44 protein-coding genes and 1 other RNA gene are annotated in these 55,158 nt (G+C 59.4%); 34 read left to right on the top strand and 11 right to left on the bottom strand.

Annotation, left to right across the window (positions count from 1 at the left end; all coding sequences use genetic code 11):
• On the top strand, positions 1–901 hold a 901-nt coding region (locus HMPREF2710_RS03185; RefSeq protein WP_141746604.1), incomplete at its 5' end, for an S-layer homology domain-containing protein.
• Between the two features lie 121 nt (positions 902–1,022).
• On the opposite strand, the gene HMPREF2710_RS03180 is transcribed toward HMPREF2710_RS03185, so the two are convergent.
• The 4 genes from HMPREF2710_RS03180 to HMPREF2710_RS09455 all read right to left on the bottom strand — a co-directional run bounded on the left by HMPREF2710_RS03180 (position 1,023) and on the right by HMPREF2710_RS09455 (position 7,350).
• The gene (locus tag HMPREF2710_RS03180) at positions 1,023–1,787 is read right to left on the bottom strand and encodes a PspA/IM30 family protein (RefSeq protein ID WP_012903194.1); all 765 of its coding nucleotides are present in this window, start codon (positions 1,785–1,787) and stop codon (positions 1,023–1,025) included.
• A 264-nt stretch (positions 1,788–2,051) separates the two neighbouring features.
• Complete coding sequence (locus HMPREF2710_RS03175; RefSeq protein ID WP_070599468.1) at positions 2,052–4,121, bottom strand: TPM domain-containing protein; 2,070 nt, start codon at positions 4,119–4,121, stop codon at positions 2,052–2,054.
• Positions 4,122–4,389: 268 nt separating this feature from the next.
• The gene (locus tag HMPREF2710_RS03170; protein WP_070599466.1) at positions 4,390–6,879 is read right to left on the bottom strand and encodes a non-ribosomal peptide synthetase subunit; all 2,490 of its coding nucleotides are present in this window, start codon (positions 6,877–6,879) and stop codon (positions 4,390–4,392) included.
• A 303-nt stretch (positions 6,880–7,182) separates the two neighbouring features.
• The gene (locus HMPREF2710_RS09455) at positions 7,183–7,350 is read right to left on the bottom strand and encodes a hypothetical protein (RefSeq protein WP_168162430.1); all 168 of its coding nucleotides are present in this window, start codon (positions 7,348–7,350) and stop codon (positions 7,183–7,185) included.
• Positions 7,351–7,724: 374 nt separating this feature from the next.
• Here HMPREF2710_RS09455 and HMPREF2710_RS03165 point away from each other — a divergent pair, with 374 nt between their 5' ends.
• Positions 7,725–9,053, top strand: a complete 1,329-nt coding sequence (locus HMPREF2710_RS03165; protein ID WP_049349457.1) for a S1C family serine protease — start codon at positions 7,725–7,727, stop codon at positions 9,051–9,053.
• 191 nt (positions 9,054–9,244) lie between these two features.
• Here the strand turns inward: HMPREF2710_RS03165 and HMPREF2710_RS03160 are convergent, their stop codons facing one another.
• The gene (locus tag HMPREF2710_RS03160; RefSeq protein WP_070599464.1) at positions 9,245–9,892 is read right to left on the bottom strand and encodes a uracil-DNA glycosylase family protein; all 648 of its coding nucleotides are present in this window, start codon (positions 9,890–9,892) and stop codon (positions 9,245–9,247) included.
• 1 nt (position 9,893) lies between these two features.
• The gene (locus tag HMPREF2710_RS03155) at positions 9,894–10,361 is read right to left on the bottom strand and encodes a tRNA (cytidine(34)-2'-O)-methyltransferase (protein ID WP_049358407.1); all 468 of its coding nucleotides are present in this window, start codon (positions 10,359–10,361) and stop codon (positions 9,894–9,896) included.
• Between the two features lie 157 nt (positions 10,362–10,518).
• Between HMPREF2710_RS03155 and HMPREF2710_RS03150 the strand changes: the two genes are divergently transcribed.
• The 10 genes from HMPREF2710_RS03150 to secA all read left to right on the top strand — a co-directional run bounded on the left by HMPREF2710_RS03150 (position 10,519) and on the right by secA (position 24,350).
• Positions 10,519–11,766, top strand: a complete 1,248-nt coding sequence (locus HMPREF2710_RS03150) for a cysteine desulfurase family protein (protein WP_049358408.1) — start codon at positions 10,519–10,521, stop codon at positions 11,764–11,766.
• Between the two features lie 187 nt (positions 11,767–11,953).
• Complete coding sequence (gene mnmA, locus HMPREF2710_RS03145; RefSeq protein ID WP_049358409.1) at positions 11,954–13,177, top strand: tRNA 2-thiouridine(34) synthase MnmA; 1,224 nt, start codon at positions 11,954–11,956, stop codon at positions 13,175–13,177.
• A 101-nt stretch (positions 13,178–13,278) separates the two neighbouring features.
• Complete coding sequence (locus HMPREF2710_RS03140; protein ID WP_049358410.1) at positions 13,279–13,668, top strand: chorismate mutase; 390 nt, start codon at positions 13,279–13,281, stop codon at positions 13,666–13,668.
• A 150-nt stretch (positions 13,669–13,818) separates the two neighbouring features.
• Positions 13,819–15,123 carry a uroporphyrinogen decarboxylase/cobalamine-independent methonine synthase family protein gene (locus HMPREF2710_RS03135; RefSeq protein WP_070599462.1) on the top strand — a complete coding sequence of 435 codons (1,305 nt, stop codon included), beginning with the start codon at positions 13,819–13,821 and terminating at the stop codon, positions 15,121–15,123.
• A gap of 55 nt (positions 15,124–15,178) precedes the next feature.
• A complete protein-coding gene (gene mtrA / locus HMPREF2710_RS03130; RefSeq protein ID WP_080976694.1) occupies positions 15,179–15,880 on the top strand; it encodes an MtrAB system response regulator MtrA in 702 nt (233 codons plus the stop codon).
• A 34-nt stretch (positions 15,881–15,914) separates the two neighbouring features.
• Entirely contained in the window at positions 15,915–17,669 is a 1,755-nt protein-coding gene (gene mtrB, locus HMPREF2710_RS03125; RefSeq protein ID WP_049358412.1) for an MtrAB system histidine kinase MtrB, read from the top strand.
• Positions 17,670–17,904: 235 nt separating this feature from the next.
• Positions 17,905–19,611, top strand: coding sequence for an LpqB family beta-propeller domain-containing protein (locus tag HMPREF2710_RS03120; protein ID WP_049358413.1), 1,707 nt, complete (start codon positions 17,905–17,907; stop codon positions 19,609–19,611).
• 36 nt (positions 19,612–19,647) lie between these two features.
• On the top strand, positions 19,648–20,532 hold the full coding sequence (locus HMPREF2710_RS03115) for a ComF family protein (RefSeq protein ID WP_246824519.1): 885 nt from the start codon (positions 19,648–19,650) through the stop codon (positions 20,530–20,532).
• Between the two features lie 209 nt (positions 20,533–20,741).
• Entirely contained in the window at positions 20,742–21,383 is a 642-nt protein-coding gene (gene hpf, locus HMPREF2710_RS03110) for a ribosome hibernation-promoting factor, HPF/YfiA family (RefSeq protein WP_012903212.1), read from the top strand.
• A 351-nt stretch (positions 21,384–21,734) separates the two neighbouring features.
• On the top strand, positions 21,735–24,350 hold the full coding sequence (gene secA / locus HMPREF2710_RS03105; protein WP_070599458.1) for a preprotein translocase subunit SecA: 2,616 nt from the start codon (positions 21,735–21,737) through the stop codon (positions 24,348–24,350).
• 150 nt (positions 24,351–24,500) lie between these two features.
• On the opposite strand, the gene HMPREF2710_RS03100 is transcribed toward secA, so the two are convergent.
• Positions 24,501–25,151 (bottom strand): Rv3235 family protein, encoded by a 651-nt coding sequence (locus tag HMPREF2710_RS03100; protein ID WP_070599456.1) that lies wholly within the window; start codon positions 25,149–25,151, stop codon positions 24,501–24,503.
• Positions 25,152–25,276: 125 nt separating this feature from the next.
• Positions 25,277–26,194 (bottom strand): LysM peptidoglycan-binding domain-containing protein, encoded by a 918-nt coding sequence (locus HMPREF2710_RS03095; protein ID WP_070599522.1) that lies wholly within the window; start codon positions 26,192–26,194, stop codon positions 25,277–25,279.
• A 208-nt stretch (positions 26,195–26,402) separates the two neighbouring features.
• Between HMPREF2710_RS03095 and HMPREF2710_RS03090 the strand changes: the two genes are divergently transcribed.
• Positions 26,403–27,056, top strand: a complete 654-nt coding sequence (locus HMPREF2710_RS03090) for a hypothetical protein (protein WP_049349479.1) — start codon at positions 26,403–26,405, stop codon at positions 27,054–27,056.
• 191 nt (positions 27,057–27,247) lie between these two features.
• Here HMPREF2710_RS03090 and HMPREF2710_RS03085 read toward each other — a convergent pair whose 3' ends face one another.
• A complete protein-coding gene (locus tag HMPREF2710_RS03085; RefSeq protein ID WP_044150292.1) occupies positions 27,248–27,481 on the bottom strand; it encodes a helix-turn-helix domain-containing protein in 234 nt (77 codons plus the stop codon).
• Positions 27,482–27,844: 363 nt separating this feature from the next.
• On the opposite strand from HMPREF2710_RS03085, the gene HMPREF2710_RS03080 reads away from it, so the two are divergent.
• The 3 genes from HMPREF2710_RS03080 (at position 27,845) to HMPREF2710_RS03070 (ending at position 32,144) form a co-directional block, all read left to right on the top strand.
• Positions 27,845–28,537: an SAF domain-containing protein gene (locus HMPREF2710_RS03080; protein ID WP_012903218.1), complete on the top strand. Its 693-nt coding sequence runs from the start codon at positions 27,845–27,847 to the stop codon at positions 28,535–28,537.
• Positions 28,534–30,231, top strand: coding sequence for a CpaE/TadZ family protein (locus tag HMPREF2710_RS03075; protein WP_070599454.1), 1,698 nt, complete (start codon positions 28,534–28,536; stop codon positions 30,229–30,231). Before HMPREF2710_RS03080 ends, HMPREF2710_RS03075 begins: the two co-directional genes overlap by 4 nt.
• 338 nt (positions 30,232–30,569) lie before the next feature.
• On the top strand, positions 30,570–32,144 hold the full coding sequence (locus HMPREF2710_RS03070; protein WP_070599452.1) for a sensor histidine kinase: 1,575 nt from the start codon (positions 30,570–30,572) through the stop codon (positions 32,142–32,144).
• A gap of 155 nt (positions 32,145–32,299) precedes the next feature.
• Here HMPREF2710_RS03070 and HMPREF2710_RS03065 read toward each other — a convergent pair whose 3' ends face one another.
• Complete coding sequence (locus tag HMPREF2710_RS03065) at positions 32,300–32,548, bottom strand: WhiB family transcriptional regulator (RefSeq protein ID WP_005505386.1); 249 nt, start codon at positions 32,546–32,548, stop codon at positions 32,300–32,302.
• A 479-nt stretch (positions 32,549–33,027) separates the two neighbouring features.
• Between HMPREF2710_RS03065 and HMPREF2710_RS03060 the strand changes: the two genes are divergently transcribed.
• Positions 33,028–33,468 carry an alpha-N-acetylglucosamine transferase gene (locus HMPREF2710_RS03060; protein WP_070543758.1) on the top strand — a complete coding sequence of 147 codons (441 nt, stop codon included), beginning with the start codon at positions 33,028–33,030 and terminating at the stop codon, positions 33,466–33,468.
• A 65-nt stretch (positions 33,469–33,533) separates the two neighbouring features.
• Here the strand turns inward: HMPREF2710_RS03060 and HMPREF2710_RS03055 are convergent, their stop codons facing one another.
• Complete coding sequence (locus tag HMPREF2710_RS03055; protein WP_246824518.1) at positions 33,534–38,081, bottom strand: FtsK/SpoIIIE domain-containing protein; 4,548 nt, start codon at positions 38,079–38,081, stop codon at positions 33,534–33,536.
• A 621-nt stretch (positions 38,082–38,702) separates the two neighbouring features.
• Here HMPREF2710_RS03055 and glf point away from each other — a divergent pair.
• The 17 genes from glf (at position 38,703) to HMPREF2710_RS02970 (ending at position 55,091) form a co-directional block, all read left to right on the top strand.
• Positions 38,703–39,890: a UDP-galactopyranose mutase gene (gene glf / locus HMPREF2710_RS03050; RefSeq protein ID WP_005508581.1), complete on the top strand. Its 1,188-nt coding sequence runs from the start codon at positions 38,703–38,705 to the stop codon at positions 39,888–39,890.
• Between the two features lie 2 nt (positions 39,891–39,892).
• Positions 39,893–41,899: a glycosyltransferase gene (locus HMPREF2710_RS03045; protein ID WP_070599448.1), complete on the top strand. Its 2,007-nt coding sequence runs from the start codon at positions 39,893–39,895 to the stop codon at positions 41,897–41,899.
• A complete protein-coding gene (locus HMPREF2710_RS03040; RefSeq protein ID WP_012903227.1) occupies positions 41,896–42,777 on the top strand; it encodes an ABC transporter permease in 882 nt (293 codons plus the stop codon). The genes HMPREF2710_RS03045 and HMPREF2710_RS03040 overlap by 4 nt, the downstream gene beginning before the upstream one ends.
• Before the next feature lie 4 nt (positions 42,778–42,781).
• Positions 42,782–43,555, top strand: coding sequence for an ABC transporter ATP-binding protein (locus HMPREF2710_RS03035; RefSeq protein WP_044150294.1), 774 nt, complete (start codon positions 42,782–42,784; stop codon positions 43,553–43,555).
• A 437-nt stretch (positions 43,556–43,992) separates the two neighbouring features.
• The gene (locus HMPREF2710_RS03030; RefSeq protein ID WP_070599446.1) at positions 43,993–45,255 is read left to right on the top strand and encodes a TadA family conjugal transfer-associated ATPase; all 1,263 of its coding nucleotides are present in this window, start codon (positions 43,993–43,995) and stop codon (positions 45,253–45,255) included.
• The gene (locus tag HMPREF2710_RS03025; RefSeq protein ID WP_044150297.1) at positions 45,255–46,109 is read left to right on the top strand and encodes a type II secretion system F family protein; all 855 of its coding nucleotides are present in this window, start codon (positions 45,255–45,257) and stop codon (positions 46,107–46,109) included. Before HMPREF2710_RS03030 ends, HMPREF2710_RS03025 begins: the two co-directional genes overlap by 1 nt.
• Positions 46,106–47,038: a type II secretion system F family protein gene (locus HMPREF2710_RS03020; RefSeq protein ID WP_070599444.1), complete on the top strand. Its 933-nt coding sequence runs from the start codon at positions 46,106–46,108 to the stop codon at positions 47,036–47,038. The genes HMPREF2710_RS03025 and HMPREF2710_RS03020 overlap by 4 nt, the downstream gene beginning before the upstream one ends.
• A gap of 108 nt (positions 47,039–47,146) precedes the next feature.
• A complete protein-coding gene (locus HMPREF2710_RS03015; RefSeq protein WP_005505403.1) occupies positions 47,147–47,374 on the top strand; it encodes a hypothetical protein in 228 nt (75 codons plus the stop codon).
• Positions 47,374–47,829 carry a TadE family protein gene (locus tag HMPREF2710_RS03010; RefSeq protein ID WP_070599443.1) on the top strand — a complete coding sequence of 152 codons (456 nt, stop codon included), beginning with the start codon at positions 47,374–47,376 and terminating at the stop codon, positions 47,827–47,829. Before HMPREF2710_RS03015 ends, HMPREF2710_RS03010 begins: the two co-directional genes overlap by 1 nt.
• Positions 47,830–47,866: 37 nt before the next feature.
• Positions 47,867–48,316 (top strand): pilus assembly protein TadE, encoded by a 450-nt coding sequence (locus HMPREF2710_RS03005; protein ID WP_239663307.1) that lies wholly within the window; start codon positions 47,867–47,869, stop codon positions 48,314–48,316.
• Positions 48,279–48,890, top strand: coding sequence for a pilus assembly protein TadG-related protein (locus tag HMPREF2710_RS09230; RefSeq protein WP_083303477.1), 612 nt, complete (start codon positions 48,279–48,281; stop codon positions 48,888–48,890). Before HMPREF2710_RS03005 ends, HMPREF2710_RS09230 begins: the two co-directional genes overlap by 38 nt.
• Before the next feature lie 260 nt (positions 48,891–49,150).
• Complete coding sequence (prfB, locus tag HMPREF2710_RS02995) at positions 49,151–50,278, top strand: peptide chain release factor 2 (RefSeq protein WP_049362115.1); 1,128 nt, start codon at positions 49,151–49,153, stop codon at positions 50,276–50,278.
• A gap of 19 nt (positions 50,279–50,297) precedes the next feature.
• Positions 50,298–50,792 (top strand): SsrA-binding protein SmpB, encoded by a 495-nt coding sequence (gene smpB / locus HMPREF2710_RS02990; RefSeq protein ID WP_005508591.1) that lies wholly within the window; start codon positions 50,298–50,300, stop codon positions 50,790–50,792.
• A 127-nt stretch (positions 50,793–50,919) separates the two neighbouring features.
• Entirely contained in the window at positions 50,920–51,375 is a 456-nt protein-coding gene (locus tag HMPREF2710_RS02985) for a DUF4190 domain-containing protein (protein WP_049345767.1), read from the top strand.
• Between the two features lie 238 nt (positions 51,376–51,613).
• Positions 51,614–52,495, top strand: a complete 882-nt coding sequence (locus tag HMPREF2710_RS02980) for a DUF4190 domain-containing protein (protein ID WP_070599441.1) — start codon at positions 51,614–51,616, stop codon at positions 52,493–52,495.
• Positions 52,496–52,819: 324 nt separating this feature from the next.
• Positions 52,820–53,192: a transfer-messenger RNA gene (gene ssrA, locus HMPREF2710_RS02975) on the top strand.
• A 1,293-nt stretch (positions 53,193–54,485) separates the two neighbouring features.
• Positions 54,486–55,091 (top strand): hypothetical protein, encoded by a 606-nt coding sequence (locus tag HMPREF2710_RS02970; RefSeq protein WP_049358974.1) that lies wholly within the window; start codon positions 54,486–54,488, stop codon positions 55,089–55,091.
• The last annotated feature ends 67 nt before the right edge of the window (positions 55,092–55,158 follow it).

The raw sequence follows: 55,158 nt of genomic DNA, 5'->3' as shown, positions 1-55,158 counted from the left end.
GTTCTTCCGCTCCTTCGCTTCCTCCTTCATCGGCCAGAACAACCTGGACGCTTCCCAGGTGTGGACCATGGGCTACTCCGGTGGCGCTGAGTTCATCACCTACGAGCTGACCGACCACAACACCGCATGGCGTAACGGTGGCGGCTCCATCATGGTTGCAGGCGGCGACTCGGACGGCTCCGTGGACGCTGATGCAACCACTAAGGGCTTGCCTATGTACTGGTGGGTTGGCGCGAACGACACCTCCGGTAACACCTACCCCGTCACCTGGAGCGCACGTGGCGCAGTCGAGTCCGGCTACAACGCATACCTGGGCGCTGGCTTCTCCGACGCCCGCGTGAAGCTGATTGACGGCTTCAGCCACCACGACTACGACCTGCCGCACATCCTGGCATCCTCCCTGGACTTCGCCGGTAAGACCCCCGCGCTGGGCTACACCGACGTGTCCTCTTCAAACCCGAACTACAACGAGATCAGCTGGAACTCTGATCGCCGCATCATGCTCGGCTTCGCGGACGGCACCTTCCGCCCGAACGCATCGGTCAACCGTGCGCAGCTGGCAACCTACCTGTACCGCGTGGCTGGTCGCCCCGCCGTGAACGCACCGGCTGTTTCGCCGTTCAGCGATGTTCCGGCGAACCACCCCGCGTACAAGGAGATTTTCTGGCTGAGCCAGCAGGGCATCAACGGTAGCGACTTCCGCCCCCTGGAGGCCGTCACCGAGTCCACCATGGCTGAGTTCATGTACCGTGCAGCTGGCTCCCCGGCACAGGCTCAGGGCGGCTACGCGTCCCAGGCTCTGGCGTGGGCCGCCTCCAACGGTATCGGTACCGGCTCCACCTCTTCGGATGCGGTCACCCGCTCCGCGATGGCAGGCTACCTGTACATCTACGCTAACTAAGGCGCACGGCCCCTAACGCATAAAGATCCGCCCCGTTCCTGATGAGTTCAGGAACGGGGCGAATCGTTTTATAGGTTTAGCCTAAGAAGCTATGCGCTAGACCAGGCTTACTGGACCAGGCTTAGAGAGTCTGGGTGGGGGATTCCACAGCCAGGGGAGCCGGAGCTGCCGGAGCGTTCTTTGCCTTCAGAGCGGCCAGGCGAGCGTCCAGCTCGGTCTCGCGCTCCATCTGGTCCAGGGTGTTGAACTGTGCATCCAGGGAGGAAGCTGCCAGCTCCTGCTGACCGATGACGCGTGCCTCTTCGCGGCGAACCTTCTCTTCGAAGCGGCTCATCTCGCTGGTCGGGTCCAGAACGTCGAACGCCTTCAGAGCGTCGTTCACCTGGGTCTGAGCTGCTGCAGTCTTCTGACGTGCGGTCAGCTCATCGCGCTTGTACTTGACCTCTTCAAGCTTGGAGCGCATCTTCTCCAGGCCGTCCTTGAGCTGGTTGACAACCTGAGTCTGGGAAGCCAGCTGAGGCTCAACAGCCTGTGCAGCCTTCTCAGCCAGCAGCTGCTTGTTCAGAGCAATCTTCGCGAGGTTATCGAACTTGTCAGCGTTGGCAACGTCGCCAGCTGCGCGGAACTCATCAGCCTTGTTAGAAGCTGCCAGAGCCTTGGTGCCCCACTCCTGAGCGGCCTTGACGTCCTCAGCGTGGTCCTTTTCGAGCAGTCGCAGGTTGCCGATGGTCTGTGCTACTGCAGCCTCCGCCTCGCGGATGTTGTTGGTGTAGTCACGAACCATCTGGTCCAGCATCTTCTCCGGGTCCTCAGCTGCATCAATCAGAGCGTTGATGTTTGCCTTAGTGAGCTGTGCAATACGGCCGAAGATGGTCTGCTTAGCCATAATCTCCTACTTTCTGTTCACGGGCTGCGGGGGAGCACTACGCTCCTCGTGAGCCGTGCCCGTATAACTAATTATGTGGCAGATTTCTGGGTGCATGCTGTGAAAATGATGCACGCCTGATTTCTGCAACCTAAACTTTTGGTAAATTACCTCAGGTGTTTTCCGACTGGGGAAGAAAGCGGTGAGGTAAGCTATCCACCCCGCCGGTCAGACTGTAGAAAAACCTACAGAAACCGACCGACAGAATCGGTAGCGTGGAGGCGGTTAGAAGCTGCCGCCGTCACCGCCGCCGCTACCCCAATCGCCGCCACCGCCGCTGAAGCCGCCGCCCCAGCTGCCGCCGCTACTACCGCCACTGCTGTGGCCGCCGCTGCTACCCCAGCTACTGGTGCCAGAGTTCATCGCGGTCATCAGAGCGCCCAGCAGCAGGCCCTTCGCCAGGTCACCGCCGAAGCTGCCGCCGCCGCGGTTGTTCTGGTTGTTGTAGTAGTTGCCGACCTCGCTCTGAGCGCGGTTCTGCGCGTCGGTCGCCTTCTGGATTGCCATGTTGGCTTCCTTCATAGCGTTCAGCGGATCCGAAGGAGCCAGACGCTGAGCCTGACCCAGGTGACGCTCCGCCTCAGAGACAGCGGTCAGGGTCATCGGACCCACCGCCGCACGGCGGTTATTGATGTAGCTACGCGCACCGTTCACCGCAGCGTACGCAGAACGCATCGTACGATCCAGGTTCTGCTCCGCCGCGCGAGAACGCTCGCGGGTAGCACGCATATTGGTCATCGCCTTATCCAGTTCGGCGGAGAGCTGACGCAGCTGGTTCGCCAAAGTCAGCGGGTCATTCGGACGAGCCGAAGCGCTCTGGTTGACCTGGTTGAGCACCGCCTCCATGCCGGCAGCGACCGCACCCAAATCATCGCGACGCTGAGATGCAGCCAGGCTCTTCGCCTCAGCCACGTCACGCTGAATGCTCAGCAAGTCGGTGCTCAGACCCAGCTGAGCCTGCTCCAGCTCATGCGAGCGGGTATTCACTGCCGCACCCAGAGTCTGAATCTGCGAGGCGGCTTCCTCAGCGGTGCGCAGGTGAGCAACCGCCTCCGAACGTGCCGTCGCAACGGTCGCCTGAGCTTTCTCAACCTCCGCAGCGCACAGCACCATGTTCGACTCCAACAGGGTAGGAGTCTTCGAAATGGGCTCCAGGGCGCTGGGCAGGTAACGTTCCTTCAACGCGCGGTACTGGGCGGCAATCTCCTCCACCGAGGCACGCAGCTGCGGCAGACGCTGAGCCAGAGCCTCAATAGCCTGCGGTGCCTCCTGCTCCAGGTTGCGCAACTGAGCCAGCTTAGCGTCCTGCTCCTGAGCAATACGGGTGACTTCCTGAGAGTTATCAATAATCTCAGTCAACCAGGCACGCTGCTCTGCTTCGGTATCGGGAATGCTGTCGGTCAGAAGCTGCTGACGCTGGAAGGACTTACGCATCAGATCCTCAGCACGCGCAATCTCCTGAGCGAACTCAGCAACCTGCTGATCGCTGTACTGTGCGCGCGCAAAATCCAGTTCCTGCTTCGCGTGGCTCATCGTCGTATCAGCCTGCAGCAGGGCGCTACCGGCGCGGGTGCGCAGCTCCTCCAGCGGAACCTCCGGAATGGGGGAGTAGTTACGAGGTGCACCGTAGGAACGCTGAGGCTGCTGCTGAGCGTTCTTCTTCTTGCGGCGGCGGTACATCGCGTAACCGCCAGCACCCACGGTCGCCGCCGCACCCACACCGAGCACGCCGGTTACAACACCCGAAGAGCTACCGCCCTTCTGAGCCTCGATACCCTCAACTGCGGCAAGAGCCGCACCCGAATAGTCGCTGTTCTGCAGCTTCGGCTTAATGTAGTTCTGGTACACCTTCGTCTGCTGATCGCTCGAAAGAGTCTTGGTGCTACCTGCCAAGAAATACGCCTGGCGGGACTCGGTCGCAATTACCAGCACCACATCGGCAGAACCCCAATTGTTCTTCGTGGCAAGCGCCTTCGTCCAGCTCGAAGAAGTAGACGGGTTCTCGAACTTATCAATGGTCACCACGTGCAAATCCACGTTGTACTTCTTCGACAGATTCGAAATCTTAGATTTCAGGGTAGCGGTATCACCCAAAGAGTTCGTGGAATCGTACACGGTGGTGCCCGTAATCTGCATCGGGTCAGCAGCCTGTGCCGACGTGCTCAAAAATGCAGAACCAGCCGGCAGAACCGCCGGGGCACAAGAAAGACCTGCCGCCAGCACTGTGGCACCCAGAATAGTGCGCAGGCGAGGGCGTGCGGGACGAATCTGACGCGCAAAGGCGTGCTCGGTCATGGTCTTTCCTCCGTTGTCGTGAAGTATGAACGGACCTGTACTTCACGGCGTGCTTGAACATCGCACGCCTTAGTGCTGGTCACATTATTAGTGTAGCGGTGGCTCAGCCACGCAAACACACAGATACGAGAATGTTGCGCCGCTGTTTGCCACCCGTTTACCGACTTCCCAGGCTTTATACAGGAAAGCCGGTATATAGGAAGCCGGTATACAGGAAAGCCGGGGTCTAGCCTCACGCCAGACCCCGGCCCACCGGCTATTCAGTTAGTTAGCGCCGACGCGCAATCTTTAGATTGCTCATTAGGTGCTCCACTACCTCCGCGGCATTAACATCGTGGATACTCTGCGCCATGCCGTTCACTACCTGAACCCGCGAAGACGAGGCGAACATCCAGCCTAAGAACTGCACAGTATTCAGCAGCCTAGAACTGCGTTCTGCCTGCTTTCGCATCTGTGACCACAAAAAGGGCGTAGTCGGCACGCCACGGCCCTTATACACCTGGGAATTAGAATGGGCATCCAGAAGCTCAGCGAGCGCCTCAATATTTTCGGTCAGCTCCTTCAAATCCTCATCCCCGGCAGAGGAGCCGACGTAATACCGTTCAACCAGGCTCAAAGGCATGTAGCCGCTACAGCTACTCACCCACGCCAGCTTCAAACGCAGATTCTGCAGACGAAGCACCTGCTTCAGAAGTCTCGAATGGGTGCGCAACACCGACAGCGGCATGGAAGATAGCCTCTTCTCCTCCGAAAGCAGACCCTCGAAGGAACCTTCCCCGGAAAACGCCTTATACGGATCCGAGACGCCCATTAGAAGTACCGGTCCCTCGTAGTGAACGAACGCCAGAACCTCGGGAACACTCGAGAGGGAACGGATGCGCTCGCCAATGGTCGGAAGATCCTCCCCATCGGGGGCGTACTGTTCGCGGCTGAACATCAACGTCTGGATAGGCTGCTCGGCAAGGTCGGGCGAGTCATGAGCAAGCGCTCGCAAATCGGTCACAACCTCCGCCAGAACGCCGTCCTGCTCAACCTGCAGAAGCTCCTGGAGAAGCTCAATGACAGAGCGCGCCTGCAAGCTCAAGACCGCAGCGCAGAACTCCGCATCCTGAAGCTCAAGACGCACCTTCTCCAGGCGCTCTTCCAGCGTGGACTGCACGCCCTTGAGCTCAAACTCGCTCAGCTGTTCCGGACGGAGCATACGGTGCGTACCATCCTCGCCGGGACGGTAGAAAAGCTCGCTAAACTCCAACGTAGACTGCACACCCTTCAACGCCCGCTCTCGCAACTCGGGCAGAACGTCAAAGGCGACTTCGGTCATCTCATTCCAGACCTTGGCCTCATCGATCTTCGAGTCCTTACGAGCAGTCTTCTTCCAGGTCTCGGCAAGCTGCATGGCGCGGTCAAATTCGCTCAGCTCCACAAAAGCCGCCAGCTTCTGCGCGCTCTCACGCAGATAACGCACCGCGTAGAGGCGGTCGTTCAAAGAATCCGGGAGAGTATCCTCCAGCAGACGCCAACGGAAGGTACGCTCAAAGCACTCCTCGGTCAGGCTAATGACGGCGGCGCTCAAAGAGAGCGCGTGATCACGGGCAAAAGCGAAAGAGCCCGGGGTATCCGCCAGACGAGGCAGGGACGTATAAAACTCCAGCGCCCCGCTTAGCTTCAGCCGAGATACCCGGATGGTCTCTTCCAGCTCGGCGGCAAGCACCGCGCGGTCAGCCTGGGCAGTCTCCTTGAAGCTGTGCAGCGGAGACACCTGCGCACGCTCCAGCGTCTGCAGGTTCATGACCGCACGCATGAGATAGTTCTCAAGAATATCGACCTGCTGCAGGCGCGGACGCTGATTCAGCGGAACATGATTCTCCTGCGTACCGACCAGCAGATGCTGCGGCACACCGCTAATCGACGGCAACGCAAAGACTTCATCCTCAGATTTACTGACAGAAAGCACCATGGGGTAGCGGCTGCGCTGTGCGTTCTCTAGAGGGGGAATGAGCTTGAAGTTGGTGCTCAGAGAGAAATGGTCGGAGGGCGCCGGGTTACTCTGCGCCGGGTTACTCTTGGGAGCCTGCTGGGCGGCCTCCTGCTGCGGGCGCTCTTCAGGCTGCGCCGGGGTGTTCTGGGGCATGCTCTGCTGCTCCTGGCTTTCTGCTGATTGGCTTTCTGCTGAATGGTTCTGCGCCGAAGAACCGGAGATACCACCGGCCTGCATCGGCTCCAACGGCGAAGGTGCAGCCACCGGCTGAGGAGGCTGAGGTGAGGCAGGGTGAGGCGAGGGTGCCTGAGCCTGCTGTGCCTGAGCCTGTTGAGCTTCGACAGCCTGATCCTGCTGGGGGAGCGGGGACTGCGCCTGGGGCGCTGCAGATACCGGGGCCTGCGCGGGGTTCGGTACCTGGTTCTGAACAGGATCCTGCACCGACTGCTGAGCGCTACTGCCGGGCTGTGCCGGCTTCGGCTGGTAGTGCATCGGGTAGCTCACCGCGCCCTGTACTTGCTGATTGGGTGCCTGGTGAGGGGGAACCTGCTGATTCATCGCCTGGTTCTGCTGTTGCTGCTGCTGTTGCAATACCTGCCGCCTAATCTCACGCGCACGACGGCGCGACGGGCTCAACGACGCAAACAACGCTACTACCGCGCAGATGAGTACAAACAAAAGTAGCGCGTACAGGCGGGTTGCGCCGTCCAGCGAAGACGCCACCGCCGGTAGGGTCGGCAGCGCGCCAACAAGAGCGAAAACAGCAGAAATAATCCTCATGACTTCACCATAACCCAGCTAAATCCCGGGTGCTCGCAACGCCGTTGCCTTACCGCATACTAAAAGGGAAGTAGCCGGGGTGCCGGGTGCTCTCCGCCAGTGCTTCCCGCATCCGCCTCACAATTAAAGGACGATGCGGCGTGCGCCCTCATGTAGGGGCTCACGCCGCATCGATCATCACTCAACTCATTATCACACCCGGGCCGGTCCTCACACCGACCCTTCGGGACATACTGGGGATTCTCGCCCCTCCCGGTGCAGGGCTCTCATCTCCCGCCCCGGAAAACTATCAAACTCTATACGCTACCTACCGGCGGTCAGCGCCTGGGTAGCCATCTGCTGAGCCAACTCGGAGGCCTTTTCCGCACGATGACGGCGGTACACCATTCCCGAGCAACACGCCACAATACCCGCACCAATACCGATGGAGCTTGCCAAGACCGCACAGAAAATCAGGGTTCCGATCATCATGGGTTTCTCCTTTGCCTTTGTCCTTTGCCTTTGTTCTCGGCTCTATGTGCCTTCAACATTACGGACTGACCCTGTGTTCAAGCTGTGTACCAAGAAGCATCATGCTGTGTAAACCGTGGAGAAAAACTGGGCGCTTTAAAAGAGAAACATGAGAGCGAGTAGCGAACAAAGCCCCAAAACAAACTAGCCGTCGGGCAAATCTCCGGGTATCTCAGACCCGCGAATCAGCTGCCGATGAAAGGGTGTGAGGAAAATTCCCAGGGAACTCCCCGATAACCAACAGCAAAAAAATATAGAACGCCATAAAACACCCTCTACAGTAGAAAGATAGCGTGCGCCCAGGGTGAGGCACACGCGCGACTCTAGGAGAACTTATGACTCAGAACAACGGATGGTCTTACGGCGGCAATGACGGCGTCACGGATGCAACCCGTCCCCTGCAGAACGTGAACGGACAGGCAAGCTACCAGCCCGCAAACCAGCAGCAGGGTCAGAACGCATACCCGCAGGCATACGCCTCTCCCGGATACACCTACCCCCAGGCGGCGGCTGCTCAGGTCGCTTCGGCACAGTCTGCACCTCAGAACACCGATAACAACAAGCGTTACGGTGCCGGTGTTGTGCTCACCGCAGCTCTGCTCGCAGCCCTCGTTGGCGGCGGCGTTGGCGCGGGCGTCGGAGGCGGCATCGCAGCATCGAACAACAGCTCCTCCAGCGCTTCCTCGCGCGGCTCCGTCAGCTCCAATATCAGCAACTCCTCCACCGTGGCAGGCGTAGCAGAAACCGCGAAGAAGGTCCTGCCCTCTACCGTGACCATCGTTGCTTCGAACGGCTCCTCCTCCGGCGGCGGTAGTGGCGTTATCCTCGACAAGGAAGGCCACATCCTCACCAACCACCACGTGGTTACCCTCGAATCTTCCAGAGAAGCATCCACCATTGAGGTGCGCCTGAGCGACGGCACCGTACGCACCGCAACCGTGGTGGGCCTGGACTCTGCCGCTGACCTGGCGGTCCTGAAGATTAACCCCTCCGGCCTGGACCTGCAGCCCATCACCTGGGGTGACTCCTCCAAGCTGGTCTCCGGCGAGGTAGTGGTTGCCCTCGGCGCGCCGTATCGTCGTAGCGAATCGGTAACCTCCGGCGTGGTCTCGAACGCAAACCGCGTGCAGCCTGCCGATGCGAAGGGCCAGAACTACATCCCCATGGTTCAGGTTGACGCTCCCATCAACCACGGTAACTCCGGTGGCCCGCTGGTGAACCTCAAGGGCGAACTGGTCGGCATTAACGCGCAGGGCCAGGCAAGCCAGGATGGCGGCACCGCCGACGGTATGGCGTTCTCCATTACCTCCAACTACGCCAAGCGCATCTCCTCCGAGATCATCGCCAAGGGTAAGGCAACCCACGGCTACCTGGGCGCGAGCGTGAAGAACAGCCCCGCGGACACCGGCTCGGGCTCGTCCAAGCTCATCCCCGGTGGCGTTGAAATTGCCTCGGTAGAATCTAACAGCCCCGCCGCGAAAGCAGGCCTGCGATCCGGCGACGTCGTGATTGAAGCCGACGGTCACGCCGTGACCAAGAGCGACGAGCTTAACGGTACCGTGCGTGCCGCGGCAGCAGGCTCTGATCTGAAGCTGAAGATTAAGCGCGGCTCCTCCACCCATGACATCACCGTGACCCTGGGCGACGCCGACAGCCAGAAGTAAAACGCACTCTGCCTCTGAACAGGTAGAAACGCGGTTGGGAAACACCCGCTCAGCCGGCTCTACCGTTCAGTAACTCTAACTTCAAAAGAGTGCCACATGGTGTAACGAAAGAAAGCTCCCACCCCATACGCGGGGTGGGAGCTTCTTTCGTTAGTACAGCAAACTGTATTGGTGTTGCAGATAGGGGCAGGTTAGAGGCCCTCGAGAACCTCGCCCACGCGCTTCTGCAAAGCCGGGATAACCTCCTGCTCGAACCACGGGTTCTTCGCCTGCCACCTAAAATTCAGCGGCGAAGGATGCACCAGCGGCAGAAACTTAGGAAGATAAGACTCCCACGCACGAACCGTCTCCGTCAGGTTCTTCTGCGCCTTAGGGGCGTGCATACCATCCAGGTAGTGCTTCTGAGAGTATGCCCCCACCAGCAGAATTAGCTGAACGTTCGGCATGAGCTCCAGAAGCTGCGGATGCCACTTCGGCGCGAAATCCTTACGCGGCGGGTTATCGCCGTGCGCGCCCTTACCCGGGTAATAGAAATCCATCGGCAACAGCGAAATCAGGTCGGGGTCGTAGAACTGCTCAGCCGTCACGCCCATCCACTCGCGCAGCTTCACGCCGCTCGGGTCATTCCACGGGATACGGCTCTCCTGCGCGGCGCGCCCGGGTGCCTGACCAATCACCACAATACGAGCATGAGGTGACGCCGAATAAACCGGCTCCCAACCCTGCTCCGTGAACTCCCTATTCTGCGAATCCAAACGAATCTGCTCAGCCAGGGGAGGGCGCGTCTCCAGAATCTGCTGAATCAGAGGCCCCGGCAGATTATGGTGTGTTGCAGCCATGCTAGATGGCGCCTCCATCAAAACCGTTCTGACGCCACGCCTCAAAAATTGCAATGGACGCAGAATTAGCCAGGTTCAGCGAACGGCGACCCGGCTTCATCGGAATCTTCACCCGCTCAGTCACATGCGGATCCTGCTGAACCTCAGCGGGCAGACCCACCGACTCCGGACCGAACATGAACACATCACCGGGACGGTACTCAATATCCGCATACGAGGTCGAAGCAGTCGTCGTGAACGCAAAAACACGCTCCGGAGCCAGAGCCTCCCACGCATCCTCAAGGGTCTCATGCACCGTCACCACCGCCAGGTCGTGATAGTCCAGACCCGCGCGGCGCAGGTGCGCATCATCAAAGTTAAAGCCCAGCGGCTTCACCAGGTGCAGCTCAGCGCCAGTAATCGCCGCCAAACGGATAGCGTTGCCGGTATTGCCGGGAATCTCAGGGGTATAGAAAAGAATCTTGAACACGTTCCTAAGTGTACCGCGCAGCCCCCGAACAGCCCCGAGCGTCCCGAGGAGTAGCGCTCGCCGACCCCGCCGCAGATGAACACGCCTAGAAGAGCGCGGGTAGAGCGCGATAAAATAAACGAGGCGACAAACCGCCGACAACCCAGCAGGAGGAACCATGAGCGCAGAAACCAACCGTCAGAACGGCCGCGTCTACCTCGACCATGCCGCCACCACCGACGTACTGCCCGCCGCCATCGACGCCATGGTCGAACAGATGCGCAACGGCGGCAACCCCTCCTCCCTGCACGCCGTAGGACGCAATGCCCGCGCCACCGTCGAATATGCCCGCGAACGCATCGCCCGCGCCGTCGGAGCCGACCCCGCCGAGGTTATTTTCACCTCCGGTGGCACCGAAGCGGACAACCTCGCCGTCAAGGGCATCTACTGGAAGCGCCGCGAAGAAGACCCGCAGCGCACCCGAATTCTCGTCTCCTCCATCGAGCACCACGCCGTGGAAGAAACCTGCGAATGGCTCGAAAAGGCAGAAGGCGCGCAGATCGAATGGATCCCCGTAGACAAGCACGGTAGCGTCAACCCGCAGACCGTCCGCGAACTCATCGAAAAGAACCCCGAAGACGTTGCGCTCGTGACCGTCATGTGGGCGAACAATGAGGTCGGTACCGTACAGCCCATCCCCGAGATCGCCGCTATCGCCGCCGAATACGGTATTCCCGTGCACTCGGACGCGGTGCAGGCATTCGGCGCAATCCCCATTGACTTCCACGCCAGCGGGGTAGCGACCCTCGCAATCTCCGGCCACAAAATCGGTGGTCCCATGGGCATCGGCGCGCTGGTTGCAACCCGTGCCGTGCAGATGACCCCCGTCCTACACGGAGGCGGCCAGGAACGCTCCGTACGATCCGGCACCATCGACGCACCCGCCATTGCAGGTTTTGCAGAGGCCGCCGTGCACTCGGTTCAGCACCTTGACAAAGAATCCGCCCGCATCGCCGCGCTACGCAACGAACTCGTTGCGGCAATTAGCGCGCTCATCCCGCAGGCGCACCTGAGCGGCGAAAACCCGCTCACCGAAGAGTACCCCGGCCAGAAGCGACTGCCCGGCAACGCCCACTTCACCTTCGAAAACGCAGAAGGTGACACCCTGCTCTTCCTGCTGGACATGCAGGGCATCAGCAGCTCCACCGGCTCCGCCTGCAACGCCGGGGTGACCCGCCCTTCCCACGTGCTCATGGCAATGGGAATGGACGAAGACACCGCCCGCAGCGCCCAGCGCTTCACCCTCGGTCACTCGACCACCGGAGCCGATATTGCGCGCCTCATCGCGGCACTACCCGCCGCCTACGAACAGGCAGCAAAGGCGGGACTGTCCTCGCAGCTGCCGGACGCCTCCCGCTGGTACTAAAAGACAGAAAAAGGTACCGAACCGCCCTCAGCTTGCAATATCAGCGTTCGCTGAGGGCGGGCTGAGGGTGCACTGCCCAATATCCCGCCGAGCCCCTGCGTACAATGGGTAGCTACAGTAACGGAAAGTCCGCCCACACAAATAAGGCGTACCTTTCTAAAGGCTCAACACAACAGAAGGATAGGCAGTGAAAATTCTTGCAGCTATGAGTGGCGGCGTTGACTCCGCAGTCGCCGCAGCCCGCGCCGTAGAAGCAGGACACGAAGTAGTCGGCGTTCACCTCGCACTATCCCGCATGCCCGGCACCCTGCGCACCGGCTCCCGCGGCTGCTGCACCCTCGAAGACTCCATGGACGCCCGCCGCGTCTGCTCCCAGCTGGGCATCCCCTTCTTCGTCTGGGACTTCTCCGAACGCTTCAAGGAAGACGTCGTCGACGACTTCATCTCCGAATACGAAGCCGGACGAACCCCCAACCCCTGCATGCGCTGCAACGAAAAGATCAAGTTCGCCGCGCTCCTCGAACGCGCCCTCGCACTCGGCTTCGACGCCGTGGTGACCGGCCACTACGCCCGCGTCATCACCACCGAAGACGGCAACCGCGAACTGCACCGCGCCGCCGACTGGGCCAAGGACCAGTCCTACGTGCTCGGTGTGCTCACCCACGAACAGCTCAAGCACGCCTGGTTCCCCCTGGCGGACACCCCCTCCAAGGCGCAGGTACGTGCGGAGGCGGCAGAGCGCGGCTTCTCCGTGGCGAAGAAGCCCGACTCCTACGACATCTGCTTCATTCCCGAAGGCGATACCCGCGCCTGGCTGGGCGACCACATCACAATGCGCCCCGGCCTCATCAAAGACACCCACGGCGAGGTGCTCGGCGAGCACCCCGGCGCGCAGGCATACACCGTAGGCCAGCGCAAGGGCCTGGCACTGGGCCGCCCCGCCGCCGACGGCAAGCCCCGCTTCGTGCTGGAGGTGCGCCCCAAGGAAAACGAAGTTATCGTCGGCTCCCGCGAGCTGCTTGCCGTGCACGAAATCCGCGGTATCCGCGCCACCTGGGCGGGCGTACCCGTAGAACAGGCGGCACGCTTCCTGGAACAGCCCGCACAGCTGGGCGCCCGCAGCGAAGAGTTCGAGGTGACCGCACAGGTGCGCGCGCACGCCGACCCGGTCCGCGCCAAGGCGTACATGACCTGGGCACCCGACCCCGAAGCTGAAGAAGAAGGCGCACTGCGTCTGGAAACCGTAGTGCGCCTCCTGGATCCGCTCTCCGGCGTGGCACCGGGACAGACCATGGTGCTCTACCAGGGCACCCGCGTACTGGGTCAGTCCACGATCGCCCGCGCCTACTCGCTGGACCGCGAAGACATTCAGGAAACCCTGTCTGCTGGCGCCTCCACCAGCGCCGACTAGCCGCACAGAATAGCCGCGTACCCCGCTATTCGCAGCTGTTGCCGCAACAGCCTGCTCGAGCGCAACGCACAGAAGACCACAACCGGACTGAGGAGAGACCGATGACTGCCGAACACACTTCCTGCGAATTTGACCCCCACGCCACCTCCATGGGCGATGAAGTCGCGCCGGAGGTTTACGAGGAGCTCTTCGCCATGCGCCGCTCCATCGACAACTTCGATGCAGCGTTGGTGCACATCCTCGCGGAGCGTTTTCAGGCAACCAAGCGCGTGGGCGTCCTGAAGGCTAAGCACAACCTGCCCGCTGGCGACCCCGGTCGTGAAGAGGCGCAGATTGCTCGCCTGCGTGCCATGGCGAAGGAATCCAGCCTGGACCCGGAATTCGCGGAGAAGTTCCTGAACTTCATCATCTCTGAGGTGATTCGCCACCACGTGCGCATCGCGAACGAGCACGCTGACCAGGACGAAGAGACTGAAAATTCTGAAAGCTAAGACTTTCTAAGATTTCACCCTCTTCGAGATCTCAGCCTCTCCGAAAAGCCCCGCTCTCATCCCTGCTGAGCATCCATCGTGCTGAGCGTCCAGCGGCAGAGCATCGACCCGCCCGCACTTTTCCCTAACCTGTCTTAACCTCACTCGTTTATGCCCCCTCAATCTTCCTCCCGCCAGAATGCCCGCACCGAGCCGGTGCCGGAGCGCCTGCTACTGCCCGGTGAGTACCGTGCCCCCGAAGGGGACGAACTGACCGAACAGGACCTCGCCGCGCTCGCTACGGAGCGTCCGCTGGTACGTGCTAGCGGTCTGGGCGATTTTCCCGGCGATGACCTGGCTGAGGCGATGTCCCGTGTGGAGGGCGAGCTGGGTTCCCCGCACTTGCCGTTCCTGCCGCATCTGCCTGCGCTGGGCTGGCGGAGTACCCCGCTGGCACGCACCCTGGCGGTGTGCGAGGGACTTGCCTTTGACGGTGCCTCGTTTGGGTGGCGCATGGTGCATAGCGGCGGCAGGGGAGCGCGCGAGTCTGCCCTGGCGCAGGACCGTCTGCTCTCCGATATCAATCTTCTCGCTGACCGCGTGGGCTCGCAGAAGAAACGTTTCGGTTCAGGGCAGGATACCGCCCCGGCGTATAAGATTCAGCTGGCCGGTCCGCTGACTCTTGCCGCCAGTATCTATTTGCCCGGCGGCGAGCGTGCCATTAGTGATGCAGGGGCGAGCCGTGACCTGCTGGAGTCGTTCCTGGAAGGCCTGGAACGCTGGATGGGTTCTCTGCGCGAGGCTCTGCAAGCTCCGCGGGCGCTGATTGCCGTGCAGCTGGATGAATCCGAATTTCAGCGTCTGATGGAGGGGGCCATCCCTACGGTGAGTGGTTTCCGCTCCCTGCCGGCTTTGCAACCTCACTACTATCAGCAGGTGTACCGCCGTATCTCGGAGCGTTTCGCCGAGCTGAATCTGCAGCTCATCCTGGATGTGGATGGCACCGCGCTCAAGCCTGTGCAGGAGCTGAAGCTGCTGAGCCAGTCCCGCCCCACCCTTGACGCGTTGGCTCTTGTGAAGGCGATGCGTGTTGAGGGCGGCGCTCCTTGCGCTTTGCTGTTGCATCCTAATCGTGCCCGCCTCAAGGGGCCGGGCACGCTGCAGGTTCCGCCGCTGAGCGACCCTCGTTCCTGGGAACCTGTGGCGCAACTTTTGGAGGCTCAGGCTCAGCTGTGGCTGCCGGTGGTGACCTCTGCGCGGGTTCCTGATCAGGTGCGCCGCCTGTACAGCCTGTGGCGCGAGGTTGGTCTTGAGCCGACCCAGTTGAGCGCGGTGGGTTTGATGCCTGATGAGCGTATTCAGAGCGGTTCCGTGCCTGCTGGGATGACTTCAGCCGCGGTAAGTATGCTGGATGCCACGGCTTCGCTGGCTCGGGTGACAGAGTGTGCCCGTGCATTGGCTGAGTGCGCGGTATGATTAGAGAATCAGCATTTTTATGTAAGTATTTACGACAATTCTTTAGGGAGGTACTGTGAGCGCAAGCGACGCACACACCATTTTGGTGGTTGATGACGATGATGCTCTGGCGGAAATGATTGGCCTCGTGCTCGCGCAAGAGGGCTTTAACGCTGTTTTCTGCGAAAATGGCGGCCGCGCTTTTGAAACTTTTATGCGCTCCACTCCCGATTTGGTGCTTTTGGATTTGATGCTTCCTGGCATGAACGGTATTGAAGTCTGCCAGCAAATTCGCCGCTCTTCTAATGTGCCGATTATTATGTTGACCGCTAAAAGCGACACTGAAGATGTTGTTAAGGGTCTTGAGGCTGGTGCTGATGATTACATTGCGAAGCCTTTTAAGCACGCTGAATTGTTGGCGCGTATTCGTACTCGTTTGCGTCCGCGCGAGAGCCGCCAGCTGGTGGTGTCCATTGGCGATATTGTCATGGATATGGACGGTCGTACCGTCAAGTACCACAGCACTGAGGTTCCCATGACTCCTCTGGAGTTTGACCTGCTGGCTGCGCTGGTGCGCCACCCGGGTCAGGCGTTGAGCCGCCAGGAACTGCTGGATATGGTCTGGGGCTACACTGATGTGAGCGATTCTCTGGTAAACGTGCATGTCCAGCGTCTGCGCGCTAAGTTTGATGAGCTGGGTGCGGATCGTTTTATTCAGACGGTCCGTGGCGTTGGCTACAAGATTCCGGCCGAGCTGGTGGGATCTTCCGGTAGCTAAGCGGAAGCTATTCATAGGCGAAGGGATAACCTGATTGTCTGTTGCGAAGTCGAGCCATGAGCACGGCGCTTTGACGGCGGAGGCGGTAGCCTCCGCCTCTTCGCGTACCCGCACTTCCAAGCCGCGTAAGGCGAAAAAGCAGAGTAGTAGGAGCCTGATGCAGCGCGCTCAGCGTCTGTGGAAGGAATCTCTGCAGTTCCGTGCTTTGGGCACTGCGGGCATCATGATGTTCCTGAGCTTCTTGATGGTGGGTTGGTCCTTGTCGAGCCAGATTGCGACGAGTCTTTTTGAGAATCAGAAGGGTCAGGCGCTGGCGGAATCGGAGAGTGGTTTCCGTAACGTTCAGAGCGTGCTGGACTCCTCTGAGGCCCGTAGTGACAGCGAAATTCGCCGTAATGTGAGCCGTACCCTGACCGTGCTGGATGCGGGCAGCTCGGGTAAGCGTAATTGGATTCTTGTGCCTTTGGAAGGTCAAGGTAAGCAGGGTTTTATTCCTGAGCAGAGCAGTAATAATTCTTTGAATTCTTCGAGTATTCCGAATGATTTCAAACAAACTGTTCGCGATAAAGATGGTATTTTCTGGCAGACGTCTACGGTGACTACTGTCGAAAATAATCGTGAGCGTACCTATCCGGTGCTTATTGTTGGTACACATATTTCTATTGCACAGAACCCTAATTACGGTTTGTTCCTTGTGTACGATATGACGGATTCTTCCGCCACGATTGCGCATATTAACTTTGTTCTTTTTGGCGGTTTCTGCGCACTGCTTACTGTGGTGCTTTCTGTGGTGTGGATTGTGACTCGTTTTGTGGTCCGCCCGATTACGCAGACCGCTATTACCGCTGAGAAGCTGGCTGCTGGCGATCTGGATCAGCGCGTGTCTGTACACGGTGAGCATCAGGCGGCGCGTCTGGGCTATTCCTTCAACCTGATGGCTGACTCGCTGCAGGAGAAAATTGTTCAGCTGGAGCGCCTGTCGACTCTGCAGCAGCGCTTTGTGTCTGACGTGTCGCATGAGTTGCGTACTCCGCTGTCGACGGTGCGTTTGGGTACGGAACTTCTGTACGATACGCGTGACGAGATGGAGCGCACGCAGAGCCGCACCGTGGAGCTTCTGCACGATCAGGTGGATCGTTTCCAGTCGATGCTTTCTGACCTGCTGGAGATTTCTCGTTTCGATGCAGGTAGCGCAATGCTGACCATCGACACTGAAGACTTCATGCGTGTGCTGTCGAATATTTTGCAGGAGGCTCTGCCGCACCTGGAGCGCACGAATACTAAGCTGAACGTGCATACGAGCCATGAGAGCATCATGGTTGATATGGACCGCGTGCGTATTGAGCGTGTGCTCCGTAACCTGCTGTACAACGCGATTGAGCACGGCGAGTCCCGCCCGATTGACGTGTACGTGGGTGCGAATGCCACGAACCTGGGTGTTGCGGTGCGTGACCACGGTATCGGTCTGTCTGAGGATGAGGCTGTTCAGGTGTTCAACCGTTTCTGGCGTGCTGATACTTCCCGTAAGCGCACCCTGGGCGGTACGGGCCTGGGTCTGTCGATTGCTGCTGAGGATGTGCGTCTGCACGGCGGCACGATTGAGGCGTGGGGCGAGAAGGGCCGCGGTGCCTGCTTCACGATGAACCTGCCGCTGATTCACGGTGCGCCTTTGGGCGAGTCGCCGGTTTTGGTGACGGGTGAGCCTGAGGTGAGTGCGCATCGTTCGGCGACCGCGAAGGATACGCTGCCCAATATTGCTCCTCGTGCGAACCTTGAGGGCGAGCTCTAAGGGGTTCAAACGGGGAGAGGCTTTAGGCTTCTGTCATATATCGGTGCGTTGGTGTTGCTCGGCTGTATTTACGCTTATCCTTGCGTATTTGCACTGTTCACCCAGTACAATCAATGCAGATATGTTTTCACGGTGTTGCTATTTCGCCGTGGTTATCTTTTCACCGTGTTGCGGTGGCCTGCAACGGTAGTTGGTGATTGTTTGTCTTTGTTCGTAGAGGAAGGTTAAGACCTCCATGGCTCATAGGGCTATTGTTTCTCGACGCGCCGCGCTGTCTTGGGGTGCGGTGTCTTTGGCGACGCTCGTGAGCTCTTGCGCGGGTCTTCCCTCGAACGATCGAGTGACTCAGCACAGCAGCGGTCTGGACGTGAAGAGCGTTAACACTTCTCCGGCGCGTGCGCCGGGACCGCTGGCGGGTGCTACCCCCGAGGCGATTATTGAGGGCTTCGTGCGTGCTGGTGTGGACAGCATTGAGAATTATGCTGTGGCGCGCCAGTATTTGAGCTCTTCTTTTGCGCGCCGTTGGAATCCTATGGGTACGACTCGCGTGTACCGTAATACGGTGCAGCCTCGCAGTGACGATAGTGGAACTGCCGAGGGTACGTATCATGTGCGTTTCCAGCAGACGGCGACTGTGAATAGTCAAGGTATTACGAGCACATTCCCGGAGGCTCAGACTGAGACTCAGGATTTCACCATGGTTATGGAAGATAACCAGTGGCGTATTAGCTCCTGCCCGGATGGTCTGTGGCTGGATGGTGCCGAGTTTGAGCGCGTGTTTAGCCCGTGCCGCCTGTACTTCTACGATCGTGCGTTCCGTTATGCTGTGCCGGATATTCGTTGGTTCCCGCATACGGATCGCTATTTTGAGTTGCTGGTGCGTACGCTGATGGCTGGCCCGGCGTCCTACCTGAAGGACGTCGCGTTCTCGGCGTTGAACGAGTCGATGAGCCTTGAGACGGCAACTATGAGCGATAACCAGGATGTGCTGGTTCGCCTCTCGGGTGAGCATCTGGACGATAACCGTTTGGCGCGTGTGCGTGAGCAGATTATGCACGGTTTGGAGAACTTCTCGGGTCTGGGCAAGACTGAGGTTTTCTATAACGGCACTCTGATTCCTGAGAACGCGCCGAGCGGCTTTTCTGCGGTGAAGCTGAACCCGGGTGTTCCTGCCCGCACGGTTGCTATTAATTCGAACGGCCAGATGGTGGCGCGCGATGACTATATGAGCAATGCGGGTGAGCAATTGCTTCTGCGTGGCGTGACCCAGTTGAGTTCCCCGGCGATGGGCTATTCGGCGGATGTTTACGCCTGCTTGGCGAACGATGCCGCGAGCCTGTACACGGTGTATCAGGGCACTGCCCGCCGCGTGTGGCAGAGTACCGCTCTGACTGCTCCCAGTTTTGATGCGTATGGCTGGGTGTGGGCAGCCGATGGTGAGGGTATTGTTCGTGCCTTCAAACCGGATTCTGAGGATGCAACCGAGCGTGAGCGCGGCGTGGATATTGGTTTGTCCTGGCAGCGTAATTTGAGCTTTACGAGCGTGAACGTTTCTCACGATGGTGCCCGCATGGCGATTGTGGCGTCTACTGAGGGTGCGTCGGCTGTGATTATTTCCGGCATTGTGCGTGATGATGCCGGCAAGCCTCTGCGTCTGACGGAGATGGTGCGTCTGAGTTCTTCTGTGACTCCGCGTAATGCCCGTTGGGCTGGCGATCAGAGCGTCGTGGTGGTGAACGTGAAGAATGGTGAGTCTGAGGTGATTTCCCTCAGCGGTGAAGAGACGAAGCTGGACCGTTTGGATGGTGTGATGACCATTTCGACGGCGGATAATACGTCGAATATTATTGCTCACCGTTCTGACGGTTCGTGCTACCTGATGGAGGAGCGCGGCTGGATTCGCCTGGACACGACCCTGCACGAGATTAGTTACGCCGGTTAGCCTCGGGTAGGCGCGAGCGAGGAAAGGGTGCTTTCGGTGAGTTCAGTACAGCGTGGTTTGAACGATTCCGTGAATGGGTCCTGGAGCAAGTCTCTGACCGGGCTTGCGGGCGCTCTCAAGAGTGCCGGCGGGTCTTTGGGGGAGGTGCTGATGCCGCGTACTTGCCCGTGCTGTGCGGTGCCGGTCGCCTATGGGGCAGGCTCGCCACTGTGTGAGGCTTGCTTGCCGCAGTTGCGTTCGGCGTTGGCTAAGGTGGAGCGAGTATATGCTCTGCAACCTCTTGATGGCGCGGCTGCTCCCGAGGTGCGTGCGGCATCCCGTTATGAGGGGATCATGCCGCGTGCCCTGTTGGCGTTGAAGAATGCGGGCCGTACCGACCTGCTGCCCCTGTTGGGAGAGGGTTTGGCGCGTAGCGTGTATGAGCTGTTACGCGCTCGCCGGGAGGAGCTTCAGGCTGAACCCGGTTCTTCTGCGCCGGTTGAGGTTCTGCTGGTTCCGGCACCGTCCTCTGCGCAGAGCGTGCGCCGCCGCGGCTATGCGCCGGCGAATCTTTTGGTGCAGGAGGCGGTGCGTCAGCTCAATCGGCGTTTGCCCGCCTCGGTGCGGGTGCGCGCTGTGGACGTTATCGGGTACGCTCCTCGCCCGCGGCGGGGGAGCGGCGCCTCCATTATTTCTGACGCGCTTTCCGGTGCGCAGAACGAGCAGAAGGGCCTGGGCGCTGTGGGTCGTGCCGAGCGGATGCACGGTGCCCTGCGCGTCATGGAGCCTGCTCTGTGCGCGGGGCGGGTGAGCATTATCTGTGATGACGTGGTGACTACCGGCGCGACTGCCTCGGAGATGGCGCGTGTGCTACAGGATGAGGGGTCGCTGGTGCTGGGTGTGTGCGCCGTGGCGGCGGTACCGAAAAAAGCTCAGATATAGCGTTTCTTGTAGTTAGTTGCAAGAGATACACGATTTTTAGCTGTTAAAGTTCGCAGACGGACGAATAGCTATTATTTAGGCTAAATATTTGTCATATCTAGTGATATGAAACATGTTTCGTACTAAAATATATACAAGGGAACGGCATTGAAGTCGAACCCCCGTACCGGGTCCAACCGGACGCGGTATAAGCCCCCAACCTGGAGGGAATGATCGTGGAAGTCAACATCTACGGCCGCAATATCAAGGTCACCGAACGCCTGGAAGAATACGTGAACGACAAGGTTCAGAAGTTCGCGCAGCTCGGCGATAACGTGAAGGACATCGACGTCAAGTTCAGCAAGGACGGTCACCTGGGTGGCGAGTCCATCCGCGTTGAGATTACCGTTGTTGGTACCGGCCCCGTCCTCCGTTCCGAAGCCCAGGGTCACGACAAGTTCGCGGTCTTCGATGAAACCTACGGCAAGCTCCTGGAGCGTCTGCGCCGTGCACGTGACCGCCGCAAGCTGCACAAGCGCGGTGGCAAGCACCCCGTCTCCGTGGCGGACGCTACCGGCTCGATTCCTGTGGTTACCGAAGCAATTACCGAGATTCTGCTGCCGGATGTTCCGGTGGAAGAAGCAGCATTCGATAACAGCGAGGTCACCCTCGCCGACGAAGCCGCATCTCCCATCGAGATTCGCCACAAGAGCTTCAAGGGCGAGCGTCTGACTCCCGCAGAAGCTGTTGACCGTATGGAACTGGTCGGCCACGACTTCTACCTGTACATTGACAGCGAGACCGGCGCACCGGCTGCGGCATACCGCCGTAAGGGCTGGAGCTACGGCATCATTACTCTGGACAACGAGTAAAACTAACGTACCTGCTGGCTGCTGAGGCGTAAGGCTCTTTAGGGGTCGTACTCAGCGAGCAGGCTCAAGACCCGGGCGGTCTGGGAACACACACCGTGTTTCTCCAGGCCCCCGGGTTTTTCTTTGCCCTCCACACAGCCGTTCCTTTAGGCGGACGGGTCGGCTCTGCCTCAACCGGAGGGTGAAAGATTCGAGCGTCACCAAATGTCACCTCGTGGGCGTACAGCGTAAAAAATAGCTCGGACGGGCGAATTAGGCGGCTCTGCCATACAATATGTAGGAAGGCCTCACCGCGCGCACTTTCGCGCGCCCTTGGTGAGGGTACCGAAACAAACAAGGAGTAGAAGCTCAGTGGCATCTTTCTTGGAGAAAATCCTCCGAACCGGCGATAAGAGGGTTCTGCGACAGCTCGAAGCGTACACTAAGGCGGTGAACTCGCTCGAGGATAGCTTCGCATCGATGACCGATGAGGAACTGCGAGCAGAGACCGACAAGTTCCGCGAGCGCGTCAAGGACGGCGAATCCCTCGATATTCTGCTGCCGGAGGCCTTCGCGGTAGTCCGTGAAGCGTCCAAGCGCACCCTGGGCAAGCGCCACTACGACGTGCAGCTCATGGGCGGCGCTGCACTGCACCTGGGCAACATTGCCGAAATGAAGACCGGTGAGGGTAAGACCCTCGTCGCGACCCTGCCCGCATACCTGAACGCCCTGAGCGGCAAGGGCGTGCACATTGTGACCGTGAACGACTACCTGGCTGAGTACCAGGCGAACCTCATGGGTCGCGTGTTCCGCTTCCTCGGCATGGAGTGCGGTGTGATTCTGTCCTCCATGGAGCCGGACGAGCGTCGTAAGCAGTACGCCGCAGACATCACCTACGGTACGAACAACGAGTTCGGCTTCGACTACCTGCGTGACAACATGGCGTGGACCGTGGAGGAGCAGGTTCAGCGCGGCCACAACTTCGCCATTATCGATGAGGTCGACTCCATCCTGATTGATGAGGCACGTACCCCTCTGATCATTTCCGGCCCCGCAGCCGGTGAGGCGAACCGCTGGTACGCAGAGTTCGCGCGCATTGCCGCGACCCTGCTTAAGCGCGGTGAAGACTACGAAGTAGACGAGAAGAAGCGCACCGTCGGCATCCTTGAACCCGGCATTGACAAGGTGGAAGACCACCTGGGTGTGAAGAACCTCTACGAATCCAAGAACACCCCGCTCATTGGCTTCCTGAACAACTCCATTAAGGCGAAGGAGCTGTTCACCAACAACAAGGACTACGTGGTCATTGACGGCGAGGTCCTGATTGTTGACGAGCACACCGGTCGTATTCTGCCGGGCCGCCGCTACAATGACGGCATCCACCAGGCGATTGAGGCGAAGGAAGGCGTCGAAATCAAGCCTGAGAACCAGACCATGGCGACCGTGACTCTGCAGAACTACTTCCGCATGTACGACAAGCTGTCCGGTATGACCGGTACCGCGGAAACCGAAGCGGCAGAGTTCATGAACACCTATGAGCTCGGCGTGGTGCCCATCCCCACCAACAAGGGTGTGCAGCGCATCGACAACCCCGATAAGGTGTACCGCGACGAAATCGCCAAGTTCAAGGCGGTCGTCAAGGACATTAAGGAACGCCACGAAAAGGGCCAGCCGATTCTGGTCGGTACCGCAAGCGTGGAGAACTCCGAATACCTTTCCCGCCAGCTGGCGAAGGAAGGCGTGCGCCACGAGGTGCTGAACGCAAAGAACAACGAGCGTGAAGCAGCTATTGTTGCGCAGGCGGGCCGTAAGGGCGCCGTCACCGTGGCAACCAACATGGCTGGTCGTGGTACCGACATTATGCTCGGCGGTAACCCCGAATTTGAGGCCGTCGAGAAGATGCGTGAGCTCGGCCTGGACCCGAACACCAACTCCGAGGCGTACGAGGCACGCTGGCCCGAGGTCCTGAAGGCTTGCGAAGACGCCGCTAAAGAAGAGCACGATGAAGTCACCAAGCTCGGTGGTCTATACGTGCTCGGCACTGAGCGTCACGAGTCCCGACGTATCGACAACCAGCTGCGCGGTCGTTCCGGCCGTCAGGGTGACCCGGGTGAGTCCCGCTTCTACCTGTCGCTGACCGACGAACTGATGCGCCTGTTCAACACCGGCATGGCAACCCGCCTCATGGCGGCAGCCCCCGAGGACTCCGCACTGGACTCCAAGATCGTTAGCCGCGCTATTGCTACCGCACAGGCAAACGTTGAGGGCCGTAACGCCGAGCAGCGTAAGAACGTGCTCAAGTATGACGACGTGCTCAACCGCCAGCGCGAAGCAATCTACAAGGACCGCGGCCGCATCCTGCACGGTGACGACCTGAAGGAACAGATTTCCGGCTTCGTGGACGAGGTGCTGACCACCATCATTGACGCCCGCGTCTCTGAAGGCCACGCCGAGGACTGGGACTTCGACGAGCTCTGGAGCGCCCTCAAGCAGGTGTACCCCATCTCCATCACCGTGGACGACCTCGCTGAGGACGCCGGCGACCGCACCAAGATCACTCGCGACCAGATCGTGAAGGAAGTCCTGGCGGACGCACACCTCATCTACGAAGAGCGCGAGAAGAGCGTTGGCGAAGAGAGCATGCGTGAAATCGAACGCCGCGTCATGCTGTCCGTCATTGGTGAGCGCTGGCCCGAGCACCTGTACGAGATGGAATACCTCAAGGAAGGTATCGGTCTGCGTGCGATGGCTCAGCGTGACCCTCTGGTCGAGTACCAGCGTGAAGGCTACGACATGTATCAGTCGATGCTCGGCGCGATCCGCGAAGAGACCGTGACCTACCTGTTCAACCTGGACCTGTCCAAGCAGCGTACTCAGGCTTCTGCCGTGCGCCTGGCTGAGCCTTCGCGCCCGAAGTTCCTGCAGTACTCCGCCCCGGATGAGGACGGTCACGAGCAGGTTCACGTGGAACGCTCGAAGGACAAGTAGCCTCAGCGTAAAAGCTGACGCACCGCAAAGCGTAAAAAGAGCATAAAGCACAACAGAGAGGGTGCGAATCCAAGACCGGATTCGCACCCTCTCTGCGTGTCTGTGGGTTTGTGCTCTGCGGGCGATTTATTCAGCAGGCGATGAGGAAACCTAGTCTTCGTCAACCCGGCTCTGCGGTTGCTCAATCGCGGTAATCAGCCACATGCCGTGAATCAGGCGCATCTGCATGGTCACCACACGCACCCTATCCGCGCAACGTAGCAGTGCCACCACCTCGTAGAGCTCATCGTGCACCTTCTGCGCTCGCACCCGCAGCAGAACCGGCGGGAGAGTCAACAGCATCTCCTGGCGCACCTGGCGCGGGTTCTTCGGGAAGAACGGCAGCAGACGGTGGAAACAATCGGCAGACACCCACTGCGCCAACTGCTGACGCGAACGACGAGCCGACATAATCTCCAGGTACGCAATCGCCACACCCGCGCAACGGCCCTCCAACTGGCGAGCTAGTGCATCCGCCGGACGCAACGGGCGGCCCTTCTTCATCACCTGCGGACGCTGCGCCGAATGCTGCTCGTAACGCGGCAGCGGCAACAGCGAGTAAACCGACGGGCTATTACGCTTCTGCACCAGAGCCATCGTGCCCTGACCCTGCTCGGGGAGAGGCTCCGCTTGCTGCGGAATGACCGGCTGCTGAACCACAGACTGAGCGGACGGGCGACTCTTCGAATACGGGCTGACAGGCTGTGCAGGCTGATGCGGCGGGGTCCACGGGGCGCGGGGGAGAAGATGGGAGAAGCTCATGACGGCTCCTTTCGGTGCGAGGGTTTCGGCGCAGAGGCTTTCGGTGCAGGGATATGTGAGGTGAGCTGAGCGAACGAAAGACTGTCGAGGTGAGGCGGAGAGGGGAGCGGAAGACACGGGTGAGGCTAGTGAACGGGCTGCTCAGGAATCTGCAGAACCTGCCCCTCATAGAGCAGCTCGGCGTTCTGGCCCAGGGCGTCCTTGTTCGCCTCGTAAATATCGAGAGTGTAGTTGTAGATGGTGGAGGCGTCGGTGCCTTCGCCCAGCTGCTCGGCGGCAATCGACCAGAGCGTATCGCCTGCCTGAACCGTGTAGGAGTAGGTGCCCGCCTCGGCGCGGGGAGGAGAGAAGAAGGGGCTGCGGTCCTGCAGGGAGCCTGCCGCCTCCGTGGGTTCAGGCGCCAGGGGAATATCGGGAACCTCTGCGGAGAGCTGCAGTGGAGCGGTGGACTGATTCGGGGCGGTATCTGGCAGTGCCGCATCTGCGGCGGTATTCGCTGAATCTGCTGCCATAACAGCTGAAATCGTCGTCTGCGGCATGCCCTCCGTACCGGTCAGCCCGGCGCTACTGGGCGTAGCCACCGTAGCCTGCGCGGGAGCCAAAACCGCCCCCACTCCAAGAGCCGTGCCGCCGAGCGTCAGGACGATGCGGCGCATAAAGCGCGGACGGAAAATCGCCGGAACCTTCAGCACTGCGCGGTCAACGTTGCGGCTCGAAACTCGCAGGGAACGAGCGTAGAAGAGCGCGTAGATAAAGCTGATGAACCACCACGCGGTAATGAGGAGCGCCGCCGCTCCTGCGCAGAGCAGCGAAGCGTCTGTCAGCGGGTGCGCCGAGGGGATGCGGTGCAGGTTCACGCTCAACGCACCAAGGACCGCCGCGGAAAGCAGGGGAGGGGCGATGAAGAGCAGAGCGTCCTGGTAGTTAGCCTTGGTGCTGGTTTCATGACCTGCGTCAGCGCCAGATGCCAGAGGAGTAACGGACGCAAGGGGATGCGAAGCGAAGGCTGCGGGGGTTGAACCCGGCGTGGAAAGATGGTCCACAATGACCTCCAAATGGTGTGTTTGATGTGTTTTGATGTTGCTTCATTTATACAGGAAGTTGTGTTAAAAATGAAGCAAAAAGCATCAAAATGCATGAAAAACATGTAATTTGATGGAATTTGCTTCAAAAATTAGGTTTGAGAATCATCATCTGACCAGAAAAACGCCCCGGTTCGTATCCGCACCCCTCCTCGGGTAGGGTCATAGTATGAGCATGGAAAAGTTCCTACGAGACATTGAGGCGCGCCTCGCCTCCGAACGCGCCTGGGATATGGAACAAGACGCCCGCCAAGTCGCCCGCGTCCACTATTCAACCATCACCCTCGACGACCGCCTCCTCGCACAAGTTGGCGGCCCCATCCGTATCTGCGCCACCGACATGCAAACCTACGAAGGTAAGCTCGAAATGGTCGGCGAAGAATGGGTCAGCATCGAAGCGCGCGGCGAGAACATCATCATCCCCCTGCGCGGAATGCTTTGGTGGGAAGGCGGCATAGCTCCCGGACGCGCTGATGTTCGCCCCGAACGCTACCGCATGAAAATCCAGCTCGCCCTGCGCTCCCTCGCCATGGCACGCGAGCCCGTCCGCCTCTCCCTCGAAGGCGGCACCGTCAGTTACGATGGCGTGATTGAGCGAGTTGGCGCCGACTTCCTCGAATTGCGCCTGCTCAACGGTGGACAGTACCCGCGCATCCACGAACGCGACCAGTACGCGCGTGCAGCCTACGGTGCGCAGGGAGGTTACGGGCAGGCTGGTTATGGTCAGGGCGCCTCCGGCTACTCTCGTGCACCTCGCGGCGCTGGCGTGCGCACCATTCCGCTGGCTCGTATTAGCGCAGTTATCGCCCGTATCTCACGCTAAAAGCACGGGGTAAATAGTGGGCAGTTCAATTTGTGGGAACGCCCATAAAAACGCCTCGACAAGTATAAATTCCCTTATAAAAGCAACAATAAACACAAAAAGGTCCGCCCCTCTCCATTGAAATCTCAATGAGAGGAGCGGACCTTTCTAAAACCACTCGAGCGTTGCGCCCGCGAGGTGCATGTCGAATGCTACTCAGCCTTAGCCTTTGCAGTGAGCTTGCCGGAAGCAATCGCCTCCAGAGTCTGCTCGTGGCGCTCAGTAATGTACTCTTCAAAACGAGAGCGTTCAATGCGCCACTGGTTACGTCCACCAATCTGAATGGCGGGAAGTTCGCCGCTACGCACCAGAGCACGCACCTGCGAAAGCGAAACCTGCAGCTCCTCGGCAACGTCGCTCAGAGTGAGGAAACGAGGTGCAGTCATCGAATTATTCCTTTCCGTGAGTGAAATCCTGGGCCCCTTAGCCACCGTTAGCGGCCTTATACATAGAGTCCATACGGAACATCTATTGAGTACTTTCAGTATATGTCATCACCATGAAATTTGCGCACAAAAAGCCTTATATGAGCTGAAAAGTTATCTAATTACCCATTCAAAAGGGGCAAGACTCAAAAATATTTCATAAACGCGACTCTTGTTGAGAGCGAGTACTAAATGAAATATGCTGTTAGGGTTAGTGCCAGAATCCAGTCAAAGCACTATCGAAAACACACCACTCGCTCATCGGTCAGTTGAACAACACCCGGAATCACCGCCGGCTTCCGCACCGAAAGGCACAACCACATCATGCGCATACGACAGAACGCGACGAAGCGTTCCACCCTCACCGAGCCCCACGCCAGGCGCCTCAAAAGGCCCACCGTCAAGGACTGGCGATTCATCCTCGGTGTACTTCTCGTGCTCGTCTCCATCACCGGCGTGCAGCTCTACGTGCAAGCCAACAACAGCAAAACCGAGTACTACACCGCCAAAAGCGAGATTCGCCTCGGCGAGAAGATCACCGAAGACAAACTAGCCCGAGTCGAAGCGAACATCGACTCCGCCAACGATAAGTACTTTACCCGCGCCGACGCCGCCCAGATGAACGGCAAAATCGCGATTCAGCGCATCCCCGCCGGTAACCTCATCAGCAAGGAATCCGTAGGCACCGAAACCTCCCCGGGCCGCCGTCTCGCCACCGTCAGCATTGACCGTGCGGCAGCCTCCGCGCTGAAGGCGGGCGAGCGCGTGGACGTGTGGACCTCCGGCCCGCGCAACCCCGACACCAAGAGCGATAACCGCACTGAAAACGGCGCCCGCGCCATCGTCACCAACGCTGAAATCGTTGCTGTAACGGTCGACGAAGGCGTGCTTGGCGCCAACGGCAAGGCAACCGTGCAGCTGTGGGTCAAGGAAGAAGCCCTCGCCGCCCTCGTCAAGGAAAGCAACAGCGACTCCAAGATCAGCCTCATCCCCGGCACCTATGGGGAGGGTCAGTGAACATCCCCGTCATCCTCTACGGCGATGACGGCTCGCTCCTGAACCGCATCGAATCCCAACGCGGCCGCGTCTCCGTGGCGCGCACCGTGCAGGACTTCAGCGAAGCCGTCGGAATGGCGCACACCGGCATTGCCCGCGTGCTGCTCTGTGCCCACGTGCCCGCCGAAATAAGCGCCTCCACCGTGGATGCGCTCGCCGCCTCCGAGGTGCTCCTGGCGGTTATCGCCCCGGACAACCTGCATCTGCCCACGCAGGCTCACCGTATCCGCCCCGAAGCTGCCCTCGACGAGATTCTGGGCTCGCTCGAACAAGCGGTGGATGCGGCGCTCGCCCGACCCGCCGCCGGCTACGGCATTCCCGCACAGACCCCGAATCAGGCTCCCGCACAGACCCCGAATCAGGCTCCCGCGCAGGCGGTGCATCAGCCGGAGGCGCACGCCGCCTACGGTCAGGACGCAGGCTACGGATACGATGCAGGGTACGGCTACGACAGCGCGTACGGTGGCTACGGTTACGATAACGGAGCTGCTGGCCATGGGGCGGGCGGCTACGGCTATGATCCCGCCGCGGGTGCTGCTACAAATGCTGGTGCACACTACGGCGCCGACTACGGAGGCTACGGAATCGACCCCGCAGCACCGGCCGCCCCGGCACCCGGTGCGCCTGAGCCGGCGGAAGCCTCCTCGACCGCCCCCAGCAACGAGGAATCCGTGCTCAGTCAGGCCGCTGCCATCGTTGACTCTTTCGCGCCCGGCAGCGACTACGCCCTGCACGTGCAGAACGAGAATAACGACGGCACCCTGCCGCAGCACCCTGACATCAACCAGGACCCCGCCGCGCCTTCCCGCTACCAGCCGGGCCACCGCCTCGGCACAATTGTGACCGTCTGGGGCACTCACGGCGCGCCCGGTCGAAGCACCATCGCCTTCAACCTTGCCGCCCTCGCGGCGCAGCAGGGGCAGCAGGTCTGCCTCATCGATGCAGACACCTACGCGCCCAGCCTGGATGCGCTCATGGCGCTCGAGGACACCGGCTCCGGTCTGGCAATTCTCTGCTCGGACGCCGACCGCGCCCAGCTCGACGAGAAGAAAGCCGGAGCCATCATGGAGCGCGTGCCCCTCAAAAACGGCACCTTCGACTTCTTGAGCGGCATCACTTCCTCCTCGCGTTGGCCCGAGGTGCGCGCCCGCGCCTTCGCCGAAGTACTCGAATGGCTCAAACACCGCTACGACCTGGTCATCTGCGATGTTGCCGCCCCCATCGAGGTCGACGAGGAACTGACCTTTGACGGCCCGGCACCGCGCCGTAACGCCGCGACCCTCACCGCGCTCGCCTGCGCCGACCGCGTAATTGCGCTCGGTGAAGCGGACGTCATCGGCCTGCCGCGCCTGATTAACCTTGCCCGCGAGGTGCAGTCGCGCCCGGACCTGTTCGCACCTGAAACGGATGTGCAGTACTGGCTCAACCGCAGCCGCCGCGAAGCCGCCGGATTCAACCCGGAGGCGAAAATGCGCGATAACTGGGCACGCTACCTGTCGGTTCCGCTCACAGGCGTGATCCCGTACGAGCGTAAGGTCATGGACCGTTTGCGCCGCAACGGTGAGGCACTGCTGGAGGTGGCACCCCGCCACGCAGTCGTGCAGTCCTTCGAAGCGATGCTCGAGGGCATGTACGCGGTGCGCCCCATCGTTTAACATCAGTCCCGGCGGGTAGGCCCGTCAGCTACAACTAATGCCCGCCAAAGGTGGGTGAAAGAGGCCCGGCTTATCGGTATTCCTCCCAGAACAGGGGAGCGCCGGTATGCCGGGTTTTCTGCATCTTCACCCGGGGCCAAGGCAGAGACGTGGTGCGAATGTCTCACTATCCAACTGAGGGGTGCATCTCATCTCTCTGCGTCATATTTGGGAATAAAAGCGTGCTTCAAGAAATGCTCTGTAAACTATTCCACATATTGCCGTTTGAATGGGACTCACGACGACCAAACCCGTAAAATGGTTGAATCTACCCGAACTCATGGGAAGCACACAAACATATGTCTTTTGCAGAAGGAATTATGAGCGCCTGCGACTTCGGTCCTGGCGACACTGAACGCGTTCACCTCATCATGGGTGAATGGCAGGTCATCTCTGACATCGCCCAGAGTGACCTGGTTCTATGGTTCCCCACCGACTACGTTGTTGCCGACGGCAGCTCCCCGGATGCCGTATCCGGCCCCAGCGAAACCAGTACTTTCCGTGCCTTCGCGCACGTGCGCCCCTCCAACGTCCGAACCCTCTTCCACCGCGACATCATTCAGCGCGAGATGGACGAGGGAATCCGCGACGAGGCATACCGCGTCTGGATTGACCAGAACATCAGCACCTACACCGATGAGGGAAGCGGTGAAGGCGTCGGTGCTCGACCGCGTGTACACGTGACTTTTGTGCCCATTGTGCGCAATAACCGCACCATCGCACTGCTGACCAGCCACAAGATTGCCACACCCAGTGGCTACCCCTCCATCAGCGACGAGGTCTACGAATATACTGCTGACACCATGCTCTCCATGGTGCACTCCGGCCTGTGGCCCGACCCCCTCGCCCAGGGAAATAACACCCAGGGCAACCCCCGCGTGATCGACGGCATTATTGTGCTTGACCCCGCCGGCCGCGTGGTGGTTGCCTCCCCGAATGCGAACTCCATGTACAACCGCATGGGCATGACCGGCTACCTCGAAAAGCGAAACCTTGCCGATGTCACCCGTGCGATGCTTCCTGCCGGTGAGCAGGCGGATGAAACTCTGCAGTTGGTCCTTGCCGGACGCAGCGACCTGCGCACCGAATTGGTTATTGCTCGTGCCCGTGTGACCATGCGATCCATCCCGCTGCTGGCACAGAGGCGTGCTCACATCGAGCGTGAGGGCGCCGTGATCCTTTGCCGTGACGTGACCGAGTTGCGCCGCCGCGAACTGGAACTTATGACCAAGGACGCGACTATCCGCGAAATCCACCACCGCGTGAAGAACAACCTGCAGACCGTGTCCGCTCTGCTACGCCTGCAGTCGCGCCGTATGACCACTGATGAGGCACGTCAGGGCCTGGAGCAGGCGATGCGCCGCGTGGCAACGATTGCTACCGTGCACGAGGCGCTTTCGCAGGGCCTGACTCAGAACGTCGACTTTGATGAGCTGATTGAGCGTCAGTTCCACCTTGCCGCTGAGCTTGCTTCCCCCGGTCAGCACGTGTCTACCAAGCTGATTGGTTCCTTTGGATCTTTGCCGAGCCAGTTCGCCACCCCTCTGGCACTGGTTATCAACGAGGTTGTCGCGAACGCTGTGGAGCACGGCCTGGACGGCGAGACCGGCACCGTGACCCTTGAGGGTATTCGCGGCATCAACGATGAGGGTGAGAACATCCTCACCGTCGTGATTACTGATGACGGTAAGGGCATGGGCGATAAGAAGATTGAAGAGTCCGGCCCGAACGCCTACCGCCCGGTGACCGGTAAGGAAGGCCTGGGTATGCAGATTGTGCGTACCCTGGTGGCAAGCGAGCTGAACGGCTCAATCCGCTGGGAGGCTAACGAACCGACCGGTACCCGCGTGGTCATCACCGCGGTGCTCGTCTAAGCCCCTTCTCGTATGACATATAGAACTGCCGCCGCCCCGAGTACGGGGTGGTGGCAGTTTGCTGTCTAGATAGGTTCTGTATATGACAAAAGCGTGGTGCAGTGACTTTATATCACTGCACCACGCTTTTGATGCCCTATTGAATACTCCGGAAGTTAGGATGCACGGCGGGCACGAGCTGCGCGACGCTTCATCGCACGACGCTCGTCTTCACTGGTGCCACCCCATACGCCGGAGTCCTGGCCGGTCTCGATGGCCCACTTCAGGCAGACGTCTACAACCTCGCAAGAGCGGCAGACAGTCTTAGCCTCTTCAATTTGCAACAGGGCAGGTCCGGTGTTTCCTACGGGGAAGAACAGCTCCGGATCCTTGTCCAAACAAGCTGCACGACTACGCCAATCCACGGTGGACCTCCTTCATGATTTACGGTCTCACGCGGTGGCAAGACACATCTATTTTCCTGTGCGCGTGTCAAATACATCCGCTGACGGGATGCTCACCCAGCGTTAGGGTGAAAATTGACTTATCAACTTTCGCATGTTGGAGCGGATGTGACAAGTACTTTTCTCTAAAAACTTCAGTATTACGCTGAGGCATCTATCACTTAGGCAAACCTTTGTCTAATTGAGGGGGTGGGGAATCGCATGCTGACACGCATATTCTGCGCCGCGTCTCATAGATGAGATGCGGGCGGCCGGGTGAGCGGCGCCTCAGGCATAATATAAAGCGGTACCTACCCCTGAAATACCGCACCGATGACGAGGCGGTGAACCCGAGACAGGGGAGCGCCCACCCGCTAACGCACTAGCGCATCGGAAACATACCAGCATGCCGGACCGAATACACCCCGGTCTGCCCCGCCACTACCCATGAGGAGCCCACCGTGACGTCACGCCCGTTCAACGTCATCTACGCATTCGCCCTGACCGAAACCTTCGCGGCATACATTCTGATTCGCGGCATCCTCTACCCCTTTATTGTCAGCGGTATGTCTACCGCCCAGGCGATTGTGGGCGGTGTGCTCCAGGTGCTCATTGCCGCGGGCATGACCTACTTTGGCCTGCGTTTCTACCGCGGCCGCTTCGGTTCGCGCCTGCCCATGATCCTGATTACTCTCTGCACCCTGTGGGTCACCGCAAGCACCCTCATTATGAACGTGAGTGCTTACGGCCTGAATATCGGCCAGCTCATCACGATTGCGGGTGTTATTGGCGCGGCGGCTGCCTTCATCTTCGTGCTCATGCCCAGTAGCCGCCGCTATATTGAGGCGGTCACTGAGGAGTCGGGCGAAGAAGCGGAGAAGTACAGCCGCCGACGCCGCTAAACCCCTAGAGCGTAAACCCCTAACGCCGCTAAACCCTAGATAGCTCGGCGCTAGAGTGCTCAGCTTTAGACCGCTACCGGCACCTTCTGCGTAGCTGTTACAGCCTGTGCAGCCGTGGTCAGTGCCAGGGGAACCTGCGCCGCACACACGGAAGCACCATCCACCACCACAAGACGACCGGCGGGCTGCTCGCCCTGCGTGAATCGATCCAGCGGCAGCGCGGTCACCGTGCACATGTCAGCATCCGCCAAGGATGCGGGTGCGAGCAGAAGCGCACGCGAGCATCCCATGAGCGCAGCCAGCAGCGGTGAGGAGGCGCGCCTCGGCCACGGCGTGTAGGCGACCAGCATGGCACGGAACTCACCGCGACGCTCCAGAAGTAGCTGCTGAACGGCGGGTTGCAGGTACTGCAGGTCGTCAATGAGCACGAGCGTCTGCGCGGGGTTCTTCACCGAGTCCAGGAGCGCACGGGTACGCTCCACGCTCGGCGGCTCACCCGACGCTCCGCCATCACCCGAGGTGCCGCCAGAACCCTCAAGGATGAGGGTTTCGAGCTGCGGGTTGAGCTGAGCAATACTCTCCAGCAGGGTGCTTTTACCCGCCGACCGGGAACCCTGCACCGGAACTACCGCGCCAGCCGGGGCGCTCAACCACACCGGCATCTGCCGGCGATCAAACGCGACCAAGAGCTTAGCGCCCTGCGGATTGCACGCGGCGTGGGCGGCGGTCACGTACTCGGTCGAGGGCATGCGATAGTACTCGGGGAACTGCCGCAGAAGAGTGCCGGGGTGAGTGCCTGACCCGTTAGAAGCGCTCGTGGCGTTACCCTGCAGAACCTGAACCAGCTCCTGGAAACCCGCAACGCAGGGCGAAAGAATCGACGCGCTCAGCGGCTGATCCCCAATCAACTCCTCGTTAATGGCACCCTCCACGCAGTAGTGGCTCTGTGCCGGGGTCGGGTAGTCCTTGCTCGTTGAACGCATCAGGTCAGCGTCCAGGAAGCGGCGGCTCAACAGAGTGGAATGCGCCGCAGCGGCGAAACGACCGCGCGGGTTCAACGCGGAGGTGAACACCACCGAATAGCCGCGACGGCACCCCTGCGAGAGCAGATCGTAGAGCAGGTTCTCCGTATCGGGTTGGCGAACCAGTGCCTCCAGCCAACTGTCCAGACCGTCCACGACAATGAGCGGGCGGGTGGAAGCCTCGGTACCCCACAGGTTCGGGGTGCGCAGCTCCTCCAAGCAGAACCGCAGATGCGAAAGCTCCTGTGCACCCACGAGCGACTCAAAGGCACCGGCGTAGGGTTCCAGGTCGCGGTAGAGCGCACCGTCAGAGGTCAGCAGAACAACCGGCGTGCGGGCGGCGAATGCCTGAGCTAAAAGCCCGTAAAGCATCGGGGCTCGTTCGGCGCTCTGCGCCAGCAATGCCAGCGCCTGCTGACCCGACCAGCTGATCGGGCGGCGCACACCGTAGCGGGCAATCTCCAGCTCACCCAATAGATACCCTTCGGAGGCAACGCCAGAGTCTGCAGGCTCCTGCGGGGTAGCCGCCGGGTCAGTGCCGTACGCTACCGGTTTGCTAACCGGCGCCTCCACCACGGGCAGCGGGGTGTTCTCGGGAAGCTCCGGTGGAATCGGGCAGTACTCATCCTGAACCGCTGCATTCTTCTGAAGACTCCTCGGCGCGTACTCGCGTTCATAGAGCGCACGAATCTGCTGCGCCGAACGAATCAGCAGCTCATCCTCATTACCGCCGCCCTTCTGAACGGCAGAAGCGGCAGACAGCTCACGCCAGCCGCCCTCCTCAAGACCCAACACCTGCACCGGACGGGCATCGCTGCTCGAGGGGACCGCATCCACCAGCGGGGCGCGGAACGGCAGGGAACGACCATCCGGCAGGCGCACATACCCGGCACCCGGATGCGCCGCCGAAATATACGCCGCAGACTCATGCTCCAGCAGGTTATAGGAATCCTGAGCGCTCGCCACGCGCAGGCAAATGCTCGCGGCAATATTGGCGCGAATATCCTGCGAAATAGCACCCTGCGGACGCTGAGTCGCCAACACCAGATGCAGACCCAGCGAGCGACCAATCGTGGCAATGCGCATCAGCTCAGCCATAGCATCCGGCATGGAATCGATGAGCATGCGGAACTCATCCACCACAATCAGCAGCTCGGGGTAGCGCGGAATCGTGCCCGCAGCCTGGCAGGACGCCAAGTAGTCGCGGTAGGAGTTCACACCGAGCGCCTGCAGATCCACCTCACGGCGGTGAATATCGGCGCGCAAAAATTCGAGCGCACGCTCCACCGCCGACACATCAAAATTACTCAACACGCTGAGTGCATGCGGCAGCTGAGCCAGAGGACCCAAACCAGCAGAGCCCTTGAAATCCACCAGAATCAGGCCCAGACGCTCGGGCGGGTAACGTAGCGCAGCGCTGAGTACCAGCGAACGCAGCAGCTGCGATTTGCCAGCACCGGTCGTGCCACCGAGCAACCAGTGCGGACCGTGCTCAGATAAACCAATATTCAGCGAACCGCCCGAAGAAACACCCAGGTAGCAGCGAATATCGGAGGCGTAACGCTGAGCGGACCAGCGCTGCAGAACGGACTCCACCGCCACGTCATCGGCACGGTTCTTCTGCTGTGCGCTCTGCTGCTGAAGAGATGAGAACAGATGCGCCGACTGGTGCACCTGCCCCTCACTGAGCGCGCCCTGCTCCTGCTCGCACCCGGCGCGGTACAGGTTCTCAAGAGCGGCACAGAACGCCTCGAGGCTGAGCCCATCGGCGTGCTGGCACAGACCCTCACACGCCAGAGGATGCACCTGGTAGACACCCTCGGTGGGCTGCACCGGAGGCATCGCATAGCCCTGCGCGCGGTAACGGATGCTTTGACGGTGGCTACCCTCACTCGCGCACTCAACCCAGGCGGCACCAAAAAGCGCACCGGGTGCATGTGCGGAATTATCACCCTCAGCACTGCCCAGCACGCAGAGCGCAGGGGCGTTCATCTTCTGCTCACGCGGGGAGGAGAGCGCGCGGGATTGCGAACCCTCAGCGATAGCACCGGAGGTTAGTGCGGTCAGCAGGGGAGCGTAAACCGCGCTCGCATGCTGCGGCATGAGAATCAGCGGCGGAACCGAGGAAGAAAGCTCCGACTGCAAGCTGCTCTGCAGAGCCTGCAGATACTTCTCCTGCTGCGTACCCGGCAGACAATGCACACTCACGCCCGGCACCACAGCCAGAGTTTGTAGCAGGGCGTTCATACGTTTCTGCGCACTATTGTGAGCTTCGGCCAGCAGAACGTGCACCGAACCCGGATAGCCCGCCACCAGCTGCACCAGGTAGGCGCGCAGATGCGCCTCCTCCAACTTAAGGTAGTGACCGAGAACCGGGGTGGGCAGCGGTAGATAGTGGGGTGCATCCTGCTTCTCCAGAGCGCCCAGCGGGAGGTTGCGGCCGCGCAGGTAGGGCTGGCGGGGACCGCACCCGAGCACAATAGCCGGGTAGTCATGCAGGGCAGAGGGACCCGAAATCGCCAGGTCGCCCGCGGTCGGCAGGGCGAGAGCACGTTCCTTCTCCTGCAGTGCCGCCTGATGAGTCTGCTGCGATGCGGCACGGTTCTCCGCCCGACCGCCAAAGAAATGCAGAAGCATCAGCAGCGAAGACGCCGCAGACATCAGCAGAAGGAACCACATGCCGGTCACCAGCGCAATAATCAGACCCACCACAATGGGCAGGCACACGCTCAACAGAATCTGCTTGAGCTTACGCGGCGTGGGAGGGTTCACCACCACTGGCTCAAAGGGGTTGCCAGCATCGCCCAGGGGAGCGAGCGTCTGCGCGGGCTCGCCACTGGAAGAGCCAGAAGAAGAACCGAGAGAAGAACCGGGGGGAGCGGTGGCGCTCGCCTTCTTAGTGGTGTGTTCGCGGTCGGCGCTGGGTGAGGTGAGCATGCAGAGTGAGGAGCCGAGGCGGAAAGGCTCGTCCCAGCGCAGGATGCGCGGCTCGGCGCCCTGCGCCTTCATACTGCCATGTGCCTTCTCGCTGCCCTCGCTTGCGGCGGGGCGTTTCTCGATCCAGCGGATGCCGGAGCTATCGGCGTAGAAGCTGCCGTGCACCGGCTTGAGGAAGGGGTCCTGCAGGTGAATGTGGTGCGGCTGTTCTCCTCCACGGGCAGGTAGTGCCGCCCTGCCGAGGCTGGTGCGGCCGCGGCTGATGGGGAAGGTTGCGCCCGCTTCGGGTCCGCGCAGAATGTGCAGGAGGCTGACGGCGGGCGCGTTCAGCGATTGAGAATCTTGGGGCTGAGAATTTAGGGGCTGAGATTCGTTCGGAATGTGGATATTTAGCGCATCCGAGGTGTTGAGGGGGTCCTTATCGTGCGCGGGGCGTAGCTGGAACGTTGTATCCCGCGCCTGAGCGTGCGCGCCGGGTGTAGAGCGTTGCAGAGCGTGGTTGAGTGCCTGCTCTAGAGCCTGCTGGTTTGTGCTACCTGTGCTACCGGGGTGCAGCTGTATTCCGTTGGGTGCCGCCTCGCCGTCGAGTCGGAGTACGCGGGGGTAGGGGAGCGCGTTGGTGGTGTTGTGGTGGTCGAGAAAGAAGAGAGTCATACCCTCAGAAAACATTAAAAAGCATTAAAGCTCAATGAATTACCTGTATATAAACTAAGACGTTCGTATTTTTTGAATTTTTCGCCCCATTTTTCAAAAAGCTGTGGATAAACCGCCCCAATCACCTCTCGCGTGCACCGGCGCGCATCCCCAAATATGCCGGCAGGGGTGCTTTCTTGTAGCGCGTGAGAGCACTTAAAATGCCCGCTTCGACCTGTCCCTTGTATCTGCGGCTCTATGCGACGGCTAATTATCGCAGTAAATAGAGCGGGGTGAATATTTACCCGTAAATAAAATTCCTTCACCGTGAGCGGGCCGTAAAAATACACAGAAGAAAGAACTGTCTCAGACCCGCTTGACCTCGGGGTTCGCGAAGAATATTCACACAGAGAAAGAGTGTGCGAACAATAGTCCAAAAGCCCCTAAAAGCACGTCATAAGTATGCGTAGTGCTTGATAAACAGGTATCTTAGATTATGACTATATCCATCACGGGAGGGGCTTTTTGTACCCACCCGTGCGGATTGCGGCGCGACTGAGAACCCTCGGATGTGTCCAATCTGGTAGGTGAATACCGCCCTCGCAGAAGCGGCGGTGCGCCGTGATAATACAGGAGAAAACATTGACCGCTGACCTCGTAGTAGTCGGTTCGGGCCTCTTTGGTCTGACCATCGCAGAACAGGCTGCCACTGAGCTGGGCCTGAAGGTTGCCCTGCTGGACCGCCGTTCCCACATCGGTGGTAACGCATACAGCGAGAAGGAGAAGCAGACCGGTATTGAGGTGCACCGCTACGGTGCGCACCTGTTCCACACCTCCAACGAGCGTGTCTGGGAGTACGTGAACCGTTTTACCGAGTTCACCAACTACGTACACCGCGTGTACACCCGCCACAACGGCATCGTCTACCCCATGCCGATTAACCTGGGTACCATCAACCAGTTCTTCAACGCAGCTTACTCTCCCGCAGAGGCAAAGGCGCTCATCGCTGAGCAGGCTGGCGAGCTGGCTGGTACCGACCCGCAGAACCTGAATGACAAGGGTATCTCCCTGATTGGTCGCCCCCTGTACGAGGCGTTCATCAAGCACTACACCGCTAAGCAGTGGCAGACCCCGCCGGAAGAGCTGCCCGCATCCATCATTTCCCGTCTGCCGGTTCGCTACAACTATGACAACCGCTACTTCAACGACAAGTACGAGGGTCTACCCGTTGACGGCTACGCAGCATGGCTGGAGCGTATGGCGGCGCACCCGAACATTGAGGTGCACCTGAACACTGACTTCTTCGAGCCCGGTCACCAGTACTCTCGCGAGAACGTCCTGGGTCAGATTCCCGTGGTCTACACCGGCCCGGTTGACCGCTACTTCGACTACGCTGAGGGCGACCTGTCCTGGCGTACCATCGACCTGGAAGAAGAAGTCCTGCCGATTGAGGACTTCCAGGGCTGCTCCGTGATGAACTACCCCGATGCTGATGTTCCCTTCACCCGCATCCACGAGTTCCGTCACTTCCACCCCGAGCGTGACTACACCAAGGACGCAACCGTCATCATGCGCGAGTACTCTCGCTTCGCGAACAAGGGCGACGAGCCGTACTACCCGGTCAACACCTCCGTGGACCGTGAGAAGCTGCTGGCGTACCGCGACCTGGCTAAGGGCGAGAACAACGTGCTGTTCGGTGGCCGCCTGGGTACCTACAAGTACCTGGATATGCACATGGCTATCGGCGCTGCACTGTCCATGTTCGACAACAAGATCCGCCCGCACTTCGCTAACGGTGCGAAGATCGAGTCCGGTGGTGTTGACGCATAACCATGGCTGATAAGACTTTGAAGAACCTGCAGCGGGTTATTTTCCCGAGCGCGGTTGAGACTGACGTCGTGCCCCTGTACGTGGACGCGAGTGTCGCAACCGGCGTTCAGCTGCCCACCCGTATTGACGGCGACGCTTCCACCTCCATTGCGGAGGCGATGAACACCTCCGGTCAGTCTGTGTCGAGCGCCAGCGCGAACCGTGATGCCGCTAACAGCCTGAACAGCCGCCGCTCCATCACCGTGAACGCGGGCCAGAGCCTGTCTTTCGGTACGTACTTCAACGCGTTCCCCGCCTCGTACTGGCGCCGCTGGACTGACCTGCAGAAGGTCGTGCTGAGCGTTCAGACTCGCGGCGAGGGCATGGTCATTGTGTACAAGTCCAACGGCCGTGGCGTGATTCAGCGCGTGGATGCGAAGCTGCTCTCCGGCGAGGAAACCAACACCTTCACGCTGCCCCTGGCACCGTTCGGTGACGGCGGCTGGTACTGGTTCGACCTGGCAGGCACCACCGACCTTGAGCTGGTTGAGGCGAACTGGCTGGGCGACATTGAGCCCCGCGCAGACGTGAAGGCTGGTCAGGCGACCGTGCAGATTACCACCATGAACAAGGTGGAGTACTGCATCAATAACATTCGTGCTCTGGGTGAGAGCCCCGAGATTTTCGATGCTGTGCACGAGTTCCTGATTGTGGACCAGGGTACCCAGAAGGTGCAGGACCACGAGGACTTCGAAGAGGTCGTCAAGCCCCTCTCCGGTAAGTTCCGCATTATCAACCAGGGCAACCTGGGTGGTTCCGGTGGCTTCTCGCGCGGCATGTTCGAGGCTGTCAACAACGGTTCCGATTACGTGCTGCTGCTCGATGACGACGTTATCGTTGAGCCCGAGTCGATTCTGCGTATGGTGACCTTCGCGAACTACTGCAAGGAACCCACCATCGTGGGTGCGCACATGTTCGACATGTTCGACCGTTCGGTTCTGCACGCGTTCGGTGAGGTTGTTGACCCGTGGCGTAACTTCTACGCTAAGCCGCACGATGACATGGCGATGGGCCACAACCTGGGTCACCACAACCTGCGTAACACCCCGTGGCTGCACCGCCGCGTGGACGTGGACTACAACGGCTGGTGGATGTGCCTCATCCCGACCACCGTCATCAAGGAAATCGGTCTGTCCCTGCCTCTGTTCCTGAAGTGGGATGACGCTGAGTACGGTCTGCGCGCTAAGGCCGCGGGCTTCGCTACCGTGTCCTTCCCCGGTGCGGGCGTGTGGCACGTGTCCTGGACCGATAAGGATGACTCCGTCGGCTGGCAGGCGTACTACCACGAGCGCAACCGCCTCATTACGGCGCTGCTGCACTCGCCCTTCGATAAGGGTGGCCGCGTGCTGCTGGAGTCCCTGTTCTTGGACGTCAAGCACACCCTGTCCATGCAGTACTACACCGAGGCTGGCCGCCTGATGGCGCTGGAGGATCTGCTCTCCGGCCCCGAGCACCTGCACCCCTCGCTCTCGCAGCGTCTGCCGGTGATTCGTGCGATGGCTAAGGAGTACCCGGAGTCTCAGGTGAAGCCGAACGTGGATGATTTCCCGGCTATCCAGACGAAGAAGCCTCCGTTCCGTGGCCGCCGCGCCTTTGCGTCCCCCGGTTACAAGAAGCTTGCTTCCTGGACCGCGAAGACTGTTGCTCGTCAGCTGCTCAAGCCGGTGAGTGAAGAGGCGAAGGCTCACCCGCAGATTCAGCTGAACTACGGTGAGACCAACTGGTGGACCCTGTCGAAGTTCGATTCGGCTCTGGCGACTAACGCTGAGGGTACCGGTCTGTTCTGGTACCGCCGCGATCCCGAGCAGCTCAAGTCGAAGCTGGCTCAGGCCGCTAAGCTGCACGTTCAGCTGGTGACCGGTTGGGATAAGCTGCGTGAGCAGTACCGTTCGAAGGCTGCTGAGGTTGCCTCCTACGATGCGTGGGCTAAGACCTTCGCTGAGCATACGGATTCTGAGCTGACCCGATGAACGATCTGAAGTCTGTTCCCCTGAAGGCGCCCGGCCGTGGGCGCGGCATCCTGGATGCGGTGAAGAACCGCTACCTGCTTCGACTGCTGGTCGATAAGGAAATCCAGGTCCGCTACCGCGGCTCGGTGCTGGGCATTTTGTGGTCGTACATTAAGCCGGGTGTGCAGTTCCTGGTGTTCTACATTGCCATGGGTATGTTCCTTGGCTTGGAACGCGGTATGCACAACTATGCGGTGTACCTGTTCTCGGGCATGATTGCCATTAACTTCTTCTCGGAGGGTTTTGGTAATGGTGCTCGCGCCATGGTGGTTAACAGCGCGCTGATTCGTAAGATTTACCTGCCGCGTGAGCTGTTCTCGCTGTCGACGGTGTGGGTGGCTCTGGTGCATTTTGTGCCTCAGATTGCTGTGATGCTGCTGGCCTGCTTCTTGGTGGGTTGGTCCCCGACCTTCCTGGCGTTTGGGTCGATTCTGGCGGGCATGCTGATTGTGATGATGCTGTCCTATGGTCTGGGTTTGATTTTCGGTGTGGCGAACGTGTTCTTCCGCGATTCGGAGAACATTGTGGACATGCTGCTGATGGTGGCTACCTGGTTCTCGCCGGTGCTGTACTCCTGGACCATGGTGCGTGACACTCTCTATCCGTGGGTGTTCAACGTGTTCATGCTTAATCCGCTGACCGTTGCGGTGGAGCTGTTCCACTATGGCTTCTGGCATCCGACGCTCCGTCCTGAGGATTTGGCGCTTCCTGCTTCGCAGGTGGTTCCGCATCTTTTCAGCTTCTGGACTCCGATTGCCCTTGGTATTTCTCTGCTGACCGTTTTGATTGGTGATTTGCTCTTCCGTAAGTTTGAGGGCAACTTCGCCCAGGAGCTCTGATTCTGTGGATATTAAGAAGCTTGAGTTCCCGCCGGTGAGCCCGGACGCTCCCGTGGTGATTCACGTGGAGAATTTGGTGAAGCGCTTCGTTCTGCGCCACACCCGTTCGATGAAGGAAGCTTTTGTGTGGCTGATTAAGGGCCGCAAGGGTGATCTTTCGGAGAAGTTCAATGCGCTCAACGGCGTGAGCCTGGACATTCGTCAGGGTGAGCGTGTGGCTCTTCTGGGTCTGAACGGCTCGGGTAAGTCCACGCTGCTGAAGATGATTTCTGGCGTGATGCGCGCCGATGAGGGTGAGGTTCTCACTCGCGGCAATATTGCGGGTCTGATTGAGGTGGGCGCTGGTTTCCACCCGGATCTGACTGGCCGCGATAACGTGTACCTCAACGGCGCGATCTTGGGTATGTCCAAGGAGGAGATTGAGGCTTCCTTCGATTCGATTGTGGATTTCGCTGAGATTCACGACTTTATCGATACCGAGGTGAAGTTCTACTCTTCGGGTATGTACCTGCGTCTGGCGTTCTCGGTTGCGGTTCATACGAACCCGGATATCTTCCTGGTGGATGAGATTCTTGCGGTGGGCGATGAGCCGTTCCAGAAGAAGTGTATTGCGAAGATTCAGGAGCTGTGCTCTGCCGGTAAGACTCTTGCCGTGGTGAGCCATGACCTGGATTTGGTTTCTAAGATTTGTGACCGCGGCGTGGTGCTGGAGCACGGTAACCTGCGTTTTGACGGTCCGATTAAGGAAGCTGTGAAGGTGATTCGTGGTGGCGACTAGCCGCTAGGTGATTGCTTGTGATGGGGCGTGTATTCCCGATGGGGGAGTGCACGCCCCTTTACTGTGCCCGAAAGTTGTTGCTTCGGGATGGGGTGCGATGCTGCAAGATGGCGGCTGCGAGTGTTTTAAGACGAAATGTTACGTGTGCACCAAGTGCAACATGGCTGCGGTGGGCGGTAAGGGGTTCGAGGGGTGCGCGTGCAGCTGTTCTGCAAGTCACAGCTGACTAGGCGTTTTGAATGTTGGTGCACGTTGGGTAACAATATGTGCAATTCCATGCATCAAAAATACTCAAATACTATACTCGTAAATATTAAGGGGCGTTTTATTACATTTTGATAAATTTGATGCGCTGAGGGTAGGGTGATGATGGCATTGATATATCAATGCTTCACCGTATTCCACACAACCACACCACACAGCATCGGATCATTTCAATGGAGAACACCGTACTGGATACCCGGGCGGAGCATCTAACTCTGCTCGAGGAGAATATCCGTGAGGCAATGCGCCACCGCAGCCTGGACCCGCACGAGGACCAGCATGCCGTTCGCGGGCTCATTGACGAGCACCTGAACGATTACGAACAGCGACGCACCCGCATCTCCCTGCCCGATTTGGGCGACCGTGAATCCGTGATTCAGCGCCTGCATGATGAAATCTGCGGCTTCGGCGTGATTCAGCCGTTCCTTGATGATGAGAGCGTTGAAGAGATCTGGATTAACTCTCCCGACGAAGTCTTTATCGCCCGTAACGGCGAAAGCGAATTGACCGGTCTGCACCTGAGCGCCGAGGCTATCAATAGCTTGCTGGAGCGCATGCTCAAGCCTTCGGGTCGCCGTGTGGATCTTTCCTCCCCGTTTGTTGATGCATCCCTGCCGGATGGATCCCGCTTGCACGCGGTGATTCCGGATATTACCCGCAGGCACACGAGCATCAACATCCGTAAGTTCGTGGTGCGTGCCCGCCGCCTGCCCGATCTGGTGCGCATGAACTCGCTGAGTGCTGGCGCGGCGTCCCTGCTGCATGCGGCAGTGGAGAGCGGCATGAACATCCTCGTTTCGGGCGCAACCCAGGCGGGTAAGACCACGATGCTGAACTGCCTGTCGGCATCCATTCCTCCGCGTGAGCGCGTGATTACGTGCGAAGAAATTTTTGAGCTCGCGGTTCCGCTCCGCGATGTGGTGGGTCTGCAGTGCCGCCAGCCGAACCTTGAGGGCACCGGCGCGATTGAGTTGCGCCGCCTGGTCAAGGAGGCTCTGCGTATGCGCCCGGACCGCATCCTCATTGGTGAGGTGCGCGAGGCGGAATCCCTGGACATGCTCATTGCGCTCAACGCGGGTCTGCCTGGCATGTGCACGATTCACGCGAACTCGGCACGTGACGCGGTGACCAAGATTTGTACCCTGCCGCTGCTGGCAGGCGAGAATATCTCCTCGGCGTTCGTGGTGCCGACCGTGGCGTCCTGCTTTGACATTGTGGTGCATTGCGGCCGCGATTCGCGCGGTCAGCGCCAGGTCGAAGAGATCAGCATGCTGGGCGGCCGCGTTGAGGACGGCGTGATTGAGATGTCCCCGCTGTTTGTGCGCCGTGACGGTCAGATGGTGTGCGTGGCGTTGGAGCTGCCGAACCCGGACCGTTGGATTCGTGCCGGTCACCGCCCCGAGCAGGTGCTGGCTGCGGCGAAGGCGGGTCAGTAATGCCCCTGTTTCTGAGCCTGATTTTGGGGTTGGGCGTCTGTCTGATTTACCTTTCCTGCTTTCCTGATAACGGCAAGCCGCCGAAGCCGAGTAATGACCCGGCGCTGGTTGTGGCGTTGCGTAAGGCGGGTATGCATTCGCTGACTCCTCGCACGTTCATGTGGGTGAGCGTTGCCAGCGGCGTGACTGCCTCGGTGTTGTTGCTGATGGTCACTCAGCTGCTACCGTTGGGTCTGCTGGGCCTGATTGGTGGTTTTGTGGCGCCTCGTGTGGTCGTGAATCATCGTGCTCGCGCGGCGGATGCCCGTATTTGGCAGTTGTGGCCGGATGCGGTGGACCACCTGCGTTCGGCGATTCGTGCGGGCCTGTCCCTGCCGGAGGCGCTGATTCAGCTTTCATACCGCGGCCCGGAAGAGTTGCGTGATGCCTTTGCCCATTTTTCGCGTGATTACCGTGCGTCGGGTGAGTTTGTGCCGTCGCTGAACCGTTTGAAGGAGTACCTTTCTGACCCTGTGGCGGACACCATCATTGAGGCTTTGAAGATTGCCCGCGAGGTGGGCGGTTCGGACCTGGGCAAGCTGCTGGGCACGCTCAGCGATTTTCTGCGCGATAATGCCCGCACCCGCTCGGAGCTTCTGGCCCGCCAATCCTGGACAGTGAATGCGGCTCGCCTCTCCTGCGTGGCGCCCTGGTTTGTGCTGTGTCTGATGGCGACTCAGCCTGCCGCGCGCATGGTTTATAACTCCTTTGCCGGTGCGATGCTGATGATTGCCGGTGCCGCTATTTCTTTGGCGGCGTACCGTCTGATGCTGCGTATTGGTGAGTTGCCGCGTGAACGGAGGGTTTTCGGGTGAACCTGCCTCTGATTTTTAGTCTGCTGCTGGCGGCCGGTGTGGGTCTGATTCTTTCCTCGGTGCTCAATACTCGCAGCATTTCGTTCTCGGATCGTGTGGCGTCGCAGCTGCGCGGTGAGACTCTGCGTGAGTCGTTGTTGAAGGAGCAGGAGCGTCGTGAGCCGAGCCTGCTGGAGGCGATTTCGGCGTTCTGCGCGCCGCTGCTTCGTTCGCTGTCTTCGTCGCTGAGCGGCTCGTCGTTGAGTGATAGTTCGGTGCAGGAGCGTCTGCGTCGTGCTGGCTCTTCGCAGAGTGTGAGCGCGTTTCGTGCTGAGCAGCTGCTGTGGGCTCTTGCCGGTGTGACCGTCATGAGTGCCCTGACCGTTATCGGTGTGGTGCAGGAGCGTTTCTCTATCCTGGTGGCTCTTGTGCTGGTGCTGGTGAGTGGTTTGAGCGGCTTTCTGGCGCGTGACTGGTGGCTGGGTGAGGCGGTGACTAAGCGTGAGAAGCAACTGGTTGCTGAGTTCCCGGCGCTGGCGGAGATGATGGCTCTGTCGGTAACGGCGGGCGAGTCGGCGCTGGCGGCTTTGGAGCGTATCTGTTTGACCTCTCGCGGCGAGTTGGCTCGTGAGTTTTCTGAGATTTTGGCGCAGACCCGCACCGGCGTTTCGCTGCTGAGTGCGTTGCAGGAGTTCGCGGAGCGTACTCGCGTTCCGGCGTTGAGCCGCTTCGTTGAGGGTATTGCTGTTGCGATTGAGCGCGGTACCCCTCTGGCTGATGTGTTGCGTGCGCAGGCTCAGGATGTGCGCGATAACGCTAAGCGTGAGCTGATGGAAACAGCCGGTAAGAAGGAGATCGCGATGCTCGCCCCGGTGGTGTTTTTCATCCTGCCGCTGACCGTAATTTTTGCGGTCTTCCCGGGCCTGTCGCTCATGCGTTTGAACTTTTAGATTTTGCGGCGGGTACACACCGTACCGGCTGCACCGCGGTGGGCTGGGCTGATTGCCCGGCGCGCCGCACCAACCACACACTACACCCTTTGATAGAAGGAGAAAATCATGTTCCGTCGTTTCCGCACCACCCTCACCGTGCTGATTGCCCTGGCTATCGCATCCGTGCTGGCTCTGCGCCTGAAGAACAAGCAGGATGACCCCGAGCGCGGCGACGTGCCCGGCTGGGTCATGATTACCATGATGAGCGCCGTGCTGGTTGCCGCTATCTTGGCGATTGCTCAGCCCGCTCTGACCAAGATGTTCAACGACGCGATTGCTCTGGTTCACCAGTAATGCGTAAGCCCCGCATCGCTTCTGCGCTGACTGCCGCTGAGCTATCCTCCGCGGAATATTCTGTGGAGGAGAGCGAGCGCGGCGACGCCAGCACGGAATTCGTCATGGTCGGTGCGCTGTTGGTGTTGCTGACCATGGCGATTCTGCAGGTTTCTTTCGCCCTGTATGCACGAACCATGTTGGTGGATGCTGCGGCGGCTGGGGCACGTTACGGTACGATGCGTGACCGCACTCCGCAGGAGGGCATGGAGCGTACCCGTCAGATGATTGAGGGGGTTCTTCCGTCTTCGTATGCTGAGAATATTTCGTACCGTCAGAGTAGTGATTCTACGGGCGTGCGCACTTTGGAGGTGACGGTGAAGTCTCCGTTGCCGGTGCTGGGCCCGTGGGGTTTTCCGGATTCTATTGAGGTGAAGGGGCATGCGATTTATGCGGAGCATCGTTCCGGTGATTAGTGGCTTTTCGCTTCGGCAGCGGGTGAAGGAACGCCTGATGAGCCGCTCTGACCGGCCTCTTTCTAACCAGCACAATCCTGAAGAGGGTAGCGCCATTGTGGAGTTCCTGGGTTTGGGTATTACTCTGCTCATCCCGGTGCTCTACGGCATTCTGACGATTTTTAGCTTGCAGTCTTCGGTGATGGCGGCTCATGCGGCGAGCGCCCAGGTGGTGCTGTATGTGCAGGAGCAGCCGCAGGATTCGTCGGTGGGCCCGGATTTGGCTAAGCGTCTGGCGGTGCACGCCGCAGCGGATTACGGGGTTGACCCGTCCGATGTGAGCGTGTCGTTGAGCTGTTCGTCGGGGGAGTGCGTCTCGGGTACGAAGGCGTACGCCACGGTGACGGTTCAGGCGCGTCTGCCGCTGCTGCCTTCGTTTATGGGTGGCGGCGTGATTCCGGTGAGTTCTCATGCGACGAGTTGGGGGTCTGGTCATGCTGATTCCTAATGGTTCGTCGGCTCGCCTGCTTTCCTCTGTGTGGGAGCGATACGCTAACGCACACCGTCGGGCTCGTGCCCACATGCAGGCTCGTGCCCGTGCGCAGAGGCGGGCGCTCGCCTCAGGCCGCCTCGACTCTGACCCGCTCGCATCAGGCCGCCTCGCCTCAAACCCGGAAGAGGGCAGCATTGCCCCGCTGATTGTGGGCATGCTGGCGTTGCTGTTGCTCATCGGTTCGGTGACTGTGGCGATTACGGGCGCGTATCTGCAGACTCAGCATCTGCAGGATGTGGCGGACGCTCAGGCGAACTCGATTACCCGCACGATGCGCACTCCGGATGAGGCGAGTGGTTCGGCGGCGTGGGAGTATGCGAGTGCGTACTTGGCTGAGGTTCAGCCGGGGCAGGATTTTCAGGCGTTGCGTCTGGAGAATGTGTCCGTGGATTCTGATCAGAGCGTGCACGTGTACCTGTCGGCTCGTATTCGTCCGCCGCTGCTGTCGATTCTGGTGCCTGATGGTATTGAGGTGACCGCTCATGGTTCGTCGCGTTTGAAGATGAGCCAGGGCCCATCCACCGATTAGTGCGTCCATCAACGGCGCACGGGCATATCGGCGACGGGCTTATCGGCTCACCCGCTTATTGGCGTGTTGTGAGCCCCATAGACTGCGAGGGTGCATCCGCAAGGTAGTGTAACGGCTAGCGGATGCGCCCTCGTTTTGCATTCTTTTACATTTTCGTTCCGCGGCTTCTGCCCTCTAACCACCCTGTCCTTCTGCGCTGTGGGCTGTTGCGGGCTGTAACGGCGGGACTTTCTGGCAGTTTCGCGATAGTGTTAAAAGCTATGGCATCCTTCGACTTTTCTGCTGAGATTAAAGAGCTTCGCGCGATCTTCGACTCTATTGCTGCTGTGAGCGATATTGAGGGGATTGAGCGCGCCATTGAGGACCTGTCTGCGCAGGCTGCCGCACCCGATTTGTGGGATGACGTGGAGAACGCGCAGAAGGTCACGAGCGCACTGTCGTATAAGCAGTCAGAGCTGAACCGTTTGCGTTCGCTGTCTTCTCGCATTGATGATGTTGAGGTGATGGTGGAGCTTGCCGAAGCGGAGGATGAGGAGACTGCCGCCGAGCTGCTCGCTGATGCTGAACGTGAGTGCGGTGAGATCCGCGCCAAGCTGGAAGAGCTTGAGGTGCTGGTGCTGCTGTCGGGTGAGTACGATCAGCGTGAGGCTGTGGTGACAATCCGTTCGGGCGCCGGCGGCGTGGATGCTGCTGATTTCGCGGAGATGCTGCTGCGCATGTACCTGCGTTGGGCGGAGAAGAACGGCTACCCGACGAAGGTTCTGGACACCTCCTACGCTGAGGAGGCGGGCCTGAAATCTGTGACCTTTGAGGTCAACGCACCGTACGCTTTTGGTCGTCTGTCGGTGGAGGCGGGTACTCACCGTCTGGTGCGTATTTCGCCGTTCGATAATCAGGGCCGCCGCCAGACCTCGTTTGCGGCGGTTGAGGTGATTCCTCTGATTGAGCAGACGGATGCTATTGAGATTCCCGAGTCTGAGATTAAGGTGGATGTGTTCCGCTCCTCGGGCCCGGGTGGTCAGTCGGTGAATACGACGGATTCGGCGGTGCGTATGACTCACTTGCCGACCGGTATTGTGGTGTCGATGCAGAATGAGAAGTCGCAGTTGCAGAACCGTGCGGCGGCTTTGCGTGTGCTGCAGTCTCGCCTGTTGCTGTTGCGTAAGGAGCAGGAGGACGCGAAGAAGAAGGAGCTTGCCGGTGATATTAAGGCAAGCTGGGGCGATCAGATGCGCTCCTATGTTCTGCATCCGTACCAGATGGTGAAGGATCTGCGTACCGGCTATGAGGAGGGTAATACCTCTAATGTTTTGGATGGCGGTTTGAACGCCTTTATTGATGCTGGTATTCGCTGGCGTGCTTCGGGGCGCGCGGCTGAAGAGAGCTAAGACGTATAAGGATTGAGTGATGGCTCAGAAAAAGAAGAAAGACGCGAAGAAGGACCCGAATAACGCGATTATTGCCCAGAATAAGAAGGCTCGCCACAACTACAACATTGTGGATACCTATGAGGCGGGTATTGTTCTGCTGGGTACTGAGGTGAAGTCTCTGCGTGATGGTGGGGCGTCCATTGTGGATGGTTTCTGCCAGGTGACCGATAACGAGTTGTGGCTCGAGGGTATTCATATTGCGGAGTATGGTTACGGTACGTGGACGAACCATGCGGCTCGTCGTCGCCGTAAGCTACTGCTGCATCGTTCTGAGATTAATAAGTTGGCGCAGAAGCTGAAGGAGACCGGTTACACGGTGGTTCCGTTGAAGCTGTACTTCTCGAATGGTCGTGCGAAGGTTGAGATTGCTTTGGCGACCGGTAAGCGTGAGTACGATAAGCGTCAGGCTTTGCGTGAGCGTCAGGATGACCTGGAGGCGCGCCGCGCGATGCGTTACCGCAACCTCGGCTAGGGCTGAGGCAACAGCGGGATGCACGGCTGATTCGGTGACTGCTGGTAGGGGCAGGGCGCGGTTCCTCGCGTATAATGGTTGAAAATTCGCGGTGTACCGCGAGCACCATACGTTTTTGAGGAGACACATGTCTGAGAACCCGAACTACCAGCAGAACCCGGGCGAGTTCATCCCCGCACCGCAGCAGGCACCGGCATACAACATGCAGGGTGGCTACCCCGGCTACCAGCCGACTCCGAGCTCGGCTCTGGCGATTGCTTCGCTGATTCTGGGTATTATTGGTCTGCTCACTGGCTTGATGTTTTTTGGTGCTGTTCTGGGCCTGGTCGGCGTGATCCTGGGTATTGTTGCTCTGGTGAAGGTGAAGAACGGTACCGCATCCGGTAAGGGCATGGCGATTGGTGGTATTGTCACCGGCGCGCTGGGCATGATTGCTGCTGCTGCTATGATGGTGCTCGGCATTGTTCTTGCGAGCCAGTGCGTTGAGAACGCGGTGCAGGATTCGAACGGTAACTACGTGTGCACCATGGCCGGTCAGACCATGACTCTGACTCCCGAGGACTACGACGCTGCCCGCCGTTAAATCACGTTGAGTCTTTGAACCGTTGAGGGACCGAATAGTGTTGAACTATTCGGTCCCTTGCTCTTTTTCTGCGCTGAATCTGCCCGATTGGTGGATTCTGGGGGATGATTCTGGAATCTTGGACTTCATAGATGACCCCAATGACGGCTTATTTATATAATGGAACCGAACTCAGCGCGCAATGGTGCGTTGGGCGAGTATAAATTGTTCGCTGCAACTGTGAAGGAAAGAACGACGGATGTCTGAGAATAACTACGGAAACAACCAGGGGAACGCGCAGAACCCCTACGCTGCTCAGCAGCCTAATTCTTCCGCCCAGAGCTCGTACGGTCAGGATTACGGCCAGGCTCCTTCGGCACAGAACACCTACGGCCAGGATTACGGTCAGAGCGCATCCGCTCAGAACACCTACGGTCAGGCTCAGCAGCAGAACGCTACTCCGCAGAACTCGACCCAGCAGAACCAGTACGGTCAGTTCGGTGCGCAGCCTTCTTCGCAGAATGCTTACGGCCAGAACGCTGCTCAGGGTACCTCTGCCCAGGGTGCTTCGGCTCAGAACACCTACGGCCAGCAGCAGTACGGCTACGGTCAGGACGCCTCCTACCAGGCGCAGCCCGCTCAGCAGAACCAGTACGGTTACGGCCAGGACGCCTCCTACCAGGCGCAGCCCGCTGACTACAACTACCAGCAGAACTCATACCAGCAGCAGCCTCAGCAGGACGCTTACGGTTACGGTCAGCCCGCGGGTTACCCGTATGCGGCTCCCGTGACGAAGAAGGCTCCCGGCATGGCGCTGGCGGCGATGATTCTCGGTATTGCGGCTGTGCTGACCGGTTTCTTCGTGTTCGGTGCCCTGCTGGGTATCGCTGCGATTATTCTGGGCGCCCTGTCCCTGAAGAAGGTCAAGGAAGTTGGCGCGGGTAAGGCATTCGCACTGACCGGTATTATCACCGGTGCGGTGTCTGTCCTGATTTCGATTTGTATGCTTTTCGTATTCATTTCTTTCTATCAGACCACTGAGAAATGCCTTGAGGTTGGTACCGAGGACGGTCACGGTAACGTGGTCTGCCAGATTGGTGACAACCCGAACAACCGCATGACTGTTTCTGCGCGCCACTAAGGTTTGACCGCCTAGCACGGTACACGAACGGGGTGAGGCTCCCAGAATATCTGGGGTGCCTCACACCCCGTTTGCTGTGCCCGTCGTTGAGCCGGGTGTGTGCGGTGGAGGAGCGCTCGCCGGGTTCTCTGCAGGTGTTCTCTGTAAGTATCCGCCGGCTGTGTTCTCTGTCAGTGAGAGCGTCGTGTATGCGGGGTGGGGGACTTGCACACCGTTAAACACCTCCGATATACTGAATCTCTACCGTGTTTGAATGGCACCGCGGCATCAAGGTATGTTGAGGAAAACTTTCAGAAGACGGTGGGCTTTTTGATAAAAGCATAGGGGGATGATCGGTTTCGACGATGTGAGTTGAGATGGGTGAAGCGTGCCGAGGATGCAGGGTTATCTCGTTAACGCCCTCTGCAAAAAATTAAGTGCAGAATCTAAGCGCACTGACTTCGCACTCGCTGCCTAAGCGCGAGTTGCCGTCTGTCGGCCTGAGCATGCCTTTGGCTCAGTTACCGGCATCGACTTAAAAGGCCACTGCTGCTAGCCCTTGTTGCGGGGGTTAGTGGGACTTTTACGTAACTAGGTTCGTCGGTATATGTGTTTATGCAAGTACCGGAGCCGAAAAGTAGCGTTCGCATAAACTGCGCACGGAGAAGCCCCGTTGACGCCACATCGGACCGGGGTTCGATTCCCCGCATCTCCACGATCTCCCAACCGCCCGCTCACCTTCACGGGTGTGCGGCGGTGATAATCGGTTCCAATCCAGAGGAAGAACCGCGGTAGGTTTCTACCACCCGGCAGGACGCCCCACGGCGTCACCTGCCGGGTATTTTTATGCCCAATTGTCGGTCTGTTCTGGGGTGTACCGGCGTGCTCGTGGGTTGGGCGTCAAAAAGTTTGGGCTAACGTCAAAAAGTATGGGCTGGCGTCGAAAGGTTTAGACGGACAACATCTTCATCCGCACCGACCCTGCCGGGACCATCAAACCCGACAAAGAAAAATCCACCGAGAAGATCGACGGCGTGGTGGCCACCATCATGGGCCTCGACCGCGCGATTAAATGCGGCAGCGGACCCGACACTGAGAGCGTGCATGACAGAAGAAGCATATTTTTCATGTAATGTAAATTTACGTGTTACATCTGGCGAGACTCTCTGATAGACTGCTGAGTAGTGATGTAAGATACATCACTATGTGACGTGGGAATGCAATCACAACCGCAATTTCTGCTTGGAATTGGGGGCTAGCTGCTTCCACGATTGCAAGAGCTTTAGGGTCAGCATTTGTTGGTGGTTTTGGAAAAGCCCTTGGAGGTCCGGCAGCAATTGCCGCTGCGCTAGCTGTTGCAGCAGTGTCCTGCACTCTCACTCTTTAACCTGGGAGAGGTCCAATGCGTACGAAGAATATATTTACACTAGGATTTTTTCTCACTATTGTTCCGGTGTTCTGGGTGATTATCTCATTTGCCAGAGACGGGGAGTTCTTTAATCCAGTATCAATTCTAAGTGCAATTTTAGGAGGTCTTTTGGTCACTTTTGCAGCCAGAAGGACGCTTGAGAGTGATTCAAAGTTCCCTAAGGGACCCCCTAAAGGACCTAGTGTGTAAAACATCGCTTAGAAGTTTCTAAGAGGAAGAACCGCGGTAGGTTTCTACCACCCGGCAGGACGCCCCACGGCGTCACCTGCCGGGTATTTTTATGCCCAATTGGTCGGTCCTGTATTGTCGGTCCTGTGCTGAGGTGCACCGGCGTGCACGAGGGTGCTCAGGTGACCGCATTGTAATGAGAACGCCATCAGAGAAGACGAAAACGCACCCTATGGCGTAGTATCGAAGGGTAGATATCGTTGTTCGGTGTTGATTGTTCATTCAATCTCACCGGCAACATTCGAGAGCAACCACAGAGCCACCAAACGAGCCACAGAATAGCCGGTCATAGGGACGCCGCCGCTACGACGCGGCAGCTACACAGCCGCTATGACGACCACTCAAGGACACACCATGGAAAACCAGATTCCCGCCCCCTCCTTCCCGGAGCAGAACAACGCAAACTCCCCGCAGCCGGTACCTGCAGGCGTAGCACCCGGTGCTCCCCTCGGCGCTGCACCCGCCGGCCCCGCCCTGGGCATGGCACCCGCTAACGTGCGCGACCGCGACGACAGCTACCAGCGCATCCCGGACATCTACCGGGTACCGGCTGAGCACCGCCGCCCCTACGGCGAGACCACCGGCGACTTCCGCGGCCCCGGCTACTTCTACTCCATCGGCGCGTTCGGTGCCTCCCTGGGTGCCCTGGCGCTGACCCTCTACGCGTGGGTTCAGGTCGCGGCACTCCACGCTGAGGCAAGGACCAGCTCCGGCGGTTACAGCTCCTCTGCTTATAGCTCCAATCTGAGCCTGAGCCCCAACATCATGGTGATTGCTCTGCTGCTCGTGGGCCTAATCCCGGTGGGTGTCTCGATCTGGCTTGCCATCTACTCGGCGAAGGTGAACGCCGGTCACACCACCAAGTACACCTCGAAGATGACAACCTTCAACATTCTGGCGTACATCATCTCGGGTCTGAGCCTGCTGGGTCTGCTCGGCACCCTCACGATGCTGTCCTAAAACAGGCAACGCTTGCTCTCATAGCGATAATAGCGAGGCGGCGGCTTTCCACTATCGGAAAGCCGCC

The organism is Rothia sp. HMSC069D01, from assembly GCF_001810135.1.
Classification (GTDB): Bacteria; Actinomycetota; Actinomycetes; order Actinomycetales; family Micrococcaceae; genus Rothia.
Note: the sequence above shows the minus strand (reverse complement) of the source record. Positions and strands in the feature narration are given on the sequence as shown.

Bases quoted from the DNA above. Each gene is read 5' to 3' on its own strand.
- HMPREF2710_RS03140 (WP_049358410.1), top strand. From the start codon at position 13,279: ATGACTGCCGAACACACTTCCTGCGAATTTGACCCCCACGCCACCTCC.
- HMPREF2710_RS03085 (WP_044150292.1), bottom strand. From the start codon at position 27,481: ATGACTGCACCTCGTTTCCTCACTCTGAGCGACGTTGCCGAGGAGCTG.
- HMPREF2710_RS03005 (WP_239663307.1), top strand. From the start codon at position 47,867: ATGAGCCGCTCTGACCGGCCTCTTTCTAACCAGCACAATCCTGAAGAG.
- HMPREF2710_RS03100 (WP_070599456.1), bottom strand. From the start codon at position 25,151: ATGAGCTTCTCCCATCTTCTCCCCCGCGCCCCGTGGACCCCGCCGCAT.
- smpB (WP_005508591.1), top strand. From the start codon at position 50,298: ATGGCTCAGAAAAAGAAGAAAGACGCGAAGAAGGACCCGAATAACGCG.
- HMPREF2710_RS03080 (WP_012903218.1), top strand. From the start codon at position 27,845: ATGCGCATACGACAGAACGCGACGAAGCGTTCCACCCTCACCGAGCCC.
- HMPREF2710_RS03160 (WP_070599464.1), bottom strand. From the start codon at position 9,892: ATGGCTGCAACACACCATAATCTGCCGGGGCCTCTGATTCAGCAGATT.
- HMPREF2710_RS03090 (WP_049349479.1), top strand. From the start codon at position 26,403: ATGAGCATGGAAAAGTTCCTACGAGACATTGAGGCGCGCCTCGCCTCC.
- HMPREF2710_RS09230 (WP_083303477.1), top strand. From the start codon at position 48,279: ATGCGACGAGTTGGGGGTCTGGTCATGCTGATTCCTAATGGTTCGTCG.
- HMPREF2710_RS02985 (WP_049345767.1), top strand. From the start codon at position 50,920: ATGTCTGAGAACCCGAACTACCAGCAGAACCCGGGCGAGTTCATCCCC.
- HMPREF2710_RS09455 (WP_168162430.1), bottom strand. From the start codon at position 7,350: ATGATGATCGGAACCCTGATTTTCTGTGCGGTCTTGGCAAGCTCCATC.
- HMPREF2710_RS03180 (WP_012903194.1), bottom strand. From the start codon at position 1,787: ATGGCTAAGCAGACCATCTTCGGCCGTATTGCACAGCTCACTAAGGCA.
- hpf (WP_012903212.1), top strand. From the start codon at position 20,742: ATGATCGTGGAAGTCAACATCTACGGCCGCAATATCAAGGTCACCGAA.
- HMPREF2710_RS03015 (WP_005505403.1), top strand. From the start codon at position 47,147: ATGTTCCGTCGTTTCCGCACCACCCTCACCGTGCTGATTGCCCTGGCT.
- HMPREF2710_RS03170 (WP_070599466.1), bottom strand. From the start codon at position 6,879: ATGAGGATTATTTCTGCTGTTTTCGCTCTTGTTGGCGCGCTGCCGACC.
- HMPREF2710_RS03040 (WP_012903227.1), top strand. From the start codon at position 41,896: ATGAACGATCTGAAGTCTGTTCCCCTGAAGGCGCCCGGCCGTGGGCGC.
- HMPREF2710_RS03055 (WP_246824518.1), bottom strand. From the start codon at position 38,081: ATGACTCTCTTCTTTCTCGACCACCACAACACCACCAACGCGCTCCCC.
- HMPREF2710_RS02980 (WP_070599441.1), top strand. From the start codon at position 51,614: ATGTCTGAGAATAACTACGGAAACAACCAGGGGAACGCGCAGAACCCC.
- HMPREF2710_RS03070 (WP_070599452.1), top strand. From the start codon at position 30,570: ATGTCTTTTGCAGAAGGAATTATGAGCGCCTGCGACTTCGGTCCTGGC.
- HMPREF2710_RS03165 (WP_049349457.1), top strand. From the start codon at position 7,725: ATGACTCAGAACAACGGATGGTCTTACGGCGGCAATGACGGCGTCACG.
- HMPREF2710_RS02970 (WP_049358974.1), top strand. From the start codon at position 54,486: ATGGAAAACCAGATTCCCGCCCCCTCCTTCCCGGAGCAGAACAACGCA.
- prfB (WP_049362115.1), top strand. From the start codon at position 49,151: ATGGCATCCTTCGACTTTTCTGCTGAGATTAAAGAGCTTCGCGCGATC.
- HMPREF2710_RS03010 (WP_070599443.1), top strand. From the start codon at position 47,374: ATGCGTAAGCCCCGCATCGCTTCTGCGCTGACTGCCGCTGAGCTATCC.
- HMPREF2710_RS03175 (WP_070599468.1), bottom strand. From the start codon at position 4,121: ATGACCGAGCACGCCTTTGCGCGTCAGATTCGTCCCGCACGCCCTCGC.
- HMPREF2710_RS03025 (WP_044150297.1), top strand. From the start codon at position 45,255: ATGCCCCTGTTTCTGAGCCTGATTTTGGGGTTGGGCGTCTGTCTGATT.
- HMPREF2710_RS03120 (WP_049358413.1), top strand. From the start codon at position 17,905: ATGGCTCATAGGGCTATTGTTTCTCGACGCGCCGCGCTGTCTTGGGGT.
- HMPREF2710_RS03030 (WP_070599446.1), top strand. From the start codon at position 43,993: ATGGAGAACACCGTACTGGATACCCGGGCGGAGCATCTAACTCTGCTC.
- HMPREF2710_RS03135 (WP_070599462.1), top strand. From the start codon at position 13,819: ATGCCCCCTCAATCTTCCTCCCGCCAGAATGCCCGCACCGAGCCGGTG.
- HMPREF2710_RS03150 (WP_049358408.1), top strand. From the start codon at position 10,519: ATGAGCGCAGAAACCAACCGTCAGAACGGCCGCGTCTACCTCGACCAT.
- HMPREF2710_RS03045 (WP_070599448.1), top strand. From the start codon at position 39,893: ATGGCTGATAAGACTTTGAAGAACCTGCAGCGGGTTATTTTCCCGAGC.